General features: G+C 39.4%; 61 protein-coding genes and 1 riboswitch (2 of these 62 running past the window's edge). Of the genes, 50 read left to right on the top strand and 11 right to left on the bottom strand.

Features of this window, described 5'->3' with window-relative positions:
- The 21 genes from ACQKN3_RS08645 to ACQKN3_RS08545 form a co-directional block, all read left to right on the top strand.
- Positions 1-536: the end of a glycosyltransferase family 2 protein gene (locus ACQKN3_RS08645; RefSeq protein WP_427710805.1), read on the top strand. The gene continues 895 nt to the left of window position 1, outside the view; only the last 536 of its 1431 coding nucleotides appear in the window; its start codon lies beyond the left edge, outside the window; the stop codon is at positions 534-536.
- A 285-nt stretch (positions 537-821) separates the two neighbouring features.
- Entirely contained in the window at positions 822-1835 is a 1014-nt protein-coding gene (locus tag ACQKN3_RS08640; protein ID WP_427710803.1) for a HEAT repeat domain-containing protein, read from the top strand.
- A 192-nt stretch (positions 1836-2027) separates the two neighbouring features.
- On the top strand, positions 2028-3377 hold the full coding sequence (gene mtaB / locus ACQKN3_RS08635; protein ID WP_251689119.1) for a tRNA (N(6)-L-threonylcarbamoyladenosine(37)-C(2))-methylthiotransferase MtaB: 1350 nt from the start codon (positions 2028-2030) through the stop codon (positions 3375-3377).
- Positions 3378-3873: 496 nt separating this feature from the next.
- The gene (locus tag ACQKN3_RS08630) at positions 3874-4413 is read left to right on the top strand and encodes an adenylate cyclase (RefSeq protein ID WP_427710800.1); all 540 of its coding nucleotides are present in this window, start codon (positions 3874-3876) and stop codon (positions 4411-4413) included.
- A gap of 91 nt (positions 4414-4504) precedes the next feature.
- Positions 4505-5173, top strand: coding sequence for a deoxyribose-phosphate aldolase (gene deoC, locus ACQKN3_RS08625; RefSeq protein WP_427710798.1), 669 nt, complete (start codon positions 4505-4507; stop codon positions 5171-5173).
- A gap of 108 nt (positions 5174-5281) precedes the next feature.
- On the top strand, positions 5282-5455 hold the full coding sequence (gene rpsU, locus ACQKN3_RS08620; RefSeq protein WP_004227078.1) for a 30S ribosomal protein S21: 174 nt from the start codon (positions 5282-5284) through the stop codon (positions 5453-5455).
- A gap of 313 nt (positions 5456-5768) precedes the next feature.
- The gene (locus ACQKN3_RS08615) at positions 5769-7097 is read left to right on the top strand and encodes an NfeD family protein (RefSeq protein WP_427710796.1); all 1329 of its coding nucleotides are present in this window, start codon (positions 5769-5771) and stop codon (positions 7095-7097) included.
- 2 nt (positions 7098-7099) lie between these two features.
- Entirely contained in the window at positions 7100-8107 is a 1008-nt protein-coding gene (floA, locus tag ACQKN3_RS08610) for a flotillin-like protein FloA (RefSeq protein ID WP_065217031.1), read from the top strand.
- A 23-nt stretch (positions 8108-8130) separates the two neighbouring features.
- Positions 8131-8601, top strand: coding sequence for a hypothetical protein (locus ACQKN3_RS08605; RefSeq protein ID WP_427710793.1), 471 nt, complete (start codon positions 8131-8133; stop codon positions 8599-8601).
- 373 nt (positions 8602-8974) lie between these two features.
- On the top strand, positions 8975-9484 hold the full coding sequence (locus tag ACQKN3_RS08600; protein ID WP_251689108.1) for a hypothetical protein: 510 nt from the start codon (positions 8975-8977) through the stop codon (positions 9482-9484).
- 225 nt (positions 9485-9709) lie between these two features.
- A complete protein-coding gene (locus tag ACQKN3_RS08595) occupies positions 9710-9946 on the top strand; it encodes a hypothetical protein (RefSeq protein WP_008403137.1) in 237 nt (78 codons plus the stop codon).
- Positions 9943-11052 carry a sporulation protein YqfD gene (locus ACQKN3_RS08590; protein ID WP_427710791.1) on the top strand — a complete coding sequence of 370 codons (1110 nt, stop codon included), beginning with the start codon at positions 9943-9945 and terminating at the stop codon, positions 11050-11052. Before ACQKN3_RS08595 ends, ACQKN3_RS08590 begins: the two co-directional genes overlap by 4 nt.
- Before the next feature lie 2 nt (positions 11053-11054).
- Positions 11055-12014: a PhoH family protein gene (locus ACQKN3_RS08585; protein WP_008403135.1), complete on the top strand. Its 960-nt coding sequence runs from the start codon at positions 11055-11057 to the stop codon at positions 12012-12014.
- 215 nt (positions 12015-12229) lie between these two features.
- Positions 12230-14344 carry an HD family phosphohydrolase gene (locus tag ACQKN3_RS08580; protein ID WP_427710789.1) on the top strand — a complete coding sequence of 705 codons (2115 nt, stop codon included), beginning with the start codon at positions 12230-12232 and terminating at the stop codon, positions 14342-14344.
- 14 nt (positions 14345-14358) lie between these two features.
- Positions 14359-14844, top strand: coding sequence for an rRNA maturation RNase YbeY (ybeY, locus tag ACQKN3_RS08575; protein WP_079525603.1), 486 nt, complete (start codon positions 14359-14361; stop codon positions 14842-14844).
- Positions 14831-15181, top strand: a complete 351-nt coding sequence (locus ACQKN3_RS08570) for a diacylglycerol kinase family protein (protein ID WP_427710786.1) — start codon at positions 14831-14833, stop codon at positions 15179-15181. The genes ybeY and ACQKN3_RS08570 overlap by 14 nt, the downstream gene beginning before the upstream one ends.
- Positions 15182-15206: 25 nt before the next feature.
- On the top strand, positions 15207-15614 hold the full coding sequence (locus ACQKN3_RS08565) for a cytidine deaminase (RefSeq protein ID WP_251689098.1): 408 nt from the start codon (positions 15207-15209) through the stop codon (positions 15612-15614).
- Entirely contained in the window at positions 15601-16515 is a 915-nt protein-coding gene (gene era, locus ACQKN3_RS08560; RefSeq protein WP_087615321.1) for a GTPase Era, read from the top strand. Before ACQKN3_RS08565 ends, era begins: the two co-directional genes overlap by 14 nt.
- Before the next feature lie 514 nt (positions 16516-17029).
- Positions 17030-18193 carry a CapA family protein gene (locus ACQKN3_RS08555; protein ID WP_427710783.1) on the top strand — a complete coding sequence of 388 codons (1164 nt, stop codon included), beginning with the start codon at positions 17030-17032 and terminating at the stop codon, positions 18191-18193.
- A gap of 61 nt (positions 18194-18254) precedes the next feature.
- A complete protein-coding gene (gene recO, locus ACQKN3_RS08550; protein ID WP_008403126.1) occupies positions 18255-19028 on the top strand; it encodes a DNA repair protein RecO in 774 nt (257 codons plus the stop codon).
- Between the two features lie 81 nt (positions 19029-19109).
- Positions 19110-19895 (top strand): MBL fold metallo-hydrolase, encoded by a 786-nt coding sequence (locus ACQKN3_RS08545; RefSeq protein ID WP_427710780.1) that lies wholly within the window; start codon positions 19110-19112, stop codon positions 19893-19895.
- A gap of 50 nt (positions 19896-19945) precedes the next feature.
- On the opposite strand, the gene ACQKN3_RS08540 is transcribed toward ACQKN3_RS08545, so the two are convergent.
- The 3 genes from ACQKN3_RS08540 to ACQKN3_RS08530 all read right to left on the bottom strand — a co-directional run bounded on the left by ACQKN3_RS08540 (position 19946) and on the right by ACQKN3_RS08530 (position 22933).
- Positions 19946-20752, bottom strand: coding sequence for an EcsC family protein (locus ACQKN3_RS08540; protein WP_427710778.1), 807 nt, complete (start codon positions 20750-20752; stop codon positions 19946-19948).
- A 64-nt stretch (positions 20753-20816) separates the two neighbouring features.
- Positions 20817-21281 carry a hypothetical protein gene (locus ACQKN3_RS08535; RefSeq protein ID WP_251689090.1) on the bottom strand — a complete coding sequence of 155 codons (465 nt, stop codon included), beginning with the start codon at positions 21279-21281 and terminating at the stop codon, positions 20817-20819.
- Positions 21282-21544: 263 nt separating this feature from the next.
- Positions 21545-22933, bottom strand: a complete 1389-nt coding sequence (locus ACQKN3_RS08530; RefSeq protein ID WP_079525619.1) for a glycine--tRNA ligase — start codon at positions 22931-22933, stop codon at positions 21545-21547.
- Between the two features lie 369 nt (positions 22934-23302).
- On the opposite strand from ACQKN3_RS08530, the gene ACQKN3_RS08525 reads away from it, so the two are divergent.
- From ACQKN3_RS08525 to ACQKN3_RS08485, 9 genes are all read left to right on the top strand, one after another.
- Positions 23303-23941, top strand: a complete 639-nt coding sequence (locus ACQKN3_RS08525) for a helix-turn-helix transcriptional regulator (protein WP_008403112.1) — start codon at positions 23303-23305, stop codon at positions 23939-23941.
- A gap of 8 nt (positions 23942-23949) precedes the next feature.
- Positions 23950-24765 carry a pyruvate, water dikinase regulatory protein gene (locus tag ACQKN3_RS08520; protein ID WP_251689088.1) on the top strand — a complete coding sequence of 272 codons (816 nt, stop codon included), beginning with the start codon at positions 23950-23952 and terminating at the stop codon, positions 24763-24765.
- A gap of 311 nt (positions 24766-25076) precedes the next feature.
- A complete protein-coding gene (gene dnaG / locus ACQKN3_RS08515; protein WP_427710774.1) occupies positions 25077-26906 on the top strand; it encodes a DNA primase in 1830 nt (609 codons plus the stop codon).
- A gap of 30 nt (positions 26907-26936) precedes the next feature.
- Positions 26937-28064 carry an RNA polymerase sigma factor RpoD gene (rpoD, locus tag ACQKN3_RS08510; protein WP_339175709.1) on the top strand — a complete coding sequence of 376 codons (1128 nt, stop codon included), beginning with the start codon at positions 26937-26939 and terminating at the stop codon, positions 28062-28064.
- Between the two features lie 171 nt (positions 28065-28235).
- Positions 28236-28790 (top strand): hypothetical protein, encoded by a 555-nt coding sequence (locus ACQKN3_RS08505; protein ID WP_251689084.1) that lies wholly within the window; start codon positions 28236-28238, stop codon positions 28788-28790.
- 187 nt (positions 28791-28977) lie between these two features.
- Entirely contained in the window at positions 28978-30114 is a 1137-nt protein-coding gene (locus ACQKN3_RS08500; RefSeq protein WP_427710771.1) for an acyl-CoA dehydrogenase family protein, read from the top strand.
- 150 nt (positions 30115-30264) lie between these two features.
- A complete protein-coding gene (locus ACQKN3_RS08495) occupies positions 30265-30603 on the top strand; it encodes a c-type cytochrome (RefSeq protein ID WP_427710769.1) in 339 nt (112 codons plus the stop codon).
- 126 nt (positions 30604-30729) lie between these two features.
- Positions 30730-31425, top strand: coding sequence for a tRNA (adenine(22)-N(1))-methyltransferase (locus ACQKN3_RS08490; RefSeq protein WP_079525636.1), 696 nt, complete (start codon positions 30730-30732; stop codon positions 31423-31425).
- Positions 31422-32543 carry a Nif3-like dinuclear metal center hexameric protein gene (locus tag ACQKN3_RS08485; protein WP_427710767.1) on the top strand — a complete coding sequence of 374 codons (1122 nt, stop codon included), beginning with the start codon at positions 31422-31424 and terminating at the stop codon, positions 32541-32543. The genes ACQKN3_RS08490 and ACQKN3_RS08485 overlap by 4 nt, the downstream gene beginning before the upstream one ends.
- 83 nt (positions 32544-32626) lie before the next feature.
- On the opposite strand, the gene dctA is transcribed toward ACQKN3_RS08485, so the two are convergent.
- Together dctA and ACQKN3_RS08475 are read right to left on the bottom strand one after the other, a co-directional pair.
- Positions 32627-33880, bottom strand: coding sequence for a C4-dicarboxylate transporter DctA (dctA, locus tag ACQKN3_RS08480; RefSeq protein ID WP_342575383.1), 1254 nt, complete (start codon positions 33878-33880; stop codon positions 32627-32629).
- Positions 33881-34133: 253 nt separating this feature from the next.
- Positions 34134-35189: a DctP family TRAP transporter solute-binding subunit gene (locus tag ACQKN3_RS08475; RefSeq protein WP_427710764.1), complete on the bottom strand. Its 1056-nt coding sequence runs from the start codon at positions 35187-35189 to the stop codon at positions 34134-34136.
- A gap of 105 nt (positions 35190-35294) precedes the next feature.
- On the opposite strand from ACQKN3_RS08475, the gene ACQKN3_RS08470 reads away from it, so the two are divergent.
- Both ACQKN3_RS08470 and ACQKN3_RS08465 read left to right on the top strand, forming a co-directional pair.
- Positions 35295-36887 (top strand): ATP-binding protein, encoded by a 1593-nt coding sequence (locus tag ACQKN3_RS08470; RefSeq protein WP_427711645.1) that lies wholly within the window; start codon positions 35295-35297, stop codon positions 36885-36887.
- A 15-nt stretch (positions 36888-36902) separates the two neighbouring features.
- The gene (locus tag ACQKN3_RS08465) at positions 36903-37607 is read left to right on the top strand and encodes a response regulator (protein WP_353056558.1); all 705 of its coding nucleotides are present in this window, start codon (positions 36903-36905) and stop codon (positions 37605-37607) included.
- Positions 37608-37669: 62 nt separating this feature from the next.
- Here the strand turns inward: ACQKN3_RS08465 and ACQKN3_RS08460 are convergent, their stop codons facing one another.
- Positions 37670-38638, bottom strand: coding sequence for a 4-hydroxy-3-methylbut-2-enyl diphosphate reductase (locus ACQKN3_RS08460; RefSeq protein ID WP_251689072.1), 969 nt, complete (start codon positions 38636-38638; stop codon positions 37670-37672).
- 196 nt (positions 38639-38834) lie between these two features.
- On the opposite strand from ACQKN3_RS08460, the gene ACQKN3_RS08455 reads away from it, so the two are divergent.
- Together ACQKN3_RS08455 and ACQKN3_RS08450 are read left to right on the top strand one after the other, a co-directional pair.
- Positions 38835-39113 (top strand): DUF1450 domain-containing protein, encoded by a 279-nt coding sequence (locus ACQKN3_RS08455; RefSeq protein WP_427710762.1) that lies wholly within the window; start codon positions 38835-38837, stop codon positions 39111-39113.
- Positions 39114-39231: 118 nt separating this feature from the next.
- The gene (locus ACQKN3_RS08450) at positions 39232-40104 is read left to right on the top strand and encodes an SDR family oxidoreductase (protein ID WP_427710760.1); all 873 of its coding nucleotides are present in this window, start codon (positions 39232-39234) and stop codon (positions 40102-40104) included.
- A gap of 137 nt (positions 40105-40241) precedes the next feature.
- Here the strand turns inward: ACQKN3_RS08450 and vrrA are convergent, their stop codons facing one another.
- Positions 40242-40766: a VrrA/YqfQ family protein gene (gene vrrA / locus ACQKN3_RS08445; RefSeq protein ID WP_427710758.1), complete on the bottom strand. Its 525-nt coding sequence runs from the start codon at positions 40764-40766 to the stop codon at positions 40242-40244.
- Positions 40767-40924: 158 nt separating this feature from the next.
- On the opposite strand from vrrA, the gene ACQKN3_RS08440 reads away from it, so the two are divergent.
- From ACQKN3_RS08440 to ACQKN3_RS08425, 4 genes are all read left to right on the top strand, one after another.
- Positions 40925-42235 (top strand): DEAD/DEAH box helicase, encoded by a 1311-nt coding sequence (locus tag ACQKN3_RS08440; protein ID WP_251689064.1) that lies wholly within the window; start codon positions 40925-40927, stop codon positions 42233-42235.
- Between the two features lie 69 nt (positions 42236-42304).
- The gene (locus tag ACQKN3_RS08435; RefSeq protein WP_427710756.1) at positions 42305-43192 is read left to right on the top strand and encodes a deoxyribonuclease IV; all 888 of its coding nucleotides are present in this window, start codon (positions 42305-42307) and stop codon (positions 43190-43192) included.
- Between the two features lie 126 nt (positions 43193-43318).
- Positions 43319-44737, top strand: a complete 1419-nt coding sequence (gene dacB, locus ACQKN3_RS08430) for a D-alanyl-D-alanine carboxypeptidase/D-alanyl-D-alanine endopeptidase (RefSeq protein ID WP_427710754.1) — start codon at positions 43319-43321, stop codon at positions 44735-44737.
- Positions 44738-44750: 13 nt separating this feature from the next.
- Positions 44751-45383, top strand: a complete 633-nt coding sequence (locus ACQKN3_RS08425) for a pyroglutamyl-peptidase I (RefSeq protein WP_427710752.1) — start codon at positions 44751-44753, stop codon at positions 45381-45383.
- 73 nt (positions 45384-45456) lie between these two features.
- Here the strand turns inward: ACQKN3_RS08425 and ACQKN3_RS08420 are convergent, their stop codons facing one another.
- A complete protein-coding gene (locus ACQKN3_RS08420) occupies positions 45457-45690 on the bottom strand; it encodes an isopropylmalate synthase (protein WP_251689056.1) in 234 nt (77 codons plus the stop codon).
- 110 nt (positions 45691-45800) lie between these two features.
- Here ACQKN3_RS08420 and ACQKN3_RS08415 point away from each other — a divergent pair, with 110 nt between their 5' ends.
- The 12 genes from ACQKN3_RS08415 (at position 45801) to ACQKN3_RS08360 (ending at position 54453) form a co-directional block, all read left to right on the top strand.
- On the top strand, positions 45801-46547 hold the full coding sequence (locus ACQKN3_RS08415; protein WP_251689055.1) for a metal ABC transporter ATP-binding protein: 747 nt from the start codon (positions 45801-45803) through the stop codon (positions 46545-46547).
- Positions 46548-46562: 15 nt separating this feature from the next.
- Positions 46563-47429, top strand: a complete 867-nt coding sequence (locus ACQKN3_RS08410) for a metal ABC transporter permease (RefSeq protein ID WP_427710749.1) — start codon at positions 46563-46565, stop codon at positions 47427-47429.
- Entirely contained in the window at positions 47426-47836 is a 411-nt protein-coding gene (locus ACQKN3_RS08405) for a Fur family transcriptional regulator (RefSeq protein WP_251689050.1), read from the top strand. The genes ACQKN3_RS08410 and ACQKN3_RS08405 overlap by 4 nt, the downstream gene beginning before the upstream one ends.
- A gap of 65 nt (positions 47837-47901) precedes the next feature.
- Positions 47902-48083, top strand: a riboswitch (cobalamin riboswitch).
- Positions 48084-48246: 163 nt separating this feature from the next.
- Entirely contained in the window at positions 48247-48804 is a 558-nt protein-coding gene (locus tag ACQKN3_RS08400; RefSeq protein WP_427710747.1) for a hypothetical protein, read from the top strand.
- Positions 48794-49747, top strand: coding sequence for an ABC transporter substrate-binding protein (locus tag ACQKN3_RS08395; RefSeq protein ID WP_427710745.1), 954 nt, complete (start codon positions 48794-48796; stop codon positions 49745-49747). The genes ACQKN3_RS08400 and ACQKN3_RS08395 overlap by 11 nt, the downstream gene beginning before the upstream one ends.
- Before the next feature lie 67 nt (positions 49748-49814).
- Positions 49815-50357 carry a bifunctional adenosylcobinamide kinase/adenosylcobinamide-phosphate guanylyltransferase gene (locus tag ACQKN3_RS08390; RefSeq protein WP_427710743.1) on the top strand — a complete coding sequence of 181 codons (543 nt, stop codon included), beginning with the start codon at positions 49815-49817 and terminating at the stop codon, positions 50355-50357.
- 12 nt (positions 50358-50369) lie between these two features.
- Positions 50370-51143 carry an adenosylcobinamide-GDP ribazoletransferase gene (gene cobS, locus ACQKN3_RS08385; RefSeq protein WP_427710741.1) on the top strand — a complete coding sequence of 258 codons (774 nt, stop codon included), beginning with the start codon at positions 50370-50372 and terminating at the stop codon, positions 51141-51143.
- Positions 51116-51721, top strand: a complete 606-nt coding sequence (locus ACQKN3_RS08380) for a histidine phosphatase family protein (protein WP_427710739.1) — start codon at positions 51116-51118, stop codon at positions 51719-51721. Before cobS ends, ACQKN3_RS08380 begins: the two co-directional genes overlap by 28 nt.
- Positions 51664-52092 (top strand): bifunctional adenosylcobinamide kinase/adenosylcobinamide-phosphate guanylyltransferase, encoded by a 429-nt coding sequence (locus ACQKN3_RS08375; protein ID WP_427710737.1) that lies wholly within the window; start codon positions 51664-51666, stop codon positions 52090-52092. Before ACQKN3_RS08380 ends, ACQKN3_RS08375 begins: the two co-directional genes overlap by 58 nt.
- Entirely contained in the window at positions 52079-52573 is a 495-nt protein-coding gene (locus tag ACQKN3_RS08370; RefSeq protein WP_427710735.1) for an ECF transporter S component, read from the top strand. Before ACQKN3_RS08375 ends, ACQKN3_RS08370 begins: the two co-directional genes overlap by 14 nt.
- Complete coding sequence (locus ACQKN3_RS08365) at positions 52570-53244, top strand: hypothetical protein (protein ID WP_427710733.1); 675 nt, start codon at positions 52570-52572, stop codon at positions 53242-53244. The genes ACQKN3_RS08370 and ACQKN3_RS08365 overlap by 4 nt, the downstream gene beginning before the upstream one ends.
- 138 nt (positions 53245-53382) lie before the next feature.
- Positions 53383-54453 carry a branched-chain amino acid aminotransferase gene (locus ACQKN3_RS08360; protein ID WP_427710731.1) on the top strand — a complete coding sequence of 357 codons (1071 nt, stop codon included), beginning with the start codon at positions 53383-53385 and terminating at the stop codon, positions 54451-54453.
- 59 nt (positions 54454-54512) lie between these two features.
- Here ACQKN3_RS08360 and ACQKN3_RS08355 read toward each other — a convergent pair whose 3' ends face one another.
- The 3 genes from ACQKN3_RS08355 to ACQKN3_RS08345 form a co-directional block, all read right to left on the bottom strand.
- A complete protein-coding gene (locus ACQKN3_RS08355; RefSeq protein ID WP_427710730.1) occupies positions 54513-56051 on the bottom strand; it encodes an SPFH domain-containing protein in 1539 nt (512 codons plus the stop codon).
- Between the two features lie 18 nt (positions 56052-56069).
- Complete coding sequence (locus ACQKN3_RS08350; RefSeq protein WP_427710728.1) at positions 56070-56600, bottom strand: hypothetical protein; 531 nt, start codon at positions 56598-56600, stop codon at positions 56070-56072.
- 129 nt (positions 56601-56729) lie between these two features.
- On the bottom strand, positions 56730-57671 hold the 3' portion of the coding sequence (locus ACQKN3_RS08345; RefSeq protein WP_427710726.1) for a bifunctional metallophosphatase/5'-nucleotidase. The gene runs 501 nt beyond the window's last position; 942 of the gene's 1443 nt are visible here — the last part of the coding sequence; its start codon lies beyond the right edge, outside the window — the gene reads right to left on this strand; it ends in the stop codon at positions 56730-56732.

Here is a 57671-nt window from a genome sequence, read left to right as displayed (position 1 = left end):
AATCGATTGAATTTATTCCCGATCCGGTATGCTGGACAGAGGCCCCGGATAATCTAAAGGATTTAAAAACACAGCGGAGACGATGGCATCAGGGGCTGTTAAGCAGTCTTATGCTGAACCGTGGGATGCTGCTCAATCCGAAATACAAACAAATCGGTCTCATATCTGTTCCGTATTTTGTATTTATTGAATTAATCGGCCCGATTGTTGAACTATTGGGATATATATATGTCATTTTATCATTTGTAATTGGGAATATATATTTGGAATCAGCTCTTACTTTGTTTGTCCTGTTTTTAATTTACAGTACAGTGATTTCGATGTTTTCTATTTTACTGGAAGCATGGAGTATGGGCACCTACCCGCGTATCCGTGATTCGGTGAAACTATTATTGTATTCATTATCGGAAGTGTTCTGGTTCCGTCCGCTAATGGTTATTTTCCGCCTTCAAGGATTCTGGTATTTTATTCGGGGAAAAAACGATTGGGGAAGCTTAACGCGATCTGGATTGCAAAAGAAAACAAATGATATTTAATATAATAGACTAAGTCGATAGGCGGAAAATCTCCGTCTATTTTGGCTGTTTACTCTTTAATATTGGAAGAAGGGAGAGTTATCCTCCCGTTTTCTAATAGAAAATGTATACATATTAATCTGCGTTTTTATATTTAAATTACTTAAATGGACAGAAAATGGAGCAAATTTCAATTATAAATACTATATTGGAGACAGGAGAAAAAATTGGATGTATAAACATAATGAAAAAAGGTGATATATTAGTAATTAACATGGAAAACAGATTGAGAGGGTCGCGATACTAATGAAAATTGAAGAAATTTTAACAGGGATCTTAATTATCTGTAGTGTAATGCTTTTTATTCTATTATATATTTACTTTTTTGCAATTTATCGAAAGAACAGGAAGACACGTTCCTTCAATAAAATAAATAACTATATCCAGCAAAATGAGAGGGACTGGTATAATTATTTAGTTTTAAACAAACCTCTTCGGAATCATTCAACTACAAAGGATGAGCTGGCGGCAGTTGATTCTATTTTTGTTTCATATGTTACATCGATGAATAAAGAAGAGATCCTGGAGAGAGCTTCAACATATGCTGCATTAAATATGAAAAACTATTATACAAAGCAATTGACGAGCCGTGATGAAGCTATCCGTTTACATGCTTTGCAGCGAACACTGATTCTGTATCTGGAATTTTTAGTGCCGTTAATCGAACGCAGACTAAAAGACAATCGTACAGGGTCTATGGAAGAATATTTATTAATGTTAAAGGTTGCAGCGAAATATAATAGAAATTTATTTTTGGCGCATATGTATAAACCGAGATTGTCTTTTTATGATAACGAGTACCATTTGTTGCTAACGAATATTGAGGATAGTTATTGTGACTACTTTAAAGATCATTTTGAAGAATTGCCGATGCAGCTGAAATTAGCGTTCCTGGAGTTCTCATGCCTGAACAGGAACTTGGACCCTTCCTACCTTTCATTATTTGAACAGTTACTGACTTCCGAATGTGGGGGAATTCGTCTTCGTGCATTAAGAGCAATTTCATCGTATGGTGAAATTACGCATGTGAAGCATTATGAAGAATTTGCCGATTCAACACATTGGGAAGAGCGTCTATTGCTGGCCGAAATTTTACGTTTTGTCAAAGAGGACGATTCATACACTTATCTAAAAAAGTTAATGCTTGATCCAAACAGCAATGTTCGAAAACAGGCTGCTTTATCACTGATGGGTTTACCGGATGGACAGGCGATACTGCAACAGGTATCCGACAATAAAGAACATATCCGTTCTAACTAGTACCAACGGAAGAATCCAGTAATTTAACAAGTAGTTAAAAAAATAGGCTTTGTATAGCGATTTGTGCTATTATAAAACACGTTGATATTTTTCTTCATCAAGTGAATGAAGAGCATGCTACCGGTCGACTAAAAGAGGCAATTCACCGGAGTAAAATAGATAAGTGCTAACCTTGAAAGGATGATATAAATTATGAGTTACGAACGTACGAAAACCGTATCTCTACATACATTAGGGTGTAAAGTAAACCACTATGAAACAGAAGCAATTTGGCAGCTATTTAAAGAGCAAGGATACGAGCGTACTGAGTTCGATCATCAGGCGGACGTTTATGTTATTAATACTTGTACAGTAACGAACACTGGCGATAAAAAATCACGTCAAGTGATTCGCCGTGCTATCCGTCAAAATCCGGATGCGGTTATTTGTGTAACAGGCTGTTATGCACAAACATCACCGGCTGAAATTATGGCAATCCCAGGGGTCGATATCGTTGTTGGTACTCAGGACCGCGAGAAAATGCTTGGATATATCGATCAATATCGCAATGAGCGCCAGCCAATCAATGCGGTACGTAATATTATGAAAAACCGTGTGTATGAGGAATTGGATGTACCGGCATTTACAGACCGTACTCGTGCCTCGCTGAAAATCCAGGAAGGCTGTAATAACTTCTGTACGTTCTGTATCATTCCTTGGGCGCGCGGCTTAATGCGTTCACGTGATCCGGAAGAAGTTATTCGTCAGGCTCAGCAGCTTGTTGATGCGGGTTATTTGGAAATCGTCCTAACAGGTATCCACACAGGCGGATACGGACAAGACTTCAAAGACTATAACTTAGCGCAGCTGTTACGTGACTTGGAAGCACAAGTTAAAGGCTTGAAACGTTTACGTATTTCTTCAATCGAAGCATCTCAATTAACAGATGAAGTGATTGAAGTACTGCAAAACTCTGAAATTGTCGTAAACCATTTGCACATTCCGATTCAATCGGGTTCAGATACGGTATTAAAACGTATGCGTCGTAAATATACGATGGAGTTTTTCGCAGAGCGTCTGGAAAAGCTGAAAATCGCTTTACCTGACTTGGCGGTTACTTCTGACGTAATCGTAGGTTTCCCGGGTGAAACAGAAGAAGAGTTTATGGAAACATATAACTTTATCCGTGACCACAAATTCTCTGAGCTTCATGTATTCCCGTACTCTCAACGTACAGGTACACCTGCAGCGAGAATGGACGATCAAATTGATGAAGAAATTAAAAATGAACGCGTTCACCGTTTGATTGCACTGAATGATCAGCTTGCAAAAGAATACTCTTCCCGTTTTGAAGGGGAAGTACTGGAAGTTATTCCGGAAGAACGCTTTAAAGATGGCGACAATGAAAACTTATACGTCGGCTATACAACGAACTACTTAAAAGTAATTTTCGAAGGCACTGAAGAAATGGTCGGCCAACTTGTAAAAGTTAAAATTACGAAAGCAGGCTACCCGTACAACGAAGGACAATTCGTTCGCGTATTGGAAGGCCAGGCAATTTAATAGTATGTTTTACAAAAAAAGAGGGATTGCACTGTGCAATCCTTCTTTTTGTTTTAGACGAATTTACTTGATATAAAAGGTTAACTAGTTGTTCGGAGTGAAGGCGGCGACTCCTTGGGGATAAGCAAGTCGCCTGAGATAAGGAACAAAAGCTAAGAACGCCACGTCCTGTGGCAACGCTTTTGTGACCAACTTCGTGTTGGCCTCGTGCCCACAGGAAAGCGTCCGCCGTAACGAAGAATAACGGCTAAGAAGCAGGCACTAAATTAGCCGGCTCTTTTTTACTTCCAATAAAATAGGGTAGAGAAAATAGTGTGCGCAAGTTTTTATAATCGGGCGAAACATCGTGTACTTTTATGCAGCATATTAATTTACAAAAAGTTAGTCGTAAACTGATGGAAGTTTAAGTATATTATGAGGAAGACAAGCCAACACTATTATTCGGAACATAATGTATGTTTATCCCGATTACAAGCAAAGAAGGTGAGCAATTTATATGAAGAAAATATGGATGTTTGCTGCAATTCTATTTATTTTATATGGTTGCACGGAGAAAAAGGAAGAACCAACAGTAGAAAGTGAATCGGCTATGGTGGAAGTCAATATTCCTACAGAAGTAGCAAGACATTACGGCTCGCTAAATATTGAGTACAAAGCATCGGATGTTTATAAAACAATTCAGCCAAATGGTGTCGTTTCTTTGGAAATGAACAAGCAACAGCTATCTGAAATTGCGCACCAAACAGAACAATTCCTGGAGCAGTACAAAGAAACAAGTGAGAAAAGTACAGAAGATGGAATTACGCATATCGATGCAAATGAAAACTATTCGAATTGGGAAATTGTATTATCGGACGATTCTCTTTTAGGGCAAGAAGCGTTTGATTTGGCACAGGAGCATTTAATTAAAAATATTTTAACGTACCAGTTAGTCCATCGTCATAATCCTGAGTTAAATATTCAGTATGTCACGGATGCCGGTGAACCTTTGGACAGAAAGATTATTCGTACAAAATTCGCCTATTCAGACGAATAATTTAAGTTGTCTGATAATTTGCGTCAATTAAAATACATGCTAAACTATAGATGTACGGACAACTAATGTTTAGTAAAAGGAGTAATGAGAAATGACTCAAAATTATGCAGTAATGATTGATCATACTTTATTAAAAGCTGAATCTACAAAAGATCAAGTAGAAAAAATTTGTGCAGAAGCGAAGCAATACGGATTTGCTTCAGTATGTGTAAACCCTACATGGGTGAAATTCAGTGCAGAGCAATTAGCTGGTACAGAAGTTAAAGTATGTACAGTAATCGGCTTCCCGTTAGGTGCTACAACATCTGCAGTAAAAGCATTCGAAACAAAAGACGCGATTGCAAATGGTGCTGGCGAAATTGATATGGTTATTAATATCGGTGCTCTAAAAGACGGCAACTACGATTTAGTTCGTGATGACATCAAAGCAGTAGTAGATGCTGCAAATGGTACATTAGTAAAAGTAATTATTGAAACTTGCCTATTAACGGATGAAGAAAAAGTAAAAGCTTGCGAACTTTCTGTTGAAGCAGGAGCAGATTTCGTTAAAACTTCTACTGGATTCTCTACAGGCGGAGCGACAGCTGAAGATATCGCATTAATGCGTAAAACAGTTGGTCCTGATCTTGGAGTAAAAGCTTCTGGCGGTGTTCGTAGCTTAGAAGATATGCAACTTATGATTGAAAATGGCGCTACTCGTATTGGTGCTTCTTCTGGTGTTGCTATCATGAATGGTCTAAAATCAGATTCTAATTACTAATTCGATAGTTTTTGTTGACTCTTTTTTAAGGATACGCTATACTACTTTAGTACACATTAACTAAATGTTAGCATGTACTGACGTGTGTTCGGAGGGAGGGAAAGAGAGATGTCAAAAACTGTCGTTCGCAAAAACGAATCGCTTGAAGATGCTCTTCGTCGCTTCAAACGTACTGTATCAAAATCAGGTACAATTCAGGAAGTTAGAAAGCGCGAGTTCTACGAAAAACCTAGCGTTAAACGTAAAAAGAAATCAGAAGCTGCACGTAAACGTAAGTGGTAATTTTCCCTGTAAAAACCCTACGTTCATAACACGCAATTTTCAGATTTAACTGAGCAGACAAATGATATACCCCGCAGTTATGTATATAACTGCGGGGTATTTGTATTTATTCGCAAAATCACCCATAATAGAGAAGAAAAAGAAAGCGTTTTCGAGAAAGTTTTAATAATCTGCAACTTGTACCGTATACTTGGTATATGTTAGCAAATAATAGTGAAGTAAGTTTTTTCAAGTTTTATAAAAAATCTTGAAACTTTTCTTCATCTCATCCGTAGAATTAACTGTACATAACTTAGCTAAAGGGGTGATAAAATTGAGACGAACGAAAGGGATTAGTTGGATTTTTCTGATGGTCATGTCATTCGTATTAATGTTTCCTTCTTTAACGGCATTTGCAGATGGTAAAGTGTATGAAATCTCCATCAATAATGAAATTGAAAAAGGTTTGGTGGAGCATTTAAAGCGTGGATTCGATGAAGCAAAAGATAATAACGCAGAAGCGATTATTCTAAATATGCATACACCGGGCGGATTTGTTACTGCGGCTTCGGAAATCGGCAGGCTGATGGATGAAATTGATATACCGATTATTGCATTCATTAATTCAGATGCGCTGTCTGCTGGTGCATACATCGCTTTACATGCAGATGAAATTTATATGACACCTAATGCAACAATGGGTGCTGCGGCGGTTATCGATTCTTCCGGTAATACAGCGGGAGAAAAGGCGGAAAGCGATTGGCTTGCTAAAATGTCATCTGCTGCGGAAAACTCCGGAAGGGATCCTAAATATGCGAAGGCAATGGTCAGAAACGATTATGATCTGCCTGACCTAAGAGCCCCGAAAGGAAAGCTTCTAACACTAACTGCGAAAGATGCGGAAAAAGTTAAGTACTCGGAAGGCACTGTTGCTTCGATAACGGACCTGCTTGAAAAAACCAACCTTGATGGCAGCGAAGTAGTGAAAATTGAGCAGACATTTGCTGAAAAGCTGGCGCGCTTTATTACAAATCCGATTATCGTTCCTATTTTACTGTCGATTGCAAGTATCGGATTAGTTGTAGAGCTATATTCACCAGGCTTTGGTGTTGCAGGGACAATGGGGCTTGCTTCATTAGGGATGTTCTTCTTTGGACATACGATTGCAGGTTTTGCCGGATATGAAACAGTCATCATTTTTGTAATCGGACTTATTTTACTCATTGCCGAGCTATTTGTACCAGGTGGCATAATAGGTATTATCGGTGGCGCTTTAATGATAGGAAGTTTGCTTTTTGCAGGGGAAAGCTTTGTTCATATGGCTTATTCGATTTTAATCGCAATGATAATTGCAGGTATAGGAATGGTGATACTTATGAAATTCTTCGGGAAAAAGTTGCATATGTTCAACCGTCTCGTGCTGAGAGATGCAACGACGACGGAAGAAGGTTATGTTTCAAACAAAAACCGAATTGAATTAATAGGCAAGACAGGGCAGGCTATTACGCCGTTGCGACCATCAGGGACCGTTATTGTTGATCAGGACCGTCTGGATGTTGTAACACAGGGCGGCTATATTGATGCTGGTAAAACAGTTGAAGTAGTGAAAGTAGAAGGCTCTCGTATTGTCGTAAGAGAATTTATTGGAAGAGGTGGAGAATAAGTATGAATATGTTGGCAGATGCAGGAACAATTACATTAATTGTCGGATTAGTCATTGCATTTATTATCCTGGCAGTATTTTTCACATTTGTTCCGGTTGCACTATGGATTAGTGCACTAGCAGCAGGTGTAAGAGTAAGTATTTTCACATTAGTCGGAATGCGTTTACGTCGAGTAATTCCGTCACGTATCGTGAATCCGTTAATTAAGGCTCATAAAGCCGGTTTAGAAGTAACAATAAACCAATTGGAATCACACTATTTAGCAGGTGGTAACGTAGACCGCGTTGTCAACGCATTAATCGCGGCACACCGAGCGAATATTGAATTAACATTTGAACGTGCAGCAGCAATCGATTTAGCTGGCCGTGACGTATTAGAAGCGGTACAAATGTCGGTTAACCCTAAAGTTATTGAAACACCATTTATTGCCGGTGTTGCGATGAACGGGATTGAAGTAAAAGCAAAAGCGCGTATTACAGTACGTGCAAACCTGGACCGCTTAGTCGGTGGTGCTGGTGAAGAAACAATCGTTGCCCGTGTTGGTGAAGGTATCGTATCGACACTAGGTTCTAGTGAATCACATTCAAAAGTACTGGAAAATCCGGATCTAATTTCTCAAACGGTTTTATCTAAAGGTTTAGACTCTGGTACAGCATTCGAAATTCTATCGATCGATATTGCGGACGTTGATATCGGTAAAAACATCGGTGCCGAGCTTCAAATCGAGCAAGCACAGGCAGATAAAAACATCGCTCAGGCTAAAGCCGAAGAGCGTCGTGCAATGGCCGTAGCAAGCGAGCAAGAGATGATTGCAAAAGTTCAGGAAATGAAAGCGAAAGTAGTAGAAGCAGAGGCGGAAGTTCCAATGGCTCTTGCAGAAGCGCTACGTTCTGGCAACTTCGGTATTATGGATTACATGAACTACAAAAATATTCAGGCGGACACATCAATGCGTGATTCGATCTCAAAAGTTTCGAATGACGACAACAAAGATCCGAAAAACAAATAATCGAGGAAGGGAGTGAGCACTAAATGGAAGGACTTATCATTATGGTGATTGTCTTTATTGTCAGTTCTTTATTAGGTAAAGGTAAAGAACAACAGCAAAAAAAAGAATCAAATCAGATGCCGCCATTTAGCAGTCAACCTGCTCCTCGAAAACAGGAAGTTGAGCGCCGAACAGAGCAAAGACGTCCGAAATCATTGGAGGACTTTGCGAATGAAGTATTCGGCCAGCTGAATGAAAAAGTAAAACCGGTAAGTCAAAGAGTAGAACGCGAGCTTCCTAAACAAGTAGAAAAACCTGTTGAAGCTGCTCGCTCTATTGTGGAACCAGTAACTGAAAAGATCCATAATCCTCGTTCATTAAAGGAGCGTCCAATTGTTGCGATGGCCAAAAAAGAAGCAGAAGCCTTCCAAGTCGTGCCATCGAGCAAACGTGATTTAATGCAGGCCATTATTATGACAGAAGTTTTGGGCCCACCTAAAGCAAGAAGAAAATAATAAGAGACTACCTATTTCAACGTAATGTGGGAATAGGTAGTTTTTTTACATAGGATATAATGAAATGGTGATATTTAATGGTGGAACAGGAGTTGATTGGAATGGACGGTGGCAGGGTTCATGCTGTCGGTTTCACCTTTCACACTGTGAAAAAATCCGCTGACGTCTAGCGCCTTTCGCTACGAGCAAGCTTCCTGCGGGAACAGCAAAATTTATTTTGGCGAAGCGTCAGGAGCACCGATTGAGAGACTGCAGGCTCGAGCCGTGCCCGCGGAAAGCGTCCGCCCGTAATGGAAATCAGCAGACTTTATGAAAACATGCAACTAAATTTTTAAGGAAACGGGTATATCTATTATGAGAGGGGGAAACAGACATGAAAAAAAGATGGATGTTATTTTTAATACTTATTTTAGTACTTGCTGCATGCGGTAAGGAAGTGGAAGAATCAATTTCGGAGGCAGATGAAACCGCTACTGTATACGAAAGCGAGGAGTCATTGACACATAATATGGAAGGTGTCACTTTAAAGCTCGACTATAAAATTCAAAAGGTATCCGCAGAGCCGGGAGAATTAATGCTTGAAATTAACGGCAATATTGAAAATGAGTACAGCCAAATTGTTTACTATACGCCGGATTTTACAATTCAAACATCAGAGCAGGAAGATATAGAGCAGTTGTCGTCTTCTGTTGAGAACGAACAAATTATGGTGAACCCTCAAATGGAAACGACTTTTAATGTGACTTATTTAATTCCTCAGAATGTATACGATGAAAATAAATCTCTGAATTTAAAAGTTCCAGCAGCATTTAAGGAGCCGGAAAGTGAAAGTTCCGGTGATGCGTTAGGAGACTTTGCGAACTGGGAAATTCCGATAAAGTGAAACTTCAATCAATTAGGGGCTTTAGCTCCAATTGATTGTTAGTTTAACTAATCGGGCTTTTACGGGTAGTAGTCGATCACCTATGCTTTATGCCATAGTTGGTAGTCTTGCCTCTAGAGCAGCACAATCGAGGAACATAAATTACTACCCGTTAAAGCGGGATTAAATAATCTATACATGCCTTCTTTTTTCTAAGCATATAGTGACGTAAAAAGGAGGCTTTTATTGAAAAATTTATTTCCTAAAAACAATAAATTGCAAATCACCTCTTTTATGGATATCCGCTATGATGGTTCCTATACAATAGGTGATGTAACCCCGACTGAGTATAACTGCACGACGAAAGATTTTACGATGTACGTTCATGCGGGGGAAGTGGAAGTCCAGCATTTATTCGAAGAAGGTTTTTTAATTCAATGTAAAAATCTGCAGAAGCTTACGATTGAGCGGAATGCAAAATGAGTAAATCCTATAAAAAGCTAATAACAATCAAACTAAAGCAATCTAAAGAAGCAAGCACTTTTATTATGCTGATGAAAGAGCATAAAATCCGAGTTTTTCATTTAACTTTTAAACAGAGCGAAATAACTTTCCAAGTGGCGCATAGTAATTTGTCTTTATTGCGCAGACTAAGAAAAAAAGCGAAAGTAAAAATTACAATCCGTTACAGCGAGCCGGAGAGAATTCTGCAAAAAGATATGGTTACGGCGATTGGTATCATCATGTTAATCATCCTGCCGATCATACTATCCCGGTTTGTATGGCAAGTCGAAGTTGATGCCGCCACGATTGAACTGGAAGATGAAGTAGCACTCTATTTACAAAAGGAAATGGGTGTGGAGTTTCCTGTACCGAAAAAAACATTTTTATCCGATAATGAAATCCGACAGACGATGATGAAGGAGTTTCGGGAGTTTTCATGGGTACATATTATGAAAAATGGAAGTAAAATTACGATAAATCCGCAATTGGCGCCAAAGATTGAGCCGGTTCCAAAAGTGAACAAGAACCAGCATTTAGTTGCGAACAACAGCGGTGTCGTCACTCATTTCCAAATTGAGCGCGGTGTTCGTCAAGTTGAGCAAAATATGACGGTACACAAGGGAGATATTCTCGTTTCAGGTGTGTTGCAGCATGGTGAAAAAGAAATCGTTATTGGTGCTGAAGGCGAAGTGTTTGTTGATTACTGGCTTGAAACATCGTTTTCCGTTCCTAAAACAATCGAAATGGAAGTATTGGATGACCATGGCTGGAAATATGACGTAAACTGGGAGAAGATCGGGACAGCGATAGAACAAATGTCTATTGAACCGTTGAAGTCTGTTGTGACTTATAAGCCTTATCGAATGTTTCATAAAAAAAAGGAAAAGATAAGTGAAAAGGATGTAGAAACAATTATCATGCCATTATTGCATGAAAAGATGATTTCTTCATTACCGCTTGAAACCGCCATTAAAGCAGAAAAACTTTTGCACGTCAACAGTGATGATGATACAGTTAAAGGGAAAGTCTTGTATTTAATTAATGAAAATATCGCACAACCACATCCAATTCACCAAGGAGAATGAGTATGTCAGAAAAATATGTTGAGCTCCAAATCGACAATCCGAATGAAGCTGTAATGCTTTTAGGAATGTCAGATGCAAATATAACATTGATTGAAGAAACTTATAGCGTACAAATTATTACGCGTGGGGAAGTAATACAAATTGCAGGCGATGATTTAGAAAAGAAAAATCAAGCATATGCAGTTTTAGAAGCGTTATTGAAAGTAATTCGAAAAAATATTAATATCGATCAGCGTGATGTATCAACAGCCATTGAAATGGCCAGTAAAGGCACGATAGAGTATTATGCGGAGTTATATGATGAAGAAATTGCGCGTAATACAAAAGGCAAGCCGATACGTGCAAAAACAATCGGACAGCGCGAATATATCCGGGCAATCCGTCATAAAGACCTGATTTTCGGAATTGGACCAGCCGGAACCGGTAAAACGTATTTAGCGGTTGTGATGGCTACACAGGCATTAAAAAATGGTCATGTAAAACGTATTATTTTAACACGCCCTGCCGTTGAAGCAGGAGAGTCATTAGGATTTTTACCGGGGGATTTGAAGGAAAAAGTCGATCCTTATTTACGTCCGCTTTATGATGCCTTACATGATATTTATGGACAGGAACAGACGCAGCGCCTAATTGAGCGCGGGACGATAGAAATCGCGCCGTTAGCATATATGCGCGGCCGTACATTGGATGATGCGTTCGTCATTTTAGACGAAGCCCAAAACACAACGCATCAGCAAATGAAAATGTTCTTAACACGTTTAGGTTTTGGCTCGAAAATGGTCATTACAGGTGATAAAACACAAATTGATTTACCCAAAAACACGGAATCCGGTCTGATTATTGCAGAGCGTACATTACGCTATGTAAAAGATATCCACTTCCAAATACTTGAGCAAGGTGACGTAGTCCGTCACCCATTAGTAGCGAGAGTAATACAGGCTTACACGGAGCAGGAATTATAAAAAAGGAACTTTCAACTTTTATTGTAAGGTTGAAAGTTTTTTTATTGAGTAAATTAGCATGAAACCTATTGGAAAAATTTACGTATATAAACTAAAAGGAGGAATTGATGTCAACGTTAATCGGTAGAAAGACATTTATTTGAAAAACATACGTACTTTTCGTAACACCAAACATATAAATTTGATAAAATGTACATAGAAACAAAGGGAGGTGCATGATCATAGAAAGATTTAACAAGCTCATCCAACTAATCAGCTTTCGCGCACTATTAATCATTATACTTGCAGCTACTGCCCTTCTTCAGTTTTTCCTGATGATTGATAATGTTCGTGGCGTTACATATGATATCCAGCTAACTGAATTAGCACCGGAAACCATTCGTTCATCTAAAACAGTGGAAGATACGGTAAAGACAGAAATAGAAAAGGAAAATGCGGAGAAAGCCGTAGATCCTGTATACATATATAAAGATGAGGTACCTAGTCAGCGTGCAACTTTTGTGACAACCATTTTTGATATTGCATTAGATGTGAAGGATGAGATTGCAAAGGCAGAGGAAGAAATACCTCAAGCTGATCAAATAAAAATGCTGCGTTCAGCATTAAAAGATATTTTTGATAACCAGCAAAATCTGATTTTATCAGATGCACAGTTGCTGAATGTATTAAGTGCATCACAAGCAAATCTTGAAACTACACGTGATGCATTAGCGACATTGGTTGAAGTGAACTTAAATTATCCGCTTCGTAAGGATAGCTTGCTGCCATACCGAAATGAACTGGAAAGTAAAATCCGTCAGCAGCCTTCAATTTCTGAAGGGTTAATGAGTTTGGCGATTGTCATTGGTCGTGCAGCTATCGTTGAAACTGAAGTACTCGATGATGAAAAAACGGCGATTGCCAAACAGCAGGCAAAGGAAGCGGTTGAGCCGACACGTATTTTGCAAGGACAGATCATCGTCCAGGAAGGCGAAGTCATTACACGCGAAATTTACCGCCAGCTTGAATTGTTAGGGATGCTGGACAGTGAGGAATCGATTAAACCGATTGCCGGGTTAATCATTTTGATTTTACTGCAAATGTCTTTCCTTTTCGTCCTGTTTGATCGATCTGAAAAAGACATTGCTTCAAAACGCAATGAACTGCTCGTTACAATCATTGTGTATGCAATTGCATTAATTATGATGAAACTGATCGCGCTGATTTCAACGAATTTCGATCTGTTGATTGCCTTCATTTTCCCGTCAGCGTTAGCGACAATGCTTGTCCGCGTGCTGGCCAATGACCGTACCGCAAGTATTGTGACGATCATTACAGCTGCATCTGCAGGGATCATCTTTCATGAAGGATTATCAGGTATTTTACAGATGGATACAGCGCTTTACATTTTATTTGGGGGATTCGCATCGATTATTTTCATGCGCAGCCTGGAAAAACGGACAGACATTTTGCAGGCGGTTGGTATTGTAACGCTTGTTAACATAGTGTTTATCACATTTTATATTCTAATGGGACAGTCAGGTTACGGAATGAAGGAAGTCGCATTTTACGTTGCTGCAGCCATTATTTCGGGATTATTATCCGGTGCTTTAATGATGGGACTGCTACCATATTTCGAATCGGCTTTCGGACTTTTATCGGTCGTGCGTCTGATCGAATTATCGAATCCGAATCACCCGCTGTTAAAGAAAATTTTGACGGAAACACCCGGTACGTATCACCATAGTATAATGGTGGCGAATCTGGCTGAAGCGGCATGTGAAGCAATCGGGGCTGATGGCTTGCTGGCAAGAGTTGGTTGCTATTATCATGATGTAGGGAAAACGCGAAGACCTCTATTTTTCATTGAAAACCAAATGGGGACAAACCCTCATGATACGATGGCACCCGAAAGTAGTGCGGAAATTATTATTGCGCATACTACGGATGGGGCAGAGCTCTTGAAAAAGCATAAAATGCCTCAGGAAATCATCGATATTTGTCTACAGCATCATGGGACAAGCACATTGAAATTCTTTTTGTTTAAGGCTAGGGAAGAAGGGAAAGAATTGGACGAAAGTGTATTCCGATACCCGGGTCCAAAGCCACAGACGAAAGAGGCCGCGATTATCAGTATTGCGGACAGTGTGGAAGCGGCAGTCCGTTCGATGCAGCAGCCAAATGCAGAGAAAATACAGAAGCTTGTGCAATCGATTATTCAGGATCGTGTACAGGATGACCAGTTTGATGAATGTGATATTTCGCTAAAAGAACTGAAAAAGATAGAAGACGTATTATGTGAAACATTGAATGGAACGTTCCACTCGCGTATTGAATATCCAAAGGAATAGTAGGAGGGAACAACATGTTATTAATTGATTTTTTAGATGAAACAAATGAAGTACAACAATCCCACTTGGAATTAGTGGAAAAATTACTCCAGCATGCAGCGGAGCAGGAAGGTATCGAGGACGGCTCGGAAGTGTCGGTTACGTTTGTGACGAATGAAGCAATCCATGAAATTAACCGTGAATACCGTGATAAAGACCAGCCTACTGATGTTATTTCTTTTGCATTGGAAGAAATGGGTGAAGGGGAACTGCAAATTATCGGTGAAGGGATTCCACGCGTTTTAGGAGATATTATCATCTCGACAGACCGTACACGGGAACAGGCAGCAGAGTATGGTCATACGTTTGAACGTGAGCTCGGCTTCTTGGCTGTCCATGGCTTTTTGCACCTGCTAGGCTATGATCATATGACACCTGAAGATGAAAAAGTCATGTTTGGGAAACAAGATGAGATTTTACAGTCATACGGCCTAGGTCGTGATATGAATGAACGTCCGTAAATTTTTTCGTTCTTTTCGTTATGCAATGGAAGGACTAGTTACGGCTGTACACGAACAGAATTTCAGATTTCACTTAGTGAGTGCAGTGATTGTCATGATGGCTGGTTTACTGACAGGGCTATCGATCGTTGAATGGTGTATCATCATTTTAGTCATAGCTTTTGTCATCGGAACCGAGTTGATCAATACGGCAATCGAGCGTGTGGTCGACTTGGCATCACCGGAAATTCATCCGCTAGCCAAGCAGGCAAAGGATGTTGCGGCAGGTGCCGTACTTGTTTTTGCGCTCGCAAGTGTTATAATCGGACTACTCATATTTTTACCAAAATGGTTTTAAAAATAATGTTTTGGGGGAACCAAAGATGAACATGGAACAATTAATGGATCAATCTAAAATTGCACGTGAATTTGCTTATGTACCTTACTCGAAATTTAAAGTAGGTGCGGCTTTATTAGCTGAGGATGGTACAGTGTACAATGGCTGCAATATCGAGAATGCAGGTTACAGCATGACAAACTGTGCTGAACGTACGGCGTTTTTCAAAGCAGTGTCAGAAGGCAATATGAAATTTAAAGCGCTGGCGGTCGTAGCAGACACACCGGGTCCATGTTCCCCATGCGGAGCTTGTCGACAAGTAATGAGTGAATTTTGTGCTCCGGATATGCCCGTCTACTTAACAAATATGAATGGTGACGTTCAACAAACAACAGTAGGTGAGCTGATCCCGGGTGCATTTAATACGGAGGATATGAAAAATGCAGGAAAATAAAGGATACAAATCGGGCTTTGTCTCGATTGTAGGTCGTCCTAATGTGGGCAAATCAACATTCTTAAACCGAGTGATCGGCCAGAAAATTGCAATTATGTCTGACAAACCACAAACGACACGTAATAAAGTACAAGGTGTTTTAACACAACAAAACTCTCAAACGATTTTCATCGATACACCGGGGATTCATAAGCCAAAACATAAATTAGGCGAATTTATGCTGAAAACTTCCCGCAACGCATTGCGCGAAGTGGATGTAATTATGTTTATGGTTAACGCTGAACAAGCAATCGGTAAAGGTGACGAATTTATCATCGAGTTATTGCAAGGCAATCAAACACCGGTATTTTTAATCATTAATAAAATCGATTTAGTACATCCGGATGAACTGGTAAAAATCATTGATTCGTATAAAGATAAGTTCGACTTTGCTGAAATTATTCCAATTTCAGCATTACAAGGCAACAACGTAGAAAACTTATTAACAACAATCGAAAAGTATTTACCTGAAGGGCCTCAATATTACCCGGCAGATCAAGTAACGGACCACCCGGAACGCTTCATTATTTCTGAATTAATCCGTGAAAAGGTATTGCACTTAACACGTGAAGAGATTCCTCATTCAATCGCGGTTGTTATTGAGCGAATTAAGCCACATGAAGAAAAAGAGAATATGATTCATGTACAGGCGACTATCATGGTAGAACGCGATTCACAAAAAGGAATTGTTATCGGTAAACGCGGCGCCCTTTTAAAAGAAGTCGGCTCACGTGCCCGCCAGGATATTGAAATGCTATTAGGCTCAAAAGTATACTTAGAGCTTTGGGTAAAAGTTCAAAAAGATTGGCGTAACAAGCAAACACATTTACGCGATTTCGGATTTAGAGAAGACGAGTATTAATAGATAGCAGCAGACACACCGATGAAAAATCGGTGTGTTTTTATATGGAGTTCTACTTTTCAGGCGTTTTGTTCCACATTGACGATGAAGAGTTCTACATTCGGGCCAAAACTTTCTACTTTGCCCTCGAAACGTTCTACATACTCTGATGAAGTGGCGAATAAAGTGAATGGGTTCTACATTTTCGCAGCTTTGTTCCACATTATCGATGAAAAGTTCTACATTCATCTGGAAGCATTCTACTTTTCCGACGAAACTTTCTACATACTCAGCTAAATTGGCGAATAAAATAAATAGGTTCTACATTACAACAGCTTTGTTCCACATTTCATAAAAAATGTTCTACATTCGCCCCAAAACTTTCTACTTTCCCCTCAAAATGTTCTACATTTCCCTCAAACCTGGCGAATAAATCCCGCCTCTCAGGACGAAAATGATTTTATTCTTGATTATGGCCAATGTTCTGCTACCATTTAGTAAGGGAATATTTAACAGAAGTCAGAAGGTGAATACAATGAATAATTTAAATAAATTTTTACTGGCACTTTGGGCAATATCGCTCGCTTTATTATTTATTGTCATTGCGACCGTTGACCAAGAACAAACAATTTTGGTCGCAGAAGGGCAAATGAATATTGAAGAGCCATATTCATCACAAATTAAGATAGAGAATGATATAAATGATAAAAACGAACCCATTAGTGAAGCAAAGCAACAGGTCGCTAAAGAATCGATTCGTCTTGCAATGACAGGGGATATTTTGCTGCATTTAAGACTCGCGAAATATGATGATTATACTTCATCTTTTGCAGCGGTGATGCCGAAGATGCAAAGCTATGATTTTCTGATCGCCAATCAGGAATCTCCACCTGTCGGCAACGAGTATCCATTAAGCGGGTATCCGCTATTTTCAAGTCCAGCCCATATTATTCGGGATCTCCAACATACAGGAGTCGATTTAGTCACAATCGCCAATAACCATATTATCGATCAAGGGGAAAATGGTATGCGTACCGTCTTTAACAATCTTGAAGACTACCATATGCCTTATGTAGGGGCTTATAAAAATGAAGATGACAGATCTACACAACGCATCATGGAAATCGGATCGATAAAAATTGGACTGCTTGCCTACACATACGGAACAAATGGCCTTTATTTGCCACAGGAATCGCCATTTCTCATAAATTATATTGATGAAGCAAAAATAAAAGCGGATGTCGAGGAATTAAAACAATCGGTCGATGTAGTAGCTGTATCGATGCATTGGGGATCTGAATACGTTTACGAAGCGAATGACAATCAAAAATATTATGCCGATATATTAAATAAAGCCGGAGTCGATATTATTTTCGGGACCCATCCGCATGTATTGCAGCCATATGACAAGCTGATCAATGAACAGGGGCAGGAGACGCATATTTTTTATTCGCTTGGTAATTTCTTTTCAACAATTATAACAATACCGAACACAATGATTGGCGGAATCGCGAGCCTTGAAATTACAAAGGAAGGCGACCTGATTACAATAGATGAACCTGAGCTTTATGCCACTTCTGTATTAAAAGATGCAGACGGTATTTATCGGGTCTATCCATTAAAAGATGTGGAACAGCGCTCTATAAAAAATGTGCAGTGGGTAAAGAAAATCATGGGACAACATGTAACCGTTTATTAAACTTTTCTAGCAATAGTACGGTATAATAGAGATATGAAAGAAATAGAAGGATGTGCAACAGATGCTACATAAATGGGAAGGCATCGTTTTAAAGGCGCGTGCTTATGGTGAATCCAATAAAATCGTGACACTTATGACACGTGAAGCAGGTAAAGTCGCGTGTATGGCACGTGGAGCGAAAAAACCGACGAGTCGTTTAGCAGGTGTAACACAAACTTTTATGCATGGCTCGTTTTTAGTCCAGCGAACATCAGGCATGGGGACATTACAGCAAGGGGAACATTTCAATTCGATGCGTCATATTCAAACAGATATTGTGGCAACAGCCTATGCAAGCTACATCGTGGAAATAGTGGATCGCCTCGTTGAAGAAGGCAGACCGGAACCTTATGCTTTTGATATATTAATTCAGGCATTGAATGCAATTGAAGAAGGGTATGATCCTGAAGCAATTACATTGTTTGTAGATTGGAAAATGCTTCCGTTTGCAGGTATCCAGCCGATTTTGCATGCATGTGCAGGGTGTGGGGCCGTTGATGGGGAATTTGCATTTTCATTTACACAAGGCGGATTTATATGTCATCGATGTTTCCATTTGGACCCGTATATTATTCGGTTATCACCAACGCAGCTCAAGCTGATTCGCATGTTTTATACGGTGCCGATTGAGCAAGTTGGCAAGCTGGAATTAAAACCGCAAACGAAGCAATTTATTAAAAAAATTGTAACGACAATTTATGAAGAGCAAACAGGGATCCGTCTGAAATCACGCAACTTCATCGAACAACTGGAGCGTACACCGTTACTGCAGCGTGAAAAGAAGGAAGAAGAATAAAATTATTGCCTAGGAAATAAAGCGAGTCGAAAGTGCGTAGAATCGCGCAGACTCGCTTTCTTCTATTAAGGAGTGAAAATAGTGCGCCAATTTGAAAATGAGCACCTGACCGTTTTTCAAAGTGTTTTGTATCAAACGACATCTGCGGTAATCAAAACGAAGAAGGCCTTAATCGTGACCGACCCTAACTGGCTGCCGAACGAAATTGCTGAAATAAAAGGCTATATCGAGTCGATTATTGAAGATCGGAAATTATATATTATTTATACACATAGTGATTATGATCATATTATTGCTGCAGGTGCTTTTCCGAATGCTACAACAATTGCCAGTGAAGCTTTTGTTAAGCGAATAAATAAAGAAGAGGTATTGGAGCAAATCCGTCAGTTTGATGCTCAGTACTATATTGAAAGAGATTATCCTATTATTTATCCTCACATAGACATTATTATTAAAGAAGATGGCCAAACACTTGAGCTGCAGGATATAACGTGTAGCTTTTACTTATCGCCAGGGCATACGGGAGATGGGTTATTTACAGTGGTGGAGCCGTTCGGTATTTTACTGGCAGGGGATTATTTATCGAATGTCGAGTTTCCTTTTATTGAGGATTATGAAGCATATTTTGCAACGATCCAAAAAGTGCAAACGATTATATCGGATAAAGAAATTGGAGTTATGGTGCCAGGGCATGGGTCAACGACGAATAACCTCGATGAAATTCAAAAACGAATTGACGAGTCATTATTATATTTAAATAATTTAGCAAACGATAGTATTGACGAATCACAATTGCAAAAGCTTTATCCGTTTTATAAAGGTTTACAAGAAATGCACGAATTAAATAAAAAAGCCGTACACAAATAAAAATAGCCGCAGGATTTAGGTAATACTAAATCCTGGGCTATTTTGCGCATTTAGCTGTTTGCCAGTTCATTCATCCGTTCCAGCACTCTTCGCTTGCGATATAGCATCATACCTGCCTCGGCAATATCTTCAATCATCGATTTATTAATAAAGGCACCGAAAATCATACCTGCTACAGGAATCATTTGAAAGAGCTTTTTCATACCGAAGTTATCGCGGTACGTAAAGAAGACTTCCTGCCAGCCCTGTAACTGGGACACCATATTTTCTGCAGCGTTCGGCTTTTCATAATGTTGTGCCAGTTCATTTAATATCGCTTTTTTGCCGACAACATCAGAAGAAGCAAACTGCAGACATTTTACGATGAATATACGCTCGGCTTTTTCATTTGGATCATAGCCATGGATCATTGCGATTTCCTGCAATGTTTTTAGCGCAATTCCTAGAATGACAGGGATATCGAGTGCCAATGTAAAAACACCGCCAAAGCCGGTAGATGCCCCTTGTACGGTTGCAACCTTTGCACGGTTTTTCTGTAATTTTTCACTCAGTTCCACCATATCTTCAATCGGCATTTGTCCAATATCCTCCAAGGTGGAAACCGAATGCAGCGTATGCTTTTGAATATGACGCATCATCGATTTTTCGCTTACTAAATATTTTCCGCCTGTTTGGACATAGCTTACCAATTCGTCGATCAAAACGGAAATTTTCTCTTGAATGAATTTCGGTGTTAATTTATCGAGTATTTTAAAAGGGATGCGGCCGATTTTTTCCCAAAACCATAAACCGCTTTGATCTTTTTCCCAAAGTTGGATTGTTAATAAATGATTTTCTAGCTGCTGTTGAGTTTCCATAAATCATCCTCCCAATGGACATGCTCCTTATTTTACGTTCCATAACGGAAAAGGTTTCAGCAAGTCACTCGAATTGTGTCAGTAATGGGATGATATCTTCTTTTAACCGTTCATAAAACTCTTCTTCAAGCTTTAAGTATTGATGATGATGCATGTGTTCAAAAAGAGTGAACATATTCTCTATTTTTTCTTTGGAAAAGCGGAAGTGATGATTAAAATGGCTACGTTTATTATCGTCGCTTAAATGCATATAGCCCCGGATAATTGTAAACAATTGATTGTATTTTTTATTTGCCAGCTCATAAGCTTCACGGCTTAAACGACCAAGTGCGTTGCTCGGATCGTCAAACTTTCTGTAAAATAACTGTGCTTCACGATAAGTTTCAAGTTTCATATTCGCCGTGTAGAGGATGTGGTGTTGTGCGCGGTGTTCCGGGCATTCAAATTGAAGTATAGCTTTTACAAGATGTGAAATTTTATCAAATGTGTCTAAAGGTGTGTCGGTTTTGTCCTTTACCTGAAAAAACATAAAATCCCCTCCATCTATTACTATCTTTGATTATAACTTATTTTAATTTAATTATTTGAATAATCTAAAAATTAAAGGGCTTTTTTTAATACAAGGTAATGTGAAAAAAGGTGCTTAAACTTTAGTGAATGAATCTTTGGATTATTCAATGCTTGAGAGAGGGGGCTAGCGGATAAATAACTGTAGATAAGATTTTATATTTCAATCCTGTAAAAAGAAAAAACACTTTCTGCTCAAATCGAACAGAAAGTGTCTTATAGATTTTAGAATTGTAAATGCTTCTCGATGTAAGCTTTTACTTCCGCGATTGGCATACGGATCTGTTCCATTGAATCACGGTGACGTACTGTTACTTGACCGTCTTCTTTTGAATCGAAATCGTACGTGATACAGAATGGAGTACCGATTTCGTCCTGGCGGCGGTAACGTTTACCGATAGATTGTGACTCATCGTAATCAACCGGGAATGCTTTACGTAAATCAGCCCATACGTCGCCAGCTTCTTCTGATAATTTTTTAGATAGTGGCAATACAGCTGCTTTGAATGGAGCTAGAGCAGGGTGGAAGCGTAATACTGTACGAGTATCGTCGCCTTCTAATTGCTCTTCTTCATAAGCATCGCATAAGAATGCCAATGTTACACGGTCTGCACCTAATGATGGCTCGATGCAGTATGGTACATAGCGCTCATTTGAGACAGGATCGATGTAAGTGAAATCTTCACCTGAATGTTCCATATGCTGCTTTAAGTCATAATCTGTACGGTCTGCGATACCCCATAGTTCGCCCCAGCCGAATGGGAAGCGGAATTCAATATCCGTTGTCGCATTTGAATAGTGTGAAAGCTCATCGTCTTCATGGTCGCGTAAACGCATTGAATCTTCTTTCATACCTAATGCAAGAAGCCAGTTTTTGCAGAACTCTTTCCAATATGAGTGCCACTCAAGGTCTTCACCCGGTTTACAGAAGAATTCTAGTTCCATTTGTTCGAATTCACGTGTACGGAATGTAAAGTTACCAGGTGTGATTTCGTTACGGAAAGATTTACCGATTTGTGCGATACCGAATGGTGTCTTTTTACGCATTGAACGCTGAACATTTTTAAAGTTTACGAAAATACCTTGTGCAGTTTCTGGGCGCAGGTAAATTTCATTTGATGAAGATTCAGTTACACCTTGGTGCGTTTTGAACATTAAGTTGAACTGGCGGATATCTGTGAAATCGATTTTTCCGCAGTCTGGACAAGCTACTTCAAGCTCTTCCATTTTTTCTTTCATTTGATCGAAAGTCATACCGTCAACGATAATTTCTTTGCCTGTTTTTGTTAAAGAAGCATCTTCAATCAATTTATCTGCACGGTGACGCGCTTTACATGATTTACAGTCGATCATCGGGTCATTAAAGTTACCTACGTGACCAGATGCAACCCATGCTTTTGGATTCATTAAAATCGCAGCATCCAAACCTACGTTGTGTTCAGATTCCTGAACGAATTTCAGCCACCAAGCTTTTTTTACGTTGTTTTTAAGTTCTACACCAAGTGGACCGTAATCCCAAGTGTTTGCTAAACCACCGTAAATATCAGATCCGGGAAATACGAATCCGCGGTGTTTTGCTAATGATACAATTGTCTCCATTGATTTTTCTGCCATGAAAAAAACCTCCTGTTCGTTAATGAAAAAAATAAAAGCACCCGTCTCCGGGCACAAAAGCTCTGCCCGGGGACGAGTGCATCAAGACGATGTACCCGCGGTTCCACCCCGCTTGTTTTTAAATAAATAAAAACCTCTTTTATAAAAATAGCTCAGGGGCGCCGTTTCTCAATTCATTGTAGGCTTGCACTATCCCTACTCGCTTATGTTAGAATTGATACTTATTAATCCCTTCATCGCTTACATATTAATATTCAAAACAACAAGTGAGTTGTTCGCTAATATTGTAGCATGGGTTTGTTTTCTTCGCAATATAGAAGGGAATAGTATATAATAATTAAGGATAAAGTATAACATTATTTGAAGCGGGTGAGTCCAATCGAACTCAATAAACGTCAAGATGTAATCTTGCAAATTGTAAAAGAAAATGGCCCTATTACGGGCGAACATATCGCTGAGCGCCTTGGATTAACGCGCGCTACATTGAGACCTGATCTAGCTATACTAACGATGGCTGGATTTTTAGATGCGCGCCCACGTGTCGGCTACTTCTATGCAGGTAAAAAAACAACGGCTGCCTTTACGGAATCAATGCTGAATTTAAAAGTAAAGGATTTTCAGTCAATCCCGGTAGTTGTTCCGGATGATATGACAGTCTATGATGCGATTATCCATATGTTTTCCGAGGATGTCGGAACACTTTTCGTTATTGATAAAGATGAAATATTACAAGGTGTGCTGTCTCGAAAAGATTTACTGCGTTCGAGTATAGGAACACAGGATTTAAATAAAATGCCTGTGCATATAATTATGACGAGAATGCCGAATATTGCCTATTGTGTTAATTCGGATTCATTAATCGTGGCGGCCAAAAAGTTAATAGAACGAGAAATTGATTCCATGCCGGTAGTTGAAGAAACTGAGCGGGGATTGGTCATTACCGGACGGTTAACGAAGACGAATATTACACGTGCGTTTATTTCGTTAGCTGAAACGCATGATTTATAGGTGATCTTATGAAAAAATTGACTATATTTGTAGTATCAGATTCGGTCGGTGAAACTGGAGAAGCGGCTGTGAAAGCGGTAGTCAGCCAGTTTCGGCCAAATTTCGAAAAAGTAAGGATTCGAAAGTTTCCGCATATTGCCAATGTGGATGTGTTGGAGAAAATTGTCCAAATTGCTATCGCAAATGAGGCAACGATTGTCTTTACACTTGTTGAAAAGCAGATGAGACAAGCACTTCAAAAAATCGCAAGTGAATATAAGGTTCATGCAATCGACTTATTGGGATCGATGCTTGACTTGATCGAAACTTCATTTGATGAAATGCCGTTGCAAAAGCCGGGGCTTGTCCATCAATTGGATGATGATTATTTCAAAAAAATTGAAGCGATCGAATTTGCTGTTAAATATGATGACGGGCAGGATCCGCGCGGTATTTTGCTGGCGGACATTGTTTTAGTCGGTGTATCAAGAACATCTAAAACCCCATTATCGCAATATTTAGCTCATAAACGGTATAAAGTGGCGAATGTGCCGCTCGTTCCGGAAGTGGAACCCCCAGCGGAATTAATGCAAATCGATCCGAAAAAATGTTTTGGATTGGTCATTACACCGGAAAAGCTCAACAATATTCGAAAAGAGCGTTTAATAACATTGGGTTTAACGGAAAATGCATTTTATGCACAACATACTAGAATTGAGCAGGAAATTAGCTATTTTTATAGTATTGTTGATAAAATAGGTTGTCGAACGATAGATGTTACAAATCGTGCTGTCGAAGAAACAGCGCATAAAATTATTGATATGCTAGAGCTTGATTGTAGATAGCAACTATAGCCGCCTCTTCAAAAGGGAAGAGGAGGTTTTTTTGGTGGAATAATATTTAAGATTTTTAAGAAACTAAGTGAACAATACTTTTGTTACAGAATAAGCTTGCATATATCGCTGAATTTCGACATTTTTAGTTATATTCTGATTATTTTTTTGAAATTATATAGCAACAATAGTCTTTTTGTTTTATAATAATAAAATTGTGGTAAAAATAATTATTATAGGGTAATTACAAATTTGTATAAGAAATTTTGTCGTATTTTAGAGGATATTTGTAATTTATCTCGAATACTGTAGATGGTGATAATGTGGCTGGAAAAATACCCGAACATGTGATTGAACAAATTCGCTCGCAGTCCGATATAGTCGATGTCATTAGCGATTATATGCAGTTAACGAAAAGAGGGCGCAACTATTTTGGATTATGTCCATTTCATGGTGAGCAAACACCCTCTTTTTCCGTATCCAGCGATAAACAGATATTTCACTGTTTTGGCTGTGGGGCAGGAGGAAACGCCATTACCTTTGTAATGGATATGGAACATCTGTCGTTTCCGGATGCACTCATTAAACTAAGTCAACGTGCGGGAATCCCGCTTGAAATGGAATTGTCGACCGATCAATCGATGTCGAATTCACCCATTTCAAAAAAAGAGCAGCAAATGCGAGAGGCTCATACGTTTGCAGTGGAGTTTTATCATCATATTTTAATGAATACAGAAGATGGCGAACCTGCATTAAATTATTTGCTTGAAAGAGGATTTACACGTGAGCAAATCGAAACACATCAGATAGGATGGGCGTTACCGAATTGGGACACGCTATCAATCTTACTTGAGCGAAAAGGTTATGATCCTGAAGAAATGGCCGAAAGCGGTCTGATCATTCGTAAAGATAGTGACGACAGCTACTTTGACCGTTTCCGGGGACGTATTATGTTTCCGATCCGAGATGAAAATGGAAAAACAATTGCATTTTCAGGAAGGATTTTAAATTCCGATGGCGAAGATGCTAAGTACTTAAATAGTCCTGAAACGCCGATCTTCCATAAAAGTCAAGTACTTTATAATTTGGATAAGGCGCGGGCATCTATCCGTAAATCAAGACAAGTAATTTTAATGGAAGGCTTTATTGATGTTTTAGCAGCTAATCAAGCAGGTATATACAATGCTGTAGCAACGATGGGTACGTCTCTTACGCCCCAGCATATTACAAAGCTCAAACGCTTAGTTCAGCAAATTACGATTTGCTATGATGGTGATAATGCTGGATTTGAGGCTGCCAAGCGTGCTGCACAAATGCTTCATCAAGAACAGATTAAAGTTGAGGTCGCTGTTTTACCAGATAAACTTGATCCGGACGAATACATTCGTACACACGGACAAGAGGCATTTAAAAATCAAATAATAGAAAAGCCGCACGCTTATATTGCATTTATGATGATGCATGCGAAACGCGGCAAAAATTTTCAATTTGAAAATGACACACTTCAATACATTCAAGAAGTTCTGGAAACATTAAAAAATAATACTTCTCCAACTGAACGTGATTTATACATTCGTCAATTGGCAAATGAAACAAATATTTCCCAAGAGGCGATCAGTACCCAATTAAGAAAAATGGTCGCAGATAATGTAAAAGAGCAGAAACGCGATCAGAAAATGGTGGAAGAACCAACACCTCTACTCCAAAGGGAGCGGAAAAAAGATGCAACAGACCGTGCGGAAAGTATACTTTTAGCCCATATGTTGCATGATGTAAATATTGTGAATAAAGTTCTCAGAGAGGGAAATAACGAACCTTTCATTCATGAGGAATATTTATCCGTATTTGTTCGTTTAATTGGTTTTTATGAAGAATATGAAATGGCTGATTTCCATCGATTCGTCGAAGTGTTGGATGATCATGATTTAAGAAAAATTGTGATGGATGCTGCGTTACTTGAACGTGACCCTGATAATGGTGAAGCGGAAATAATAGATTGTTTAAAGCAAATCGAAAAACGCCGATTAGAACTAAAGATTGAACAATTAAAGCACGATCAAAAAGAAGCAGAAAAAATGCATGAGCATAGACGAGCACTTGAGATTGCCCAACAAATAATTAACTTAAATAGAAAGATAAAAATGGGCGTTTAACGCGATTTGTTTTTAGAAGGAGGAAGGTTTATGGCGGACAAGTCAAAACATTCAAAAGATACGGTAGTAAACGGGGTTTCATTAGAGCAGGTAAAAAAGCAACTTTTAGCTAAAGCAAAACAGGTTGGCGAAATGTCAATGAAGGAAATCTCTGAAACATTAGCATTTTTTGAACTGGAGAATGAAGAGATTTTCAACTTTGCCGATGAAATCGAAAAAAATGATGTAACAGTTGAAGGAAAAGAAGAATTTGAAGAAGAAGCATTATCTAAGCAAGAATCAAGCGAAGAAGCTTTCGACTTAAATGATTTAAGTGTTCCTCCTGGCGTTAAAATTAATGACCCGGTACGTATGTATTTAAAAGAAATCGGACGCGTGGATTTACTTTCTGCAGACCAGGAAATCCGTTTAGCGGAACGTATCGAACAAGGTGACGAAGAAGCACGTAAACGTCTGGCCGAAGCTAACTTACGTCTTGTAGTTTCGATTGCAAAACGCTATGTAGGCCGTGGAATGCTGTTCCTGGATCTTATTCAGGAAGGAAACATGGGTCTGATCAAAGCGGTTGAAAAATTCGACCACCGTAAAGGGTTCAAGTTCTCGACTTATGCAACTTGGTGGATTCGTCAAGCAATTACACGTGCGATTGCCGACCAGGCACGTACTATCCGTATTCCGGTACACATGGTTGAAACAATCAACAAATTAATTCGAGTGCAACGTCAGCTTCTTCAGGATTTAGGTCGTGAACCTTCTCCGGAGGAAATTGGGGAGGAAATGGATTTAACACCTGAAAAAGTTCGTGAAATTCTAAAAATTGCCCAAGAGCCTGTATCATTGGAAACACCAATTGGGGAAGAAGATGATTCGCATTTAGGTGATTTCATTGAAGACTCGGAAGCACAATCTCCTTCTGATCACGCAGCATATGAGTTATTGAAGGAGCAGTTGGAAGACGTGCTGGATACATTAACAGACCGTGAAGAAAACGTATTGCGTTTACGTTTCGGTTTAGATGATGGCCGTACGCGCACTTTGGAAGAAGTAGGTAAAGTGTTTGGCGTTACACGTGAACGTATTCGTCAAATCGAGGCGAAAGCATTACGTAAACTGCGTCATCCATCTCGCTCAAAACGCTTAAAAGATTTCTTAGAATAAGCTAAACAGGGAAAAGATGAAGGAGTATATTACTCTTCATCTTTTTTTGTGTAACTATAGCAGGTAATTACTATTTTCCGAGAATAATGGTATTGCTTTTTACCGATGTTGTTCATGCAAGAATTATTTACAATATGATAGAGCATATAAATCCAGATTTGGAGCGAAATGATGTCAAATCCTAAAAAACAAATAATTATGAATGAAATTACGTTCTGGAAACAAAATAAAATGTTACCAGAACATTATTGCGACTTTTTGATGACCCTTTATTCGGAAGGAAACCATCAAGAAGAGATTGCAGGGAAATCCAAAAATGCCGTCATAAATGTCGAAAAACGCAGAAACCGCAATGTATCGATGTTTTTCCCGATCATTGCAATGGTTATTTTATTGCTGCTGTTTACCATGCAGTTCGAATGGGTTGTCATTGCAGTTGCCGCGGTATTTGCAGCAGGCTCTCTGATCGGGGCTATCTATTTTGCAAAAAGAAATCATCTAATGGCAGTGATGTTGCAGCTGGCGACCGCTTTATCCATTTTAGGTGTGACATTGAAAGTGAGTACAACGTATTTCGCCGGCAACAATGAAATGCTTTATATCATCCTTATTGTAAACTGTGTCTTTTGGCTGTTAAGCGGCATCATGCTGAAGATTATTTATTTTACGATTTCAGGCATTCTTGGTTTGATTGCCATCATTAGTGCATGGATTTATTTTCTATAGGAAGTTCAAATCATACATATACCTAATACTATTCTTTGAAGCTATGCGGAAGTTTTGGAACTTCTATGCATAGCTTTTTTGTGTCTTTTTTACAAAATACTCTGCAAAATACATATATTTTCTGTAAAAATACATATTTTTAGATTACAATAGAGTTGAAGTGAAATAGGCTGAGAGGATGAATGGTATGCATTTTGATTTAACAACAGAGCAAGCGATGTTACAAAAGATGATACGTGAGTTTTCGGATGAAGTAGTGGCACCAGGAGCGGTCGAGCGTGATAAAACGAAAGCCTTCCCAGTAGAAATTTTTAAAGAACTTTCCAATATGGGGATTATGGGTCTGCCGTTTCCTGAACAATATGGCGGGGCGGGTGCAGATACAATCAGCTTTGCAATTGTTACAGAAGAGTTGAGCCGTACATGTGCTTCGACAGGAATTACATATTCGGCTCATATTTCATTAGGCGGTGCGCCATTGCATTTATTCGGTACGGAGGCGCAGAAGGAAAAATACTTAACGCCGATCTGTACGGGTGAATCATTCGGTGCATTCGGTTTAACAGAGCCTAATGCCGGTTCTGATGCAGGCGGTACAGAAACGACCGCTGTGTTGGATAATGGAGAATTTGTCATTAACGGGTCGAAAGTTTTTATTACAAATGCAAGTTATGCCAAACATTTAGCGTTAACAGCAATCACAAATCGGGATGGAAACAAAAAAGAAATTAGCGCCATTATTGTCCCAACTGATGCAAAAGGATTTACGATCAAGTCGGAATACGAAAAGATGGGCTTAAATGCTTCGAATACAACAGAATTGATTTTAGAAAATGTACAGGTGCCGGAAGAAAACTTGCTTGGGGTCCGGGGAAATGGCTTTAAACAGTTTTTAACGACGCTGGATGGCGGCCGGATCGGTATTGCGGCAATGGCTGTCGGAATCGCACAGGGCGCATTAAATAAAGCGGTTCAATATGCAAAAGAACGCAAGCAATTCGGAAAGGCACTGGCGGAGTTTCAGGCAACACAGTTTAAATTGGCTGATATGGAGGTAAAAATACAATTAGCGCGGACATTTGTATATAAAGCGGCATGGCTGAAAGATCAGGGGCGTCCATTCGGAAAAGAAGCTGCTATCGCAAAATACTATGCTTCCGAGATGGCAATGGAAGTTTGCGATGAAGCAATTCAAATTCATGGCGGCTACGGTTATATGAAAGAATATGAAGTAGAGCGCTTTTTACGTGATGCGAAATTGTTGGAAATCGGTGAAGGAACGTCTGAAGTACAGAAAATGGTAATTGCAAGACATATATTATGATAGAAATTGTAAATTGGTAAAATTGTTACAAAGCTAGTAAAACTTGTTCATTAAGTCTTTCAGTTTTCTATAGAATCAAGTACAATTAATATTGTTTACTAGGCAAAAGTCTAGCATGAAATAGAATATTTAATGAGGGAGGGGAACGCAATGAGAAACAATCCACTTATTCCTTACGTACTTATCATGGCATTCGGTATCGGACTAATTTTCTTCATGTCATTTGAGGGTGCAGCTGATAAAAACAGTGCGGACGGCGAACATTCAGGGGAAACTGCTGAATTAAATGGTGAAGATATTGCTCAAAAGAACTGTATTTCGTGCCACGGTGGTGATTTAACTGGTGGTGGAGGTCCTTCAATCGTTGGATTAGATGCTGAGCATATTAAAGATTACGCATTAAATGGTTCGGAAAACGGCATGATGCCACCAATTCTTAAAAATGAAGCGGAAGCAGATGCAGTAGCTGAATATATTTCAGGTTTATAATGAATAGCCAAGTGCAGAAATGGAGTGATCCTGTTCTGCACTTTTTTGTATTCTGGAAAGAGACGTTTATGTAAAAGTTCTATATAATAGGGGTAGTTTGTGATATAGAAAAGAGGATATATAAATATGAACGCACAAAAACTTTCAAAACGACTTGAAACGGTCGCTTCATTTGTTCCGACAGGAGCCATTGTAGCGGATATCGGAAGTGACCATGCCTATTTACCATGTTATTTAGTGCATAAAGGAATTGCTGCGCGTGCAGTAGCAGGAGAGGTTGTAAAAGGACCTTATGAATCAGCCGTAAAACAAGTTCGCACTGAAGGCTTAACAGATAAAATTACAGTACGCATGGCAGATGGGCTGGCTGCTGTTGAAGAAGCGGATGAAATTACAGCTGTTACAATTGCAGGGATGGGCGGACCACTAATTGTGTCCATATTAGAAAAACATCCACAAGCTTTAAAAACGGTAACACGTTTAATTTTACAGCCGAATATTCATGCAAAAGCGATCCGTGAATGGGCAATGGCAAATGGCTGGGCAATCCAGGATGAGGTCATTTTAGAAGAGGACGGAAAAATTTACGAAGTCCTTGTATTACAGCGCGGGGAAATGAAATTAAACGAAGCGCAAACATTGCTTGGGCCAAAGCTGATGGAAACGAAAGTACCTGTTTTCATTGAAAAATGGTCACGTGAAATCGCAAATTGGCAACGTGTTCAACAAGCGATTTCAGAAGCGGAAAAAACACCTGAAAATCAGGAAAAGTATGAACAACTTACACATTACATTAAAATGGTACAGGAGGCGATTGCGTGAAATCCGTAAATGGCAACGAGATTATCCAACTATTTGAATCATGGTCACCTAAAAAATATGCATGCATGCCGAATGACCCGATCGGATTGGCCATTGGTACATTAAATAAACCGATTTCAAAAGTGCTTGTAACACTGGACGTGACAAATGAAGTCGTTGATGAGGCGATCGACAACGGCTGTGAGCTTATTATTGCACATCATCCGCCTATTTTCATGAAGCTCTCGAACTTACGTACAGATAATCCGAAAGGGGCACTGTATGAAAAGTGCCTGAAAAATGATATTGCAGTCTATGCAGCGCATACGAATCTTGACGTAGCACCGGGCGGAGTCAATGATTTACTGGCAGATGCACTAAAACTGGAAGATCGTAAAATTCTGGAGGTTACCTTCGAAGAAAAAATGATGAAGCTAGCCGTATTCGTTCCTGTCGATGATGCAGATGCTTTGCGTGATGTACTGGCTAAAGCCGGAGCGGGTCGTTTAGGCCACTATGAGGCGTGCAGCTATACATTGCAAGGTAAAGGCCGTTTCCGTGCTACAGAAGGAGCAGACCCGGCTGTAGGGGAAATCGGTGAGCTTCACATCGAGGAAGAGGAAAAGGTGGAAGTCGTGTTCCCGAGATCGATGAAAAATAAAATATTAAAAGCTATGCTAAACAACCACCCGTACGAAGAGCCTGCATATGATCTGTTTACGATGGATGTTGACACGAATGAACAAGGACTTGGCCGAATCGGTAAGTTAAAACAACCGATGACATTACGGGAATTTGCTGAATTTGTGAAAGTGCAGCTGGACGTGCCTTGTCTGCGCGCAGTTGGACCTTTGGATCGTATTGTCCAGAAGGTTGCAGTTGTCGGAGGAGACGGCAATAAATATATTCGCACTGCAAAATATGCAGGGGCGGATGTATTTGTAACAGGAGATATCGGCTTCCATATGGCACAGGATGCAGAAGTGGATGGCTTAAGCATTATTGATCCGGGCCATCATGTTGAAAAGGTCATGATTAAAGGAGTTACAGAAAAAATGACTTCTTTATGTGCGGATCAAAAATTACTTGTTGAATTTATACAGTCAAAAATCAATACAGAACCATTCCAGTTTATTTAATATGAACAACAAAAAGCCCATTTTTCTCGAGTGAGAGAAAAATGGGCTTTTACTTAAGAGTTTTCGTCTTATTATTGAAATTTCTAGTTACGTACAGGAATTGCCTTTGCAGCCATTTCCTCGTCAAAGTCATTTTCCGATTTTGCCACTACGACACATGCTACACCATTACCAATAATGTTTGTTACTGCACGAGCTTCAGACATGAAACGGTCAACGCCGATTAATAATGCAATTCCTTCAAGTGGTACCATCGGGAATGCAGCCAATGTTGCAGCTAATGTAATGAATCCCGAACCCGTTACACCGGCAGCCCCTTTTGAAGTAATCATTAATACCCCAAGAAGTGTGATAATTTCTAACCAAGATAAATCAACACCATATGCTTGTGCGATGAATAATGCTGCCATCGATAAGTAAATAGATGTTCCGTCCAAGTTAAAGGAATACCCGGTAGGTACTACTAAACCTACTACTTGCTTCCCGCAACCGTAGTTTTCTAACTTTCGCATCATAGCCGGTAAAGCCGATTCAGAAGAAGATGTACCGATTACGATAAAAATTTCTTCTTTAATATAGGCAATGAAGCGGAAAATGTTGAAGTTAAAGTATTTCGCAATTAAGCCAAGCACGACTACAACAAACAGGAACATAGTAATATATACTGCGGCCATTAAAAGACCAAGGGATTTTAAAGAACCTAAACCGAAATTACCAATTGTGTAAGCCATTGCACCGAACGCACCGATAGGAGAGAATTTCATTACAATCCCAACGATTTTGAAGAAAATTTCAGAAACTTGTTCAAAAAATGTTATTACAGGACGTGTTTTTTCGCCTAAAGATGCTGCAGCTATACCGAATAGTACAGCAGCAAATAAAGTTGGAAGTAAAGCTCCTTCAGCTAATGCACCGACAAAGTTTTCAGGAATAATTTCGTAAATGAACCCGCTTAATCCAGCTTCACTATTTTCTTCAGCAGCAGTTGTATATTTCGAAATATCCGTTTCTCCCGCTTTAGATGTATCGATTCCAGCACCTGCATTTATGACAACAGCTACCATAATACCAATTGCAAGAGCGATTGTTGATACAATTTCGAAGTAAAGTAATGCTTTACCACCGATTTTACCAACCTTTTTCATATCACCCATGCCACCAATACCAATAACAACCGTTAAGAAGATAATTGGAGCGATTAACATTTTAATTAATTTAATAAATAAGTCAGCTAAAATTTTAAGGCTTGCGCCGAATTCTGGCCAAAATGCACCGACGATAACGCCAAGAATGATGGCGATAATTACTTGGACTGTTAGATTCTTTAGTAATTTCAATTTCGCTTCCCCCTCTGATTTATCTATGATAACGTTTACATTTGCAATAATAACGTAGGATTATTCGGAATATTTATTTTGTTGATAAAAAACATATCGTTCATTTTGGTCAATTTTTACTGCAATGATCTGAAATATTGATATAGCAAGGGTTTGCTTTGTTATAATACTGTTATAAGACTTGAAGTTTTTGTACTATAACAAAAAGAAAAACTACTTATTTTCATAAGTAGTCGAATATTGTTTATTTTGTTCAATTGTTTATATCCTGAATTTCTTCACGAAGCTGTGTCAGGAAATCTTTATTACTTATTTTTTCATAGGAGCTATAAATAGGCTGTAATGCTTCCATCCATTGTTTACGTTGCTGTTCTGAAATAGTATAAAACTGAATATTCTCGTCTGCTTTTAGCTGCTGGTAGTTTTCTGCATTTAATGCGACTGCCTGATCATGTTGCCAGCGCTGCATTTCGTCAAGTGAATCTTGAATTATTTTTTGCTGGTCGTCAGTAAGCAATTTCCAAAAATCGGCGTTCATCATTACACTGTAAGCAAGTATGCCGTGATTCGATAAGGTAATATTCGGTTGCATTGAATAATAGCCCTTTGAATATAAATTTGAAAGTGTATTTTCTTGGGCGATGATTTCGTTATTTTGAATCGCGATGTATAAATCATTGAAAGTTTTTAAAATCGGCTCTGCTTTTAATAACAAAAACTGTTCTTTTAATATATCACTTGGCATTATACGGATTTTGAGATCTTTAAACTGGTCAACCTCTAGGAGTGGTGTTGAATTGGAAGCCATCTGTTTAAAGCCGTTATGCCAGAATGTTAAACCATGTACATTAATGCTCTCTAGATCTTGCAGTAAGGATTCACTAAGTTCGCCGTGCAGTATCTCATATACTTGTTCGTCGTTTTCAAAAATAAACGGCAGGTCAAGAACTTGCCAAGAAGGGAGTGCTTCTGTCATTTTCGAAATGGAAGGTGCAATCATTTGAATATCACCTTTTTTAAGTGCTGCTAATTCGTTCTCATCATTGTACAAAATACCATTTGGATAAATTTGCACTTGTATTTTGCCGTTTGATTTCTCTTTTACAACTTCTGCAAACTTATTAACCGCAAGCCCTTTTGGTGTATTTTCAGCTACAACGTGACTAAAGTTAATTACAATTTGGTCATTAAGCCCAACTTGCTCATCGTCGTAAGGTAAATCGTTTGAATTCCACACGTCGAAACGGTAGGAGATCGTAACGATTAACAATAAAGCTGCAACGATAGCGGTTATGATATAAAGGCGCAATAGGATTCCCTCATTTACATTGAAATTTTTTGAATGTTGTAGAAAATCTCCACATACTTCGAAGTTTGTTATATTATATAGCAAAAAAGGAGGCACAAAATGAAAATGAAACAATTATCAATGAACGGAAAAATTGTGCTGCTTACCTTTTTCATTATTGCATTCTCCTTTTTCGTAGCAGGAATATTATTGTTAAGCAATCTAACACGGGAACATGAAGAAACGGTAGGTAGCCGTGCTATGCTGATTGCCCGGACCATTTCCGATTTACCGGAAATTCAAAAGCAGCTTGAAGAGCAGGATTTACAATTGGCACAAACGTTGATTACCCAAATTGTTCACGATATCAAAATTATTAATAAAGCGGAATATATTGTTGTCATGAATATGGATCGTATTAAATTATCGCATCCATCTCCGAACCAACTAGGTAAAAAAAGTAACTCATCGGATATGCATGCTGCATTTAATGAAAATTATTATATTTCAAAAGCAATTGGAGAACAAGGCAAGACAATTCGGGCATTTGTACCAATTTTAAATGAGCAAAAAAAACAGGTAGGGGTTGTCGTCGTAGGATTTGCATTGCCAACATTTTGGAATATTCTTGCTGAAAATACAAATGAAATTATTTTGGCAGTTCTATTGTCTTTCCTTTTTAGTATTTGGGGTGCACATTTATTAGGGCGGCATATAAAACGTCAAATGTTCGGTCTGGAACCAATTGAAATTGCAAAAGTGTATGTCGAGCGGACTGAAACGTTTAATGCAATGCATGAAGGAATTATTGCAGTAGATAACAATATGGTGATTACGATTTTCAATCAAAAGGCAGGCCGTATTTTAGGTGTGGGTGGTAATCCTGAAAAATATATTGGAAAAAATATTTTTGATGTACTGCCTGACACAAGGTTACCTGAAATTGTCGAGAGTGGGCTTGCTGTATATAACCAAGAAATTTACGTAAACAATCATAGTATTTTAAGTAATCGTATCCCGATTTTTGTAAAAGGTAAAACAGTCGGGGCGGTAGCAGTTTTTAAGGATTTAACGGAATTTAAACAACTTGCCGAAGAATTAACAGGCGTCAAAGCATTTGTACAAGCTTTACGTATTCAAACGCATGAGTATAAAAATAAGCTACATACAATCGCAGGACTTTTGCAGCTTGGTCATAATAAGCAGGCGCTTGATTACTTATCTCAAGTGAAAATGCAACATGATCAAGTGACGAAGTTTCTGAATGAGCGTATTTATAATGAAAATATTTCAGGTCTATTGCTTAGTAAAATAAGTCGAGGAAATGAACTCGGAATTGAAGTGACGATTGATGAGGAGAGCCAGCTGACAAGGTTTCCGGAATTATTGGACCATCATGATTTTGTATTGTTATTCGGTAATTTAATTGAGAATGCTTTTGATGCGCTTACGGTGGTAGAACGAAATCATAAAGAAGTAGTAATTTCCATTGATGATAACGATGGTATACTGGCAATTATGGTTACAGATAATGGTATCGGAATTTCAGAAGAAAATTTAGAACAGATTTTCGAAAGTGGATTTTCAACAAAGGATAATGAAAACAGGGGCATTGGTTTATATTTGGTTAATGAAATTGTGAAAAAAGGGAATGGCGCAATTGAAATATCGAGTGAAGTAAATAAAGGCACTACATTCATCCTGACATTCGAGTATTAAGAAAGGGGCTTACTAGTGAAGACCATTCAAGTATTATTAGTAGAAGATGATCCAATGGTGCGTGAAGTAAATCGGCAATTTATCGAACGGGTGGAAGGATTTAAAGTCATCGATATGGCATCAAACGGTATTAAAGGAATCGAAAAAATATTAGAGCTATTGCCGGATTTAGTTGTAATGGATATATTTATGCCGGAGCAAGATGGAATTGAAACATTGCGCCAAATTCGTCAGAAAAATATAAATGTGGATTGCATTTCGGTAACAGCGGCAAATGATGTTCAAACAATTCAGCAAATATTGCACTTAGGTGTTTTTGATTACATTATGAAGCCATTTACATTTGAAAGGATCGAGCAAACGTTAATTCATTATCGTCAATTTAAAGAGAAAATGCATGCAGCAGGCGATGTGACTCAAGCAGAGTTAGATGAAATAATCGGTCAAATGAAGGTCCAAAAGGAAGGGCAAAATCCACCCCACATGATAGCTCAAGAGCTTCCTAAAGGCTTTAACCGTGCCACAATGGATAAAGTATTGGTTTTTCTAAAACAGTCTTCAGGTGGTGCCTCAGCAGATGATGTTGCAACAGGCATCGGTGTAGCTCGTGTAACTGCGCGGCGCTATTTAGATTTTATGGAGAAAAATCATCTAATTCAGGTAGATATCCAATATGGCAGTGTTGGGAGACCGATCAATCAATATTTTATTAAGGAATAGGTAACCCCGGAATTTATTAAAAAATCATCATTCCCCTAGTGGAAATGATGATTTTTTTACGATTAGTAAGGCATAATTTTTTCAACAGGTTTTGGTGCTTTAATTTTCGGTAAAATTTTATCCAATGTTACGGAACGTACGATTTCATGTGTTGCTGGATCGTTTTTATCAAACTTCTCTAGGAATGCAATGACTTCCTTAACGATAGGTGTCGGTGTTGAAGCACCTGCAGTTACTGCTACAGTTTCAACGTTTTCAAGCCATTCAATTTGCAGCTCTGAAATATCCGAGATGCGGTAAGATGGTGTTCCGGCAATTTCTACCGATACTTGTGTTAAACGGTTCGAGTTGTTCGATTTTGGATCGCCAACAACGATTAATAAGTCGGAAGCACCGGCCTGTTCAGCAACTGCTTCTTGACGAACCTGTGTCGCAAGGCAAATTTCTTTATGCACTTCGACATGCGGGAATTTTTCTTTTAAACTATCCATCAGGAAGGCAACATCCCATTGGCTCATCGTCGTTTGGTTTGTTACGAGAATTTTTTCGTTTTCAAAAGACAGATTATCAATATCTTTCATCGATTGAACTAAGTGAACGTGATCTGGTGCAACACCGATAGCGCCTTCTGGTTCAGGATGTCCCTTTTTGCCGATATAAATAATATCGTAGCCTTCTGCTGTTTTTTCGCGGATTAAGTCATGTGTCACCGTAACGTCCGGGCATGTCGCGTCAATTGATACGAGTCCTTTACGTTTTGCGATTTCACGAATTTCAGGTGATACACCGTGTGCTGTGAAAATCACTGTGCCTTGCTCTACCTGTTCGATTATTTCTTTGCGGTTTTCGCCATCAAGCGTAATGATGCCATCTTGTTCAAAAGCATCTGTAACATGTTTATTGTGTACAATCATACCTAAAATGTAGATTGGTCTTGGTAATGTCGGATCAAGTGCGGCATTGCGTGCAATGACCATAGCGTCTACTACCCCATAGCAGTATCCACGCGGATTAATTTTTACAACTTTCATTTATACGTAACTCCTTTCAAAGCCCTGTAATTTCATTATATAGGACGTGTATGCTTTATTCAAAGTTCGCTTACTGAAATCTCTAGTAAATTCGACGGAAATGGCGCGATATATCGAAATGATAGCCCAAGTACAGAATTTTGCGAACGTTTGCTATAATAGCAGAAATAAATAAAACGTAAAGGGGGAAAATGGGATGGCGTTTTCTTTTTTTAAGAGGAATAAAACGGTAGCGTTAAAAAATCAGGTGGAGTTTTGCATGACAAATTTATCGCTCGGCTCAGCGGATGTATATGATGTGCTGTTAGAGCGCGAAGACATAGAAATAACGGAATCCGGCTGTACTTCAAACTGTGAAATTTGCGAATGTCATTTGTTTGCGATTGTAAATGGTGAACTTATTAAAGCGGAAAATACGGATAAGCTTTTACAATATGTTGAAAATGAGCTGGAAGAAAATTCAGTCTTGTTTTAAAAAGTCTTTCCGGGGAAAAACATTACATGTGTTGAAAAATAGTTTTACGTGAACGGGATAATTGAAAACTTTTCACTTAAACTTTATAACAAAATTTCAATAGAGGAGTGTTTTTTCCATGACAAACGTTGAAAATAAACAAGTTGGTGGTACACCCGCACAAACTCAGCCATCACAACCGGGAATCGAAAGTAAGATGAATCCATTACCAACACAGCCTTATGAATATACGGGAAGCGATAAGTTAAAAGGAAAAGTAGCAATTATTACAGGCGGTGATTCAGGAATTGGCCGAGCCGTTGCCATTGCCTACGCAAAAGAAGGGGCAAATCTTGTCATAAGCTATTTGGAAAAAGAGCAATCCGATGCAGAAGAAACGAAACAATTGGTTGAAAAAGAGGGCGTTCAGGCAGTTCTAGTTGAAGGAGATATCGGTGACTATGAAACAAGTAAAAAACTTGTAAAGACAGCACTTGACCATTTCCAGCAAATTAATATTGTCGTTAATAATGCTGCGGTACAATATCCTGTCGATTCATTTTTAGATATTACGGTCGAACAATGGGACAAAACATTCCGTACAAATATGGATGGTATTTTTTATTTATGTAAGGAAGCAGTTCCGCATTTGGGACAAGGAGATTCCATTATATGTACAACATCTGTCAATGCCTACCGCGGCCATTCGATTTTAATTGATTATACATCAACGAAAGGTGCGATTGTAGGCTTTGTCAGAAGTTTAGCGCAAAACATAGCCGATCAAGGGATTCGCGTAAATATGGTCGCACCAGGACCGATTTGGACACCGTTGATTCCTTCTACATTTGATGCAGAGCAAGTAGCAGAATTCGGTACAGAAACGCCATTAAAACGCCCAGGTCAGCCAAGTGAGCTTGCTGGGGCATATGTGCTGTTGGCATCCCAAGACGGAACATATATTACCGGCCAATGCATCCATGTGAATGGCGGTAGCATTATGTCTTCATAAAAGAGAGTTAAAGATTGGATTGATCGGTAAAGCATACATGGTCAACAAATAGAAAGCTACTCCATTATGCATAAGAGAGGACTCGTATTAGAAATGACGAATCTACACTCATTTGCTTGGGGTAGCTTTTTATGGTGTTATTCAAAAGGAGGCTGAAATATTTTTGGTAATGAAGGTTTTGTTGTAATTTTCTCCTGAACTGGCTCTTCTTCTCGACGATTGCCTCGCGGATTTCCTCTTTCTCTCATTTTATCTCTCTCTCTTGGTCGTTCCTGCGGCATTGAAACAGTAGAAGACTCCAGTGGGTCCGATGTATCCTTAAATCCTTTATATAAACGCCATAAAGCGGGCAGATTTTTAAACATTGGAGCTGCCTGCTGAATATAAGGTGTGAACTTTTGGGCATTATTAAATAAAGAGTTTGCTCCTGATAAAAATCCTTCGAGCTTCGGTACACCTGCTGCACCTTGCACGGGTGCTTGAGGCGGAATCGGCATTTGGTCCATAAACTGACCAGCTCCAGGAATAGAACCTATTCCGGGAATCGGACCTCCCCCTGGACTTGGGCCTCGCATCATGTATGGTGCATACATTGGAAAACGTGGTGCAACCGGCATTTGATTCATCATTCCTTGAGGTGGAAAGTAATAAGGTGGGCGCATATTAAACTCCTTTCTAAAAATCGACATGATATTTCAATTTTCTTTCATAAATTCGTCCCAACTGTTTGACGTTGAAACTATTTACCGTTATGATATGCAGATGGTCACTTAAATGTACGAATTATGGTACAATAGGAAAGATGTAAGGAGGTACGTGAATGTCAAAATATACTGATTATCAATTCAAGCCATTTTTGCAGGACGCCATTGCAAAGCTTGGATTTACAGAGCCGACACCCATTCAAAAAGAAATGATTCCACTCGTATTAAAAGGTAAGAGTGCAATCGGACAAGCTCATACAGGTACAGGAAAAACACATAGTTTTTTATTGCCAATCGTAGAGCGTATCGTAGAAGAAAAACAAGAAGTACAGGCGGTTATTACATCGCCGACACGTGAACTGGCACAACAAATTTTTGATGCGTTAAACCAGCTTGTTGAAGGAACGGAAATTTCAACAAAATTATTTATCGGTGGTACGGACAAACAACGTACAATTGACCGTTTAAAAACACAGCCGCAAATCGTTGTAGGTACACCTGGTCGTATTAAAGATTTGGTTAAAGAAAATGCATTGCTCGTTCACACTGCGCCGATTTTAGTTGTCGATGAAGCAGATCTGGCATTTGACATGGGCTTCATTGAGGATATTGACGGCTTTGCGTCGCATATGCCTGAAAAGCTTGAAATGTTCGTTTTCTCAGCGACAATTCCGGAAAAATTAAAACCATTCTTAAAGAAATACATGGATTCACCAGTCCATATTCATATGAATGACAAACGCCCGGTAGCGGAAGGTATTGATTTTGTATTAGTACCTGTTCGTTCGAAAGCACGCAATACGCGTTTACTTGAAGTGATTAAGGGAATCAATCCATTCCTTGCTGTTATTTTCTGTAACACACGTAAAAATGCAGAAGCTGTAGCAGGATTTTTAGCAGAACAAGGTATCCGTGCAGGACAAATCCACGGTGATTTAAGTCCTCGTGACCGTAAAAAAATGATGAAGCAAGTACGTGATCTTGAGTTCCAATATATCGTAGCAACAGATTTAGCTGCGCGTGGTATTGATATTCAAGGAATTTCGCATGTCATCAACTACGAAATCCCGGAAGATCTTGAGTTCTTCATTCACCGTGTTGGACGTACAGCACGTGCCGGCTCAAAAGGAACAGCGATTACGTTATACCAGCCGGAAGATGAGGATGCAGTTGTACGCATCGAAAAAATGGGAATCCCATTTGTACAAAAAGATATTAAAAATGGCGAATGGTCTGAGTTAAAAGACCGTCACCAACGTGCAAACCGTAAAGGTGAGCGTAAAGAAGATGAGATTGATGCTAAAGCCAAAGCCCTAGTACGTAAGCCGAAGAAAGTTAAACCAGGCTATAAACGTAATATGAAGTGGGAAATGGAAAAAGTGAAAAAACGCGAACGCCGTATTAAAGCGCGCCGCAACAATAGATAATTTTGCAAGGGGCTGCTTAGAAAGATATTTCTACGCAGCCTGTTTGTTTGTTAAATGGAGGAAAGTAGAATGTTATTAGGTTCACATGTTTCAATGAGCGGAAAAAAAATGCTGCTAGGTGCCAGTGAAGAAGCTTTAAGCTATGGTGCCAATACTTTTATGATCTATACAGGCGCACCTCAAAATACGCACAGAAAGCCGATTGAAGAGCTGAATATTATGAAGGGCCTGCTCCATATGAAAGAAAACGGCCTATCGAACATTGTTGTTCATGCACCTTATATTATTAATTTAGGGAATACGACAAAGCCGGAAACCTTTGAGCTTGGCGTAAACTTTTTGCAGGAAGAAATTAAACGTACCGCTGCATTGGAAGCAACTCAAATCGTGCTGCATCCGGGTGCCCATGTCGGTGCAGGCGTTGATGCGGGTATTGAGCGTATTGTAGAAGGTTTAAATGAAGTGCTGACACAGGACTACCCTGTACAGATTGCACTCGAAACAATGGCAGGCAAAGGCACTGAAATCGGTCGTACATTTGAAGAGTTGGCACGCATTATCGATGGTGTAACAAACAATGAGCGCCTGTCGATTTGTATGGACACTTGTCATATCCATGATGCCGGCTACGATATTGTCAATGACTTTGACGGTGTGTTAAATGATTTCGACAAAATTATCGGGTTGGATCGTTTAAAAGTACTGCATGTCAATGATTCGAAAAATGTGTGCGGCGCTGCGAAAGACCGTCATGAAAATATCGGTTTTGGTGAAATCGGTTTTGATGCGATGCACTATATTGTCCATCATCCACAGTTAATGCATTTACCGAAAATATTGGAAACACCATTTGTCGGTCCGGATGCTAAAAACAAAAAAGCGCCATATTTACACGAAATTGCGATGCTTCGTAATAGTGAATTCCAACCAGCATTAATTGATGCAATGCGCGAATAATAAGAATAAGAAAAACATACTTGGCACAAATTTGATGCAAAGTATGTTTTTTTGCGTTTTTTATGACTTAATTTGTTATAATGAGTTAACTGTAAATTAGCAATGTTCAAAAGGAGGAACCAGTTAATGAAAAAAATATTTCAGCTCGTCATTTTATTAGCATTATTCTTTTCATTGCCTATCCAAAGTTTCGCATCGGTCAATGGTGCGGTTACAACGCATTTAGGGAAAAGTAATGCAGCGGTGACGATACGTGACGCGGAGAGCGGGAAAATCGTTTACTCGCAAAACGGGGACAAGCTGATGCGACCAGCTTCGAATATGAAGTTAGTGTCAGGTGCTGCCGCATTGTCGATTTTAGGAGAGGACTATCGTTTTAAAACGAATTTTTATATCGACGGCATTATTGTCAACGATACGTTAAATGGAAATGTATACATAAAGGGCAGTGGCGATCCGACATTGAAAAAAGATGATTTTTTGGAGTTTGCCAAAGTATTGAAGCGCAATGGTATACGTACAATCAATGGTCACTTAATCGGTGATGATACCGCATTTTCGGGAAGTACATTACCACCGGGTGTTCTAAAGTCGGATGAGACGTATTACTTCGGTGCACGTACTTCTGCAATCACAATGTCACAAAACAATGACTTTGATGCGAGTACAGTTATCATTACTGCAAATCCTGGTAAAGTTGGGGCTAAACCGAGCTATTCGATTGAACCGAATTTAAGCGGTATGGTCATTTCCAATCAAGCAAAAACAGTAAGTAAAGGAAATCGCAATACGATATCAATCAAACGTGCCTACAACACGAACCGCATTATTATTTCCGGAAACCTTCCACAAGGGAGCAGCAAAAAGGAATGGGTAACATTGCAGGACCCGTCGAAAAATACAATGCAGGCAATTAAACAGACGCTGCAAGGAACAGGTTTAAAGTTTGTGAAGAGTTCGAAAGTAGAATTAGGGAAAGTTCCCCAAAAGGCAACATTGCTCCATACAAATGAATCACGTACGTTAGCAGCCATTTTCCCGGCATTTATGAAGCTGAGCAATAACAGTATTGCCGATATTCTTGTAAAAGCAATGGGCAAGCAGCAACTAGGGGAAGGCAGTACAAATAAAGGTGTCACTTTACTGAAGAAATACAGTGCATCAATGAATATTCCTGTGAATAACTGGCGTTTTGCAGATGGCTCGGGACTATCCAATTCAAACCGTGTAACATCAAACGGTCTTTCACAGCTTCTTTACAAAGTTCAAAAAGAACCGTATTTCGGTACATTTTTTGATTCGTTGCCAGTCGCCGGCAATAAAGATCGCATGATTGGCGGAACACTAAAAAGCCGTTTAACAAGCAGTGCGTTGCAAAATAAAATTTATGCAAAAACGGGCTATATCCCGAATGTATATACTTTATCAGGGTATATGAAAGGCCAAAGCGGAAAACAATATATTTTCTCGATTTTACTGGAAAACAAATCGAATGGCACAGTATATATTGACCGTACTATGGCAGCGCTTGTAAAGAACTTATAGAGGGGCAAAACAGATGGAGAAATTACTATTAACAGGATTTGAACCGTTTTTATCAAATCCGATAAACCCTACAATGGAAGTCGTGCAGGCACTGAACGGAAAATCTATCGGTCAGTTTGAAATTGTTGGCCGTGTATTATCTGTGGACTTTGCAAAAGCACCGGAACAGTTTATGGCACTGGTCGAAGAAGTAAAACCGACGATAATCGTTTCATTAGGATTAGCTGCAGGTATTTCGAAAATTTCTCCGGAACGGGTTGCATTGAATGTAAAAGACGGGGAAAAGGACAATGCGGGAAATGCATTTGAAGATGCACTGATTAAAGAAGATGGGGACGTTGCGTATTTGTCGACATTGCCGATTCGCAAAATTGTCAACCGCTTAAATTCTGCAGGTTATCCGACAGCCATATCGAATTCAGCCGGAACATATTTATGCAATAATATTATGTATGAAGGCTTGTACTATGCTGCTAAGAATGAAGCGATACGAGCAACAGGATTTATCCACATCCCTGCATCGTTTGAGCTGGCGATTGAGCATGGCCGAATTCCAGGCTGGTCAATGCGTGATTTGACGGCTGCCATTGAACTGGCACTCGAAGTATGTGTTGAAAACGTGGAGCTGGCAGATAAAGTGCTTTAGTTAAATTCATTATCAAATAGTAAGAAAAGCAACAGTACAACTGTTGCTTTTCTTTTTCATATTACGTAAATTTTTACAATCCGACTAGCTTCATCAATTTTTTATAGCGTTTATCCCCAAGCAGCTTATGAATTTTTTGTAAAACCTCTTTTGGAACGCCGGTAAGAGCCCAGCTTATATTGGCATGCTTCAAAATTTTTTGCAGCTTCTGAACTTCTTCAATGCTCAATTCAAGCCCCTGTTGTTTTGCAAAATCCTGCAGCTGGCTGTCATTCATTCCTTTTAAGTTATCAAACCATTGTAGCATTTGAATTGTCTTCATCCTTTCAAGTTTATTCCCTTTACATGAACAAAAATCTGCATTATACTAACATGATGTAAATCGTAATGATTTTGAATTAGAAAGAAGCGAACGAAATGAAAAAACCATTGATTGAATTGAAGGATGTTTCCTTTCAATATGAATACACACAAGCATTGAAAAATATTTCGCTACGTGTCAATGAAGGCGACTTTTTGGCGTTAATCGGTCAAAACGGTTCCGGAAAATCGACACTTTTGAAATTAATTTTAGGACTGTTAAAGCCCATGTCAGGGGAAATTAAATTATTTGGCGAACAAGCAAACCATTTTAAACACCGCGAATGGATTGGCTATGTTTCGCAGAAATCCAATGCCTTTAACTCGGGGTTCCCTGCAACGGTCGAAGAAGTCGTGAAAAGCGGTTTATCGCAAAAGGTCGGGCTCTTTAAACGCTATCCAAAAGATGCGGACTTTCTAGTGAAAGGTGCTCTAAAAGATGTCGGCATGGAGAAATTTCTAAAACGGAATATTGGTCAGCTTTCCGGAGGGCAGCAGCAGCGTGTTTTCATCGCACGTGCATTAGTGTCCGATCCGAAGCTCCTTATTTTGGATGAACCGACAGTCGGAATTGACCGCGAAAATGTGCAGGCATTCTATGATATGCTCGCACATTTAAATAAGCATCACAATATGACAATGATTTTAGTTACACACGATGTGGACACGGTTTCGGATCGTGTCAGTCATGTCGCATGCTTAAATCAGTCGATCCATTTTCACGGATACAAAAATGATTTTGATACGATTTCGGAAGAACAGATTGCTAGCTGGAACGGCCACTCTGTTCGAAAGATTCATTAAGAGGAGCAGGCCGTTATGATTGAAGCTATATTAAACTATGAATTTTTACAAAACGCCTTTTTCTCAGGGCTTGTTATTGGAGTAATCGCACCACTATTAGGTGTATTTATCGTAGTAAGACGTTTATCTCTTATTGCAGATGCACTGTCGCATGTCACTTTGGCGGGGATTGCAGGGAGCCTGTATTTGAGCCAATCGTTTGCAGCACTGGCATTGCTGAACCCGATTTATCTAGGGATTGTCGCATCTGTAAGTGGTTCGATTTTAATTGAACGATTACGTAGACTATATAAACATTATGAAGAACTTGCGATTCCGATTATTATGTCGGGTGGAATCGGTGTGAGTGCCATTTTTATTTCACTTGCAAGCGGATTTAATGCAGATTTAATGAGTTATTTATTCGGCTCTGTATCTGCTGTATCACGCCAGGATTTATATGTTGTACTGGCAATTGCAGTCATAGTTGTATTATTTTTAATACTATTTTTTAAAGAACTTTTCGTATTGTCGTTCGATGAAGAATATGCGAAAGCGAGCGGTTTACCCGCGAAATGGATTCATCTAATCTTTATGGTTGTTGTCGCACTCGTAATCGCAGCAAGTATGCGTATTGTCGGAATTTTGCTTGTTTCAAGCTTAATGACATTACCGGTAGCAGCAGCGATGCGATTAGCTCGCGGCTTTAAAGAAGCAATCATTTTAGCGATTGTATTTGGAGAGCTGGCCGTAGTGATTGGACTCGTTTCTGCCTTTTACTTAAACTTGGCACCAGGTGGAACAATTGTTGTCACATCCATTTTAATCTTGCTGTCAGTAATTTTAATTAAGAAGATTGTGTTGAAATTAACTATTAAATCGGAAGGGGAAAAAGTACTGTGAATGCAGCGCGCGCGTGGGAAATATTAAAGGAAAATGGCTATAAAAAGACGGATAAACGAGAGTTGATTTTGGGTATGTTTGCAGCTACAGAAAAATATTTGACTGCCCGTGATTTGTTATCGGTATTGAAAAAAGATTTCCCTGGAATGAGTTTCGATACAATTTACCGTAACTTGGCTACTTTTGTGGAGCTTGATATTTTAGAAGAAACAGAATTAAACGGTGAGCGTAATTTCCGTATGCATTGTGAGTCGGATCACCATCACCACCATTTTATTTGCCGTGATTGCGGGAAAGTAAAAGAACTGTCTGTTTGCCCGATGGAAATGCTTGGTGAAAAACTGCCGGGTTATGCTGTGGAGGCCCATAAATTTGAGATTTACGGGAAATGTCCGGAATGTTTGTAGGTAGCTGTAGTAAATATTTATTTGCATAATTTTTTTTATATGCTAAAGTGATTAAGACAAATTGAATAAATTTGCAGGAAAAAGATGCATTATGCATAAATGGGAATTCGGTGCAAATCCGAAGCTATATCCGTAACTGTAAGCGTTGATGAAAATAAGTGTGAGACCACTGCTAATATAGCGGGAAGGTACTTATGAGTAAAGTGAAACGCAGAGCCAGGAGACCAATCTTTTTCTTATCGTAACATCCCTCTTCGGAATTAAAGAGAATGTACGGCAGTCACTGATTGAATAAGCAACATTTTGCATTCTTGTTTGATTTTTGAAGCCATCCATTTTCTCATGGGTGGCTTTTTTTTCGTACACTCAATATTTTCGGTGAGGCATTACATGAAGTGAGGAGAATTTTTATGAAAAAGGATATCCGTTTTTCCTGCTATCCGTTTATGCGGGAAAAGCAAAGCTGTGTCGATTATGAAATCCGCACTGATTCTTTAACAACACGAATCGGTACCGTTTTTCCGACATTAGTCGATGATGCATCCGGTCAAGTCGTCTTGGAGGATTTGAGGAGGATTCAACCATTAGCCTATCATGCAAATGGTTCGGTCCGCGGCAAATTGGCCATTACATCTGAGGATTTGCAATGGCTAAGCGACCGCTACGATTTTTATGTAGGTGAAGTTGGAGAAGCGATTCAGCAGTTTGTACTGCCACAAGGAATCGAAAGTGCAGCGAGACTGCACATTTGCCGCAGCGAGGCGAAAAAGTCTTACAGGGCATTACATAAAGTGAGCGAAGAAAGAGAAGTGGATGAAATTCTGTTTGATTTTCTAGGGCTGCTTGCCAATGTATTTTTTGTCATGGCGGTCTATATGAATCAGCAACATCAACAAGAGGAAATTCCATTTATCTCAAAATCCTATCCATCGAAAAAGAAAAAAGGAGTTACAACAAATGAAATTTAATAACAAATGGGTCGTTGCTTTAGCAGCAACATTATTACTGGCAGCATGTGGATCAGATGAGGAAAAAACAGGTGGCAAAGCAGAAAAAGAAGAGCAGGCTGAATCGAAAAATAATGGTGTACCCTACACGGTTATAGATGACCGTGGTGTTGAAGTGACATTCGATGAAGTACCGGAAACAATTATTTCTCTGCAACCAAGCAATACAGAGATTTTGTTTGAGCTGGGTGTCGGAGAACAAATTATCGGCGCAACAGAATATGATACATATCCGGAAGCAGCACAAAAAATTGAACGAGTGTCGACTTCTACAGTTATCAATGCAGAGCGAATTCTGGAATTAGATCCGGATGTAGTTGTAGCGTATACAATCGGGGAGGAAGCACAAATTACCCAATTGGAGGATGCAGGTCTTAAAGTGTTTGTAATTGCTTCTGCGGAGACATTTGATGATGTGTATTCGGATATTATCCAGCTGTCGGAAGTAATGGGTGTCGAACATAAAGGGGAAGAAGTTGTAGCCGACATTAGGGAACAAATTGATACAGTACAGGAAAAAACAGCGACACTTGATACGAAGAAAAAAGCATATTATGAAGTGTCACCAGCTCCGGCTCTTTGGACTACCGGCAGCAGCACGTTCCAGCAGGAAATAATGAACTATGCGAATGTTGAAAATATTTTTGCTGATCAGTCGAGTTGGATTAGTGTAACGGAAGAAGATGTCATCACTCGTAATCCAGAAATTATTATTACGCCAGCAACATATATGGAAAATGCAATTGATGAGATTCTAGGACGGACAGGCTGGGATAAAATACAGGCAGTCACAGAACAGGCAGTTTATTTAGTCGATGGAGATATTATGTCCCGTCCTGGACCGCGTATTGGTGAAGCAGTTGAAATTATGGCACAATCAGTATATCCGGAACTGTTTAAATAAGTATAGAATAGAAGGGCATGCCTTAGTTTAGGCATGTTCTTTTTACAATGTTTAAGGAGGGATACCATTGATTTTTATAACCGGTGGTGTACGCAGCGGTAAAAGTGCTTTTGCAGAGAAATACGCAAGGCAATTAGGTGAGAAAAAGACGCTCTACTATGTCGCGACAGGCGTATCCTTTGATGATGAAATGAAAAAACGGATAATCCGCCATCAGCAGGACCGTGAAACTCAGAACATCAACTGGAACACAGTGGAAATGCAAGTCAAAGTTCCGTTAGCGATTGGGCAGCTTTCCAACGAGGCAGTTGTGCTTTTTGAATGTGTGACAACATGGCTTTCGAATGTAATGTATACATATGAACAAAAAAATGAAAATAGCGAATATATCGATAATTGTATCGAATCGCTGCAAAAGCAATTGCTAACTTGGCGGAAGCAAGGTGCTACAATAATAGTTGTATCAAATGAAGTGCTGGATGAATTGCCTTCACAATATGATGAGGTAAATTTATATCGTAAATTGTTGGGTGAGCTACATCAATGGATTGTCCAAAATAGTGATGAAGCATATGAAGTACAATTTCAGCTTGTACAGCGTTGGAAGTAAGGAGGAAACAAGTTGAAAAATAGTTGGAGCGGTTTTTTATTAGCGTGGCAGTTTTTTTCGGCAGTGCCGATTAAGAAACAGCTGGATATGAATTCGAAATCTGTTACATGGATGTATGGATTTTTGCCGATTGTCGGATTGCTGATTGGAGCCATAATTAGTAGTGGTGTATTGATACTATCTCGCTATAGTGAAATTTCGGAGCTGCTGTTGGCGATTTTGATTGTTATCGGGTTGATCGTCCTGACCGGGGGGCTGCATTTAGACGGGTGGATTGATATGAGCGATGCGTTCTTTTCCTACGGAGAAAAAGAGAAACGGCTGGAAATATTAGATGATCCACGTACAGGCGCTTTTGGGGTTATTAGTGTTTTTTGCTTACTCGTATTAAAAATCGGCGTTATTTACGAAATGCTGTTGCATGGTCAATTGGCGATTGTGCCGTTTTTAATCTTCATTCCCTTTATAGCAAGAATGGGGATGCTGCTATATTTTGTAACGATGCAGCCGGCAAAGGAAAAGGGACTCGCTGCTTATTTTAAAGGAATCGTCATTCAAAATAAGCTTGCTGTTTTAATCGGCGTTCAAAGTATCCTGGCATTTGTGTGCTGGTTATACATTGGAGTTTTCAGCTTGTTTATTTTAGTGGTCGTGATGCTGTTCGCCGTATTTATTTACCGGATTTGGTCAAAGAAACATTTTGGCGGTGTAACAGGTGATTTACTCGGTGCACTCGGTGAAGGGTTGGAGGTTATACTATGGCTAACAATATTACTGTGCATTTAATCAGGCACGAAAAAACGAAAGCAAATACAGAACGGAAATATATTGGCTGGACAGATGAACCGATACTGAAAAAAGTGGAAGCCGAGATCGATCTACAGCCTGGTATTGTTTATGGGAGCGATTTACGGAGATGCCGTGAAACTTCACAATGTTATTTTCCGAATGCTGAATTTATCGCATCTAGATATTTGCGTGAGCTGCATTTTGGGGACTTTGAAATGTGTACATATGAACTATTACAGCATAATGAAACATACCGGGCTTGGATTGATGATCCGCTTGAAAACCCGATACCGAACGGAGAAACATTTTTCCAATTCAAGCAGCGAGTATTGGATGGCTTTCATAAGATTGTAAATGAAAAGAAGGAATATACGTTCATCGTACACGGAGGAGTAATTCGATTATTACTTGCCATATACGGAATGAAGGAACAAACTTTTCAGCAAACAGTGGCCAATCATCGTACGATTTATACACTTGGCTGGGATTCGGTAGATGAACTCATAGGAGGTGCGAGATGTACGTTATACTCGGAGGCGCACATAACGGTAAACGAAAATATGCAGAAAAATTGATTGAACAGTTACCTGCAAAAGAACTGATTGTTTGTGAAGGCCACTTGGCAAAACTTGAAAATATAAATGAAAACGAGCGCTACATAATAAGTAATTTTGAACAAATGATTTTACCACTTCTTCATGAACCGGAAGAAAAGGCTGCCCAGCAAATTTTCGAACAGATTATACAAATTGCAGAGCGGGCAGAACTGTTTTGTATTTGTACAGATACGAGCCGCGGCGTTGTACCGCTTGAAAAAGACACACGGCAATTAAGAGATACATGCGGCCGGCTTTATCAGAAGCTTTGTAATGAAGCACATACAGTTGTTCGTGTATGGTACGGCATACCACAAATTTTAAAAGGAGATTCTCATGGACAAAACTAAATTACGTTTAATTATTTTAACAGCATTGATTGCGGCAATTTGTGTGATTGGGAGTTTTATTAAAGTGCCGGTAGGGATAGTCGGAACAGCTGCACTCGATTCTGCCCCGGCTCTTATAAGCGCAATCTTTCTACCGCCAGTTTTTGCCGGCGCGGCAGGAGCACTCGGACATATCGCGACAGGTCTCACATCCGGCTTTCCGCTAGGCGTTTTACACCTTTTAATTGCAGCGGAAATGTTTATTATCGTTGCGATTTTTGCGATTATGCATCAAAAAGGCCAACGTATTTTAAAATGGATCTTTGTAATAATCGCAAATGGGGTCATTGCACCAATTCCGTTTTATTTTATTATTTCTCCGGCATTTTACATCGGCTCGATTGCCTCATTAACAATTGCTACAGCTGTGAACTGTCTTATCGCGATACTTGTCATGCCTGTATTGAAAACGGTGGTGCAGCGGGTAGGGGTTAATGTATGAGAAATGCGATTGAAGTTAACGGGTTAGTCGTATCGATTGATAATTCGGGTTGTATCGGCACAAAAGAGCACGATATTGTACATGTCCCAAATGAAATTACCGCTTATTTTACCGCTCGTACGGCTATTTTAGAGCAACTTTGCGCGGGTGCAATACCGGTACAGTTATTAATGGCCAATTTTTCAGGCGATGATGTCTGGACAGAATATGAGCAAGGTTTTAAAAAGGCATTTTCCGAAATGGGGCTGGAGATGCCTTCTTTAATGGGCTCGAGTGAAACGAATTTTCAGTCGCTTCAGTCAGCTGTCTCACTCACGATGCTTGGGAAAAAGCAATTCGCACGAAATACGAATCATTGCGAGTTCTATGTTGTCGGCGAACCGCTTGTCGGAAATGATGTGATAGAAAATCCCCACAAAATAGCCCAGTTAGATGAGTTATATGAAGGACTGGTCAACGGTATGATTCAAGCAATATGGCCAACAGGTTCTAAAGGAATTGGGGCAGAAATAATACGTTTTGCCGGAGAAAATTTTACAGCTCATGTCGATTTAACCAGCTCTGCAGGTCCATCATGTGCGGTGTTAGTTGCTGTGAAAAAAGAGCATGAAGAAATGTTCAAAACTAACATGACAGCACCTGTTAGTAAACTTGTAAAAGCTAAAGAATGATTGTAAGAAATTTGCTCGAAAACTAATGGAACTGCTAGAAAAAAAATTTTTTGACGGAAATTAAAAAATACTAAATTTTCTAAAAATAACGTGGTATGATAGAGTGTATCAACTTAAATTTTTAAGGAGCCTGAAATTATGACAACATACCAAATTACAACTGAGTTATCAACAAATAGAAAACAAAAAACACCTGCAGAACAGCTTGGTTTTGGTAAGATTTTTACTGACCATATGTTTGTTATGGATTATGAAGATGGAAAAGGATGGCATAATGCGACAATTACACCATATGCTCCGATTACATTAAGTCCTGCTGCGATGGTATTCCATTATGGACAAGCGGTATTTGAAGGTTTGAAAGCATATATGACAGAAGATGGTGAAGTCCAGTTATTCCGCCCGGACCGTAACTTCCAACGATTAAATTCTTCCAATGCACGCCTTTGCATTCCTCCGATTGACGAGGATTTTGCATTAGAAGCATTAAAAGAATTACTTCGTGTAGATCGCGAATGGGTTCCGACATCTCCAGGTACATCTCTTTATATTCGACCATTTATTATTGCGACAGAAAGCTATTTAGGAGTAAATCCTGCGAAAAGCTATAAATTTATGATTATTATGTCACCGGTTGGGTCTTATTATAAAGAAGGCATTAACCCGGTTAAAATATTAGTAGAACAGCAATACGTACGTGCCGTAGTTGGCGGTACGGGTGAAGCGAAAACAGCCGGCAACTATGCGTCGAGCTTAAAAGGTTCAGAAATTGCTGCACAACAAGGCTATTCTCAAACATTATGGCTGGACGGTAAGGAAAATAAATACGTAGAAGAAGTCGGCAGTATGAACATCTTCTTTAAAATTTCAGGAAAAGTTATTACACCTGCATTAAACGGCAGTATTCTACCAGGGATTACTCGCGATTCGATGATTGAAGTTTTAAAATCAAAAAATATTCCGATTGAAGAGCGTGCAATTGCCTTTGAAGAGGTTGTAGAAGCGGCTAAAAACGGCACATTGGAAGAGGCATTCGGTACAGGAACAGCAGCTGTAATTTCGCCGGTAGGGGAGCTGAAATGGCTGGATGAAATCATTTCTGTCAACAACGGCCAAATCGGTGAAGTAACGCAAATGCTTTACGATACATTAACAGGCATCCAATACGGTAAAGTTACAGATACATTTGGCTGGACGGTTAAAATTTAATAAAAAGAAAATACAGCATTTTCCGTTTTGGAAGAATGCTGTATTTTTTATTGAACTAATTATTTTTCAAGGATTTCTTCAACGCGTGAAAAGTCTTCGCGAGGAATTATTGCCGATTTTTCAAATGCATTTTTTCCGACATATGTTTCAATTAGTTCTTTAACATCAATACCGGAAGAGGCTTTTAATGTTTCCTGTAAGCCGGCCATTAAATCAGTCGCATAACCCGTCACTTTACCAGCACCGCCGTTTGCACCGCCACCTGTATCAACAACTGTAATCTTATCGATATTTGAAAGCGGGCTAGCAACTTGTTTTGCGTATTCCGGTAACATTTTAACAATCATATCAAGGACAGCCGCCTGACCGTATTGTTCAAACGCTTCTGCAATTTTCTCTTTTGCTTCTGCTTCCGCAAGACCGCGTAGACGGATAATCTCAGCCTCAGCTGTACCTTGTGCACGCTCTGCATCTGCTTTCGCCAGACCATCTAAACGAATGCGTTCTGCTTCAGCTTGAGCCTGTGCTTCAATACGGTATTTCTCCGCATCTGCCTGCGCAAGCTCTTTACGTTTTTGTGCTTCTGCGTTTTGTTCAATTGCATAACGATCCGCATCTGCTTTTTTCTTTACTTCTGAATCATATTGCTTTTCACGACGCAGAATTTCTTTTTCTTCTAATTCGATTTGCTTTTGACGTTCAATAATTCGTACTTGCATTTCCTGTTCTGTTACTTCCTGTTTAGCACGTGCAGATTCCAATTCGTACGCCTGGTCGGCACGGGCTTTTGCGATATCCTGCTCACGGCGGTATTCAGCCACTTTTAACTGATTATTTTTCTCCGCTTCCGCAATTTCAGTAGCACGCTCTAATTCAGCCTGTTGCGCTTCCTGAGCTGCCTGAGCACGTTTAATACGTGTTTCTTTGTCTGCTTCAGCAGTTGCGATATCGGCATCACGTTTCACTTGAGCGATTCGAGGCTTACCTAGAGAATCCAAATAGCCGTTTTTATCACGAACATCTTTAATTGTAAATGATACAATGATCAATCCCATTTTCGCTAAATCCTGAGATGCGACACGTTGTACTTCCTGCGAGAACTTATCACGGTTTTTATAAATTTCTTCAACTGTCATCGATCCTAAAATCGAACGTAAGTGACCTTCCAGTACTTCGCGAGCTTCACTTTCGCGTTCCTGTTTATCTTTTCCTAAGAATTGCTCGGCAGCAGTTGCGATTTCTGAAATTGAACCACCGATTTTGATGATTGCTGTTCCATCAGCCATAACAGGAACACCTTGCTCAGTATAGACTTCCGGAGTTGTTACTTCCAGTTTGCTTGAAAGTAGACTAAGTGGTTTCGCCTGCTGGAAAACCGGCAATACAAATGTACCACCACCGCGAATAATTTTAATGCGGTTTCCTGAATCATCGGTATGTACATTTTTACTTCCTAAATAACTACCTGTTACGATTAATGCTTCATCCGGACCGGCTGTACGATATTTCATAATATAGACGGCTATAAGAGCGACAATTAGAAATACAACTACCCCGACTGCTATTAAAATACCTGATATACCTGCCAAACTTGACATAAAAATTCCTCCCTGTTTCTAAAATTGAAGTTCTTCTTTCTCATAAATCGCGACCATTGCTGTACCATCACGCATCTCAATAATTAAAACTTGCGTGTCGTATGGAATCTCCACTTGATGAAAACTTGCTGCACGCTTTGATATAATGCCGTTTGCCGTTTCAATCACCATCTCCCCAAAGCCTTCAAGAGGAACAGGTACAATCACTTTTCCGACCTGACCTTCTAGCGATTCTTCTGTATAGGCAAGGGATACTTCCGCAGAACGTAAAGGAACGAGTAGGAAAAAATAAAGAAGTGCTGTCAATAAACTCGCAATTATAAGAGCGATGATGAATGTGATGAAACTTGTAAAGCCGGTAAACTGTTCCAGCAAATAGCCCGCAGCCGAAGTAAACGTAATAAACGAAAGGATTACAGCTGGGTCAAAAAATGGTGATCCATCGATGGAGACATCCGCAACATCTGCAAAAAATAAGTAAAGAACAGTGCAACACCCAATAACGATTAAGATGATTAAATAAATGGTTTCAATGGAATAACCAAACAAGTTGCCACCTCCTTAATGCTATTTAATAAATTTACGGATGAAATGGAAAAAAGTTTCATAAAAATTTAATATTTTCCGAAAAATAAAATGTATGCCAATTCAAGTGGTTGACATACATCCTGCTAGAGACTATTTCATTTGAAAATCATTTTTGACCTGGACGGTAAGAGGCCTGTTTTGTTCTATGTATTCCATCATTAAATCGGGGATGAATTTAGCTGCTTCACGAACAGGCGGTTTTTTAAACATCTGCATTTGGTGCGCACCTGTTGCACGGTAACTATTGACGGCAACTTCAAAGATCTCATTATCCTGAATGGGTTTACCTTCAAACGTTAGCTTCGTGACACGTTGACCTGTTTGTTGACGCAAATCAATTACGTAATCAATGCCACCCCACAAATCATAAATATACGGCTGCGGCTCCGGATAGTGCACGGTCATACTAAAATCGATTTCCCCTTTATCATTCAGCGCAAAGACAGCTGCACTTTGTTCAATCGCCCGGCGGATTTCAGCTCCGTTCATTTTGATGACGAGCAGCCGGTTCGATCGGGGAAGATTATGTAAAACATGTTCACGGGTTACTTTTTCAGGAAAGCCACCTTGTGTATGGTAGGGCAGTTCGATAACCGAAATTTGGGCACCCGTGTAATGGAGCTGCATATCATGAAGCAATTGTGTATATGCGGTCATTTTTGTACGGGGCGTAAAAAAGTCCTCATAAGTCAACGCTTGATTTGCTGTTCCGATTTGTTGTTTTTTCCACGCATCAAATTCGGAAAAAGACTGCATTTTTGATGTGGGGTCCACGTGGATGATAGACGGTTCAAAAGAAAATGTACCGTGTTCTACAGTGACATCAATTTGCGCAAAGCAATGTGCATTTGCCCCTGGTTGCACGACAGCGACACCGTTGTGCACTGTGGCAATTTCCAAATGCTGATGCCCGGTAATGAAGAGATCAATGCCTCCTATTTCATGAAGCATGCGATAGCCTTCATTTTCACCTTGTTCCTGATCTATTAGGTGACCGCTATGAAGATCCCGTTCAAACCCGCCGTGATAGCT

The organism is Solibacillus sp. NPDC093137 (genome assembly GCF_050280445.1).
GTDB lineage: Bacteria > Bacillota > Bacilli > Bacillales_A > Planococcaceae > Solibacillus > Solibacillus isronensis_B.
Note: the sequence above shows the minus strand (reverse complement) of the source record. Positions and strands in the feature narration are given on the sequence as shown.

Excerpts from the sequence above, each read along its gene's own strand:
- ACQKN3_RS08640 (WP_427710803.1), top strand. The coding sequence starts at position 822 with ATGAAAATTGAAGAAATTTTAACAGGGATCTTAATTATCTGTAGTGTA.
- mtaB (WP_251689119.1), top strand. The coding sequence starts at position 2,028 with ATGAGTTACGAACGTACGAAAACCGTATCTCTACATACATTAGGGTGT.
- ACQKN3_RS08630 (WP_427710800.1), top strand. The coding sequence starts at position 3,874 with ATGAAGAAAATATGGATGTTTGCTGCAATTCTATTTATTTTATATGGT.
- deoC (WP_427710798.1), top strand. The coding sequence starts at position 4,505 with ATGACTCAAAATTATGCAGTAATGATTGATCATACTTTATTAAAAGCT.
- rpsU (WP_004227078.1), top strand. The coding sequence starts at position 5,282 with ATGTCAAAAACTGTCGTTCGCAAAAACGAATCGCTTGAAGATGCTCTT.
- floA (WP_065217031.1), top strand. The coding sequence starts at position 7,100 with ATGAATATGTTGGCAGATGCAGGAACAATTACATTAATTGTCGGATTA.
- ACQKN3_RS08605 (WP_427710793.1), top strand. The coding sequence starts at position 8,131 with ATGGAAGGACTTATCATTATGGTGATTGTCTTTATTGTCAGTTCTTTA.
- ACQKN3_RS08600 (WP_251689108.1), top strand. The coding sequence starts at position 8,975 with ATGAAAAAAAGATGGATGTTATTTTTAATACTTATTTTAGTACTTGCT.
- ACQKN3_RS08590 (WP_427710791.1), top strand. The coding sequence starts at position 9,943 with ATGAGTAAATCCTATAAAAAGCTAATAACAATCAAACTAAAGCAATCT.
- ACQKN3_RS08585 (WP_008403135.1), top strand. The coding sequence starts at position 11,055 with ATGTCAGAAAAATATGTTGAGCTCCAAATCGACAATCCGAATGAAGCT.
- ACQKN3_RS08580 (WP_427710789.1), top strand. The coding sequence starts at position 12,230 with ATGATCATAGAAAGATTTAACAAGCTCATCCAACTAATCAGCTTTCGC.
- ybeY (WP_079525603.1), top strand. The coding sequence starts at position 14,359 with ATGTTATTAATTGATTTTTTAGATGAAACAAATGAAGTACAACAATCC.
- ACQKN3_RS08570 (WP_427710786.1), top strand. The coding sequence starts at position 14,831 with ATGAACGTCCGTAAATTTTTTCGTTCTTTTCGTTATGCAATGGAAGGA.
- ACQKN3_RS08565 (WP_251689098.1), top strand. The coding sequence starts at position 15,207 with ATGAACATGGAACAATTAATGGATCAATCTAAAATTGCACGTGAATTT.
- era (WP_087615321.1), top strand. The coding sequence starts at position 15,601 with ATGCAGGAAAATAAAGGATACAAATCGGGCTTTGTCTCGATTGTAGGT.
- ACQKN3_RS08555 (WP_427710783.1), top strand. The coding sequence starts at position 17,030 with ATGAATAATTTAAATAAATTTTTACTGGCACTTTGGGCAATATCGCTC.
- recO (WP_008403126.1), top strand. The coding sequence starts at position 18,255 with ATGCTACATAAATGGGAAGGCATCGTTTTAAAGGCGCGTGCTTATGGT.
- ACQKN3_RS08540 (WP_427710778.1), bottom strand. The coding sequence starts at position 20,752 with ATGGAAACTCAACAGCAGCTAGAAAATCATTTATTAACAATCCAACTT.
- ACQKN3_RS08535 (WP_251689090.1), bottom strand. The coding sequence starts at position 21,281 with ATGTTTTTTCAGGTAAAGGACAAAACCGACACACCTTTAGACACATTT.
- ACQKN3_RS08530 (WP_079525619.1), bottom strand. The coding sequence starts at position 22,933 with ATGGCAGAAAAATCAATGGAGACAATTGTATCATTAGCAAAACACCGC.
- ACQKN3_RS08520 (WP_251689088.1), top strand. The coding sequence starts at position 23,950 with ATGAAAAAATTGACTATATTTGTAGTATCAGATTCGGTCGGTGAAACT.
- rpoD (WP_339175709.1), top strand. The coding sequence starts at position 26,937 with ATGGCGGACAAGTCAAAACATTCAAAAGATACGGTAGTAAACGGGGTT.
- ACQKN3_RS08505 (WP_251689084.1), top strand. The coding sequence starts at position 28,236 with ATGTCAAATCCTAAAAAACAAATAATTATGAATGAAATTACGTTCTGG.
- ACQKN3_RS08500 (WP_427710771.1), top strand. The coding sequence starts at position 28,978 with ATGCATTTTGATTTAACAACAGAGCAAGCGATGTTACAAAAGATGATA.
- ACQKN3_RS08495 (WP_427710769.1), top strand. The coding sequence starts at position 30,265 with ATGAGAAACAATCCACTTATTCCTTACGTACTTATCATGGCATTCGGT.
- ACQKN3_RS08490 (WP_079525636.1), top strand. The coding sequence starts at position 30,730 with ATGAACGCACAAAAACTTTCAAAACGACTTGAAACGGTCGCTTCATTT.
- ACQKN3_RS08470 (WP_427711645.1), top strand. The coding sequence starts at position 35,295 with ATGAAACAATTATCAATGAACGGAAAAATTGTGCTGCTTACCTTTTTC.
- ACQKN3_RS08460 (WP_251689072.1), bottom strand. The coding sequence starts at position 38,638 with ATGAAAGTTGTAAAAATTAATCCGCGTGGATACTGCTATGGGGTAGTA.
- ACQKN3_RS08455 (WP_427710762.1), top strand. The coding sequence starts at position 38,835 with ATGGCGTTTTCTTTTTTTAAGAGGAATAAAACGGTAGCGTTAAAAAAT.
- ACQKN3_RS08450 (WP_427710760.1), top strand. The coding sequence starts at position 39,232 with ATGACAAACGTTGAAAATAAACAAGTTGGTGGTACACCCGCACAAACT.
- vrrA (WP_427710758.1), bottom strand. The coding sequence starts at position 40,766 with ATGCGCCCACCTTATTACTTTCCACCTCAAGGAATGATGAATCAAATG.
- ACQKN3_RS08440 (WP_251689064.1), top strand. The coding sequence starts at position 40,925 with ATGTCAAAATATACTGATTATCAATTCAAGCCATTTTTGCAGGACGCC.
- ACQKN3_RS08435 (WP_427710756.1), top strand. The coding sequence starts at position 42,305 with ATGTTATTAGGTTCACATGTTTCAATGAGCGGAAAAAAAATGCTGCTA.
- dacB (WP_427710754.1), top strand. The coding sequence starts at position 43,319 with ATGAAAAAAATATTTCAGCTCGTCATTTTATTAGCATTATTCTTTTCA.
- ACQKN3_RS08425 (WP_427710752.1), top strand. The coding sequence starts at position 44,751 with ATGGAGAAATTACTATTAACAGGATTTGAACCGTTTTTATCAAATCCG.
- ACQKN3_RS08420 (WP_251689056.1), bottom strand. The coding sequence starts at position 45,690 with ATGCTACAATGGTTTGATAACTTAAAAGGAATGAATGACAGCCAGCTG.
- ACQKN3_RS08415 (WP_251689055.1), top strand. The coding sequence starts at position 45,801 with ATGAAAAAACCATTGATTGAATTGAAGGATGTTTCCTTTCAATATGAA.
- ACQKN3_RS08410 (WP_427710749.1), top strand. The coding sequence starts at position 46,563 with ATGATTGAAGCTATATTAAACTATGAATTTTTACAAAACGCCTTTTTC.
- ACQKN3_RS08400 (WP_427710747.1), top strand. The coding sequence starts at position 48,247 with ATGAAAAAGGATATCCGTTTTTCCTGCTATCCGTTTATGCGGGAAAAG.
- ACQKN3_RS08395 (WP_427710745.1), top strand. The coding sequence starts at position 48,794 with ATGAAATTTAATAACAAATGGGTCGTTGCTTTAGCAGCAACATTATTA.
- ACQKN3_RS08380 (WP_427710739.1), top strand. The coding sequence starts at position 51,116 with ATGGCTAACAATATTACTGTGCATTTAATCAGGCACGAAAAAACGAAA.
- ACQKN3_RS08375 (WP_427710737.1), top strand. The coding sequence starts at position 51,664 with ATGTACGTTATACTCGGAGGCGCACATAACGGTAAACGAAAATATGCA.
- ACQKN3_RS08370 (WP_427710735.1), top strand. The coding sequence starts at position 52,079 with ATGGACAAAACTAAATTACGTTTAATTATTTTAACAGCATTGATTGCG.
- ACQKN3_RS08365 (WP_427710733.1), top strand. The coding sequence starts at position 52,570 with ATGAGAAATGCGATTGAAGTTAACGGGTTAGTCGTATCGATTGATAAT.
- ACQKN3_RS08360 (WP_427710731.1), top strand. The coding sequence starts at position 53,383 with ATGACAACATACCAAATTACAACTGAGTTATCAACAAATAGAAAACAA.
- ACQKN3_RS08355 (WP_427710730.1), bottom strand. The coding sequence starts at position 56,051 with ATGTCAAGTTTGGCAGGTATATCAGGTATTTTAATAGCAGTCGGGGTA.